This is a genomic window from Paraburkholderia sp. J11-2 (assembly GCF_905220185.1).
Lineage (GTDB): Bacteria > Pseudomonadota > Gammaproteobacteria > Burkholderiales > Burkholderiaceae > Paraburkholderia.
The window spans coordinates 169,226-225,927 of sequence record NZ_CAJMYY010000013.1; the positions used below are offsets into that span (position 1 = coordinate 169,226).

At 64.3% G+C, this 56,702-nt stretch carries 52 protein-coding genes (2 of these 52 running past the window's edge); 23 read left to right on the forward strand and 29 right to left on the reverse strand.

The window, feature by feature from the left end; translation table 11 throughout:
* Window positions 1-547 carry the 5' portion of an aldo/keto reductase gene (locus U5A57_RS19735; RefSeq protein WP_321913346.1) on the reverse strand. It extends 449 nt beyond the left edge of the window, so the window shows 547 of its 996 coding nt (coding positions 1-547); the start codon lies at window positions 545-547; its stop codon lies beyond the left edge, outside the window.
* A 297-nt stretch (window positions 548-844) separates the two neighbouring features.
* On the opposite strand from U5A57_RS19735, the gene U5A57_RS19740 reads away from it, so the two are divergent.
* Window positions 845-1,162, forward strand: coding sequence for a microviridin/marinostatin family tricyclic proteinase inhibitor (locus U5A57_RS19740; protein WP_321913347.1), 318 nt, complete (start codon window positions 845-847; stop codon window positions 1,160-1,162).
* Between the two features lie 96 nt (window positions 1,163-1,258).
* Window positions 1,259-2,260: an MvdC/MvdD family ATP grasp protein gene (locus U5A57_RS19745; RefSeq protein ID WP_321913348.1), complete on the forward strand. Its 1,002-nt coding sequence runs from the start codon at window positions 1,259-1,261 to the stop codon at window positions 2,258-2,260.
* A gap of 42 nt (window positions 2,261-2,302) precedes the next feature.
* Here U5A57_RS19745 and U5A57_RS19750 read toward each other — a convergent pair whose 3' ends face one another.
* The 3 genes from U5A57_RS19750 to U5A57_RS19760 all read right to left on the reverse strand — a co-directional run bounded on the left by U5A57_RS19750 (window position 2,303) and on the right by U5A57_RS19760 (window position 6,487).
* Window positions 2,303-3,127: a hypothetical protein gene (locus U5A57_RS19750; protein WP_321913349.1), complete on the reverse strand. Its 825-nt coding sequence runs from the start codon at window positions 3,125-3,127 to the stop codon at window positions 2,303-2,305.
* Window positions 3,128-3,856: 729 nt separating this feature from the next.
* Window positions 3,857-5,200 carry a C4-dicarboxylate transporter DctA gene (gene dctA / locus U5A57_RS19755; protein WP_321913350.1) on the reverse strand — a complete coding sequence of 448 codons (1,344 nt, stop codon included), beginning with the start codon at window positions 5,198-5,200 and terminating at the stop codon, window positions 3,857-3,859.
* A 120-nt stretch (window positions 5,201-5,320) separates the two neighbouring features.
* Window positions 5,321-6,487, reverse strand: coding sequence for a mandelate racemase/muconate lactonizing enzyme family protein (locus U5A57_RS19760; RefSeq protein ID WP_321913351.1), 1,167 nt, complete (start codon window positions 6,485-6,487; stop codon window positions 5,321-5,323).
* A 116-nt stretch (window positions 6,488-6,603) separates the two neighbouring features.
* Between U5A57_RS19760 and U5A57_RS19765 the strand changes: the two genes are divergently transcribed.
* Window positions 6,604-7,527 carry a LysR substrate-binding domain-containing protein gene (locus U5A57_RS19765; RefSeq protein WP_321913352.1) on the forward strand — a complete coding sequence of 308 codons (924 nt, stop codon included), beginning with the start codon at window positions 6,604-6,606 and terminating at the stop codon, window positions 7,525-7,527.
* 33 nt (window positions 7,528-7,560) lie between these two features.
* Here the strand turns inward: U5A57_RS19765 and U5A57_RS19770 are convergent, their stop codons facing one another.
* The 8 genes from U5A57_RS19770 to U5A57_RS19805 all read right to left on the reverse strand — a co-directional run bounded on the left by U5A57_RS19770 (window position 7,561) and on the right by U5A57_RS19805 (window position 17,701).
* Entirely contained in the window at window positions 7,561-8,283 is a 723-nt protein-coding gene (locus U5A57_RS19770; RefSeq protein WP_321913353.1) for an SDR family oxidoreductase, read from the reverse strand.
* Between the two features lie 9 nt (window positions 8,284-8,292).
* Window positions 8,293-9,081 (reverse strand): DeoR/GlpR family DNA-binding transcription regulator, encoded by a 789-nt coding sequence (locus tag U5A57_RS19775; RefSeq protein WP_321913354.1) that lies wholly within the window; start codon window positions 9,079-9,081, stop codon window positions 8,293-8,295.
* A 165-nt stretch (window positions 9,082-9,246) separates the two neighbouring features.
* Window positions 9,247-10,470 (reverse strand): sialidase family protein, encoded by a 1,224-nt coding sequence (locus U5A57_RS19780; RefSeq protein ID WP_321913355.1) that lies wholly within the window; start codon window positions 10,468-10,470, stop codon window positions 9,247-9,249.
* 59 nt (window positions 10,471-10,529) lie between these two features.
* Complete coding sequence (locus U5A57_RS19785; RefSeq protein ID WP_321913356.1) at window positions 10,530-11,939, reverse strand: sodium:solute symporter family protein; 1,410 nt, start codon at window positions 11,937-11,939, stop codon at window positions 10,530-10,532.
* 69 nt (window positions 11,940-12,008) lie between these two features.
* Window positions 12,009-14,342, reverse strand: coding sequence for a 4-hydroxythreonine-4-phosphate dehydrogenase PdxA (gene pdxA / locus U5A57_RS19790; RefSeq protein WP_321913357.1), 2,334 nt, complete (start codon window positions 14,340-14,342; stop codon window positions 12,009-12,011).
* Window positions 14,339-15,508 (reverse strand): iron-containing alcohol dehydrogenase, encoded by a 1,170-nt coding sequence (locus U5A57_RS19795; RefSeq protein ID WP_321913358.1) that lies wholly within the window; start codon window positions 15,506-15,508, stop codon window positions 14,339-14,341. Before U5A57_RS19795 ends, pdxA begins: the two co-directional genes overlap by 4 nt.
* A gap of 58 nt (window positions 15,509-15,566) precedes the next feature.
* Window positions 15,567-16,454 carry a 4-hydroxy-tetrahydrodipicolinate synthase gene (gene dapA, locus U5A57_RS19800; RefSeq protein ID WP_321913359.1) on the reverse strand — a complete coding sequence of 296 codons (888 nt, stop codon included), beginning with the start codon at window positions 16,452-16,454 and terminating at the stop codon, window positions 15,567-15,569.
* A gap of 98 nt (window positions 16,455-16,552) precedes the next feature.
* The gene (locus U5A57_RS19805; RefSeq protein ID WP_321913360.1) at window positions 16,553-17,701 is read right to left on the reverse strand and encodes a porin; all 1,149 of its coding nucleotides are present in this window, start codon (window positions 17,699-17,701) and stop codon (window positions 16,553-16,555) included.
* 325 nt (window positions 17,702-18,026) lie between these two features.
* Here U5A57_RS19805 and U5A57_RS19810 point away from each other — a divergent pair, with 325 nt between their 5' ends.
* Window positions 18,027-18,929 carry an NAD(P)-dependent oxidoreductase gene (locus U5A57_RS19810; protein WP_321913361.1) on the forward strand — a complete coding sequence of 301 codons (903 nt, stop codon included), beginning with the start codon at window positions 18,027-18,029 and terminating at the stop codon, window positions 18,927-18,929.
* A 62-nt stretch (window positions 18,930-18,991) separates the two neighbouring features.
* On the opposite strand, the gene U5A57_RS19815 is transcribed toward U5A57_RS19810, so the two are convergent.
* The 4 genes from U5A57_RS19815 to U5A57_RS19830 all read right to left on the reverse strand — a co-directional run bounded on the left by U5A57_RS19815 (window position 18,992) and on the right by U5A57_RS19830 (window position 23,251).
* Complete coding sequence (locus U5A57_RS19815; RefSeq protein WP_321913362.1) at window positions 18,992-20,233, reverse strand: cystathionine gamma-synthase family protein; 1,242 nt, start codon at window positions 20,231-20,233, stop codon at window positions 18,992-18,994.
* A 96-nt stretch (window positions 20,234-20,329) separates the two neighbouring features.
* Entirely contained in the window at window positions 20,330-21,316 is a 987-nt protein-coding gene (locus U5A57_RS19820) for a GNAT family N-acetyltransferase (protein ID WP_321913363.1), read from the reverse strand.
* Window positions 21,317-21,448: 132 nt separating this feature from the next.
* Window positions 21,449-22,720 (reverse strand): cardiolipin synthase, encoded by a 1,272-nt coding sequence (gene cls, locus U5A57_RS19825; RefSeq protein WP_321913364.1) that lies wholly within the window; start codon window positions 22,718-22,720, stop codon window positions 21,449-21,451.
* 102 nt (window positions 22,721-22,822) lie between these two features.
* The gene (locus tag U5A57_RS19830; protein ID WP_321913365.1) at window positions 22,823-23,251 is read right to left on the reverse strand and encodes a MarR family winged helix-turn-helix transcriptional regulator; all 429 of its coding nucleotides are present in this window, start codon (window positions 23,249-23,251) and stop codon (window positions 22,823-22,825) included.
* A 143-nt stretch (window positions 23,252-23,394) separates the two neighbouring features.
* Here U5A57_RS19830 and U5A57_RS19835 point away from each other — a divergent pair, with 143 nt between their 5' ends.
* Window positions 23,395-23,763, forward strand: a complete 369-nt coding sequence (locus tag U5A57_RS19835; RefSeq protein ID WP_321913366.1) for an antibiotic biosynthesis monooxygenase family protein — start codon at window positions 23,395-23,397, stop codon at window positions 23,761-23,763.
* A gap of 50 nt (window positions 23,764-23,813) precedes the next feature.
* On the opposite strand, the gene U5A57_RS19840 is transcribed toward U5A57_RS19835, so the two are convergent.
* From U5A57_RS19840 to U5A57_RS19860, 5 genes are all read right to left on the reverse strand, one after another.
* Window positions 23,814-24,020: a hypothetical protein gene (locus U5A57_RS19840; protein WP_321913367.1), complete on the reverse strand. Its 207-nt coding sequence runs from the start codon at window positions 24,018-24,020 to the stop codon at window positions 23,814-23,816.
* Between the two features lie 205 nt (window positions 24,021-24,225).
* Window positions 24,226-24,720 carry a molybdopterin-dependent oxidoreductase gene (locus U5A57_RS19845; protein ID WP_321913368.1) on the reverse strand — a complete coding sequence of 165 codons (495 nt, stop codon included), beginning with the start codon at window positions 24,718-24,720 and terminating at the stop codon, window positions 24,226-24,228.
* A gap of 142 nt (window positions 24,721-24,862) precedes the next feature.
* Complete coding sequence (locus tag U5A57_RS19850; protein WP_321913369.1) at window positions 24,863-26,404, reverse strand: methyl-accepting chemotaxis protein; 1,542 nt, start codon at window positions 26,402-26,404, stop codon at window positions 24,863-24,865.
* 246 nt (window positions 26,405-26,650) lie between these two features.
* Window positions 26,651-27,415, reverse strand: coding sequence for a YdcF family protein (locus U5A57_RS19855; protein WP_321913370.1), 765 nt, complete (start codon window positions 27,413-27,415; stop codon window positions 26,651-26,653).
* A 185-nt stretch (window positions 27,416-27,600) separates the two neighbouring features.
* On the reverse strand, window positions 27,601-27,918 hold the full coding sequence (locus tag U5A57_RS19860; protein WP_321913371.1) for a DUF3311 domain-containing protein: 318 nt from the start codon (window positions 27,916-27,918) through the stop codon (window positions 27,601-27,603).
* A gap of 257 nt (window positions 27,919-28,175) precedes the next feature.
* Between U5A57_RS19860 and U5A57_RS19865 the strand changes: the two genes are divergently transcribed.
* Window positions 28,176-28,631: an MEKHLA domain-containing protein gene (locus U5A57_RS19865; RefSeq protein ID WP_321913372.1), complete on the forward strand. Its 456-nt coding sequence runs from the start codon at window positions 28,176-28,178 to the stop codon at window positions 28,629-28,631.
* Window positions 28,632-28,695: 64 nt separating this feature from the next.
* Here U5A57_RS19865 and U5A57_RS19870 read toward each other — a convergent pair whose 3' ends face one another.
* On the reverse strand, window positions 28,696-29,337 hold the full coding sequence (locus U5A57_RS19870) for a TetR/AcrR family transcriptional regulator (protein WP_321913373.1): 642 nt from the start codon (window positions 29,335-29,337) through the stop codon (window positions 28,696-28,698).
* 295 nt (window positions 29,338-29,632) lie between these two features.
* Here U5A57_RS19870 and U5A57_RS19875 point away from each other — a divergent pair, with 295 nt between their 5' ends.
* The 4 genes from U5A57_RS19875 to U5A57_RS19890 all read left to right on the forward strand — a co-directional run bounded on the left by U5A57_RS19875 (window position 29,633) and on the right by U5A57_RS19890 (window position 37,032).
* Window positions 29,633-30,889, forward strand: coding sequence for an efflux RND transporter periplasmic adaptor subunit (locus tag U5A57_RS19875; protein ID WP_415774646.1), 1,257 nt, complete (start codon window positions 29,633-29,635; stop codon window positions 30,887-30,889).
* A gap of 9 nt (window positions 30,890-30,898) precedes the next feature.
* Window positions 30,899-34,117 carry an efflux RND transporter permease subunit gene (locus U5A57_RS19880; protein WP_321913375.1) on the forward strand — a complete coding sequence of 1,073 codons (3,219 nt, stop codon included), beginning with the start codon at window positions 30,899-30,901 and terminating at the stop codon, window positions 34,115-34,117.
* Window positions 34,114-35,568 (forward strand): efflux transporter outer membrane subunit, encoded by a 1,455-nt coding sequence (locus tag U5A57_RS19885; protein WP_321913376.1) that lies wholly within the window; start codon window positions 34,114-34,116, stop codon window positions 35,566-35,568. Before U5A57_RS19880 ends, U5A57_RS19885 begins: the two co-directional genes overlap by 4 nt.
* Window positions 35,569-35,700: 132 nt before the next feature.
* The gene (locus U5A57_RS19890) at window positions 35,701-37,032 is read left to right on the forward strand and encodes a leucine-rich repeat-containing protein kinase family protein (protein ID WP_321913377.1); all 1,332 of its coding nucleotides are present in this window, start codon (window positions 35,701-35,703) and stop codon (window positions 37,030-37,032) included.
* 73 nt (window positions 37,033-37,105) lie between these two features.
* Here U5A57_RS19890 and U5A57_RS19895 read toward each other — a convergent pair whose 3' ends face one another.
* The gene (locus U5A57_RS19895) at window positions 37,106-38,176 is read right to left on the reverse strand and encodes a radical SAM protein (RefSeq protein WP_321913378.1); all 1,071 of its coding nucleotides are present in this window, start codon (window positions 38,174-38,176) and stop codon (window positions 37,106-37,108) included.
* A 320-nt stretch (window positions 38,177-38,496) separates the two neighbouring features.
* Here U5A57_RS19895 and U5A57_RS19900 point away from each other — a divergent pair, with 320 nt between their 5' ends.
* Window positions 38,497-38,955 (forward strand): VOC family protein, encoded by a 459-nt coding sequence (locus U5A57_RS19900; protein WP_321913379.1) that lies wholly within the window; start codon window positions 38,497-38,499, stop codon window positions 38,953-38,955.
* Between the two features lie 46 nt (window positions 38,956-39,001).
* Here the strand turns inward: U5A57_RS19900 and U5A57_RS19905 are convergent, their stop codons facing one another.
* The gene (locus tag U5A57_RS19905) at window positions 39,002-39,850 is read right to left on the reverse strand and encodes a substrate-binding domain-containing protein (RefSeq protein WP_321913380.1); all 849 of its coding nucleotides are present in this window, start codon (window positions 39,848-39,850) and stop codon (window positions 39,002-39,004) included.
* A 222-nt stretch (window positions 39,851-40,072) separates the two neighbouring features.
* Here U5A57_RS19905 and U5A57_RS19910 point away from each other — a divergent pair, with 222 nt between their 5' ends.
* Entirely contained in the window at window positions 40,073-40,348 is a 276-nt protein-coding gene (locus tag U5A57_RS19910) for a hypothetical protein (protein ID WP_321913381.1), read from the forward strand.
* 158 nt (window positions 40,349-40,506) lie between these two features.
* Here the strand turns inward: U5A57_RS19910 and U5A57_RS19915 are convergent, their stop codons facing one another.
* Together U5A57_RS19915 and U5A57_RS19920 are read right to left on the reverse strand one after the other, a co-directional pair.
* The gene (locus U5A57_RS19915) at window positions 40,507-40,815 is read right to left on the reverse strand and encodes a hypothetical protein (protein ID WP_321913382.1); all 309 of its coding nucleotides are present in this window, start codon (window positions 40,813-40,815) and stop codon (window positions 40,507-40,509) included.
* Between the two features lie 74 nt (window positions 40,816-40,889).
* Window positions 40,890-41,762, reverse strand: coding sequence for a GNAT family N-acetyltransferase (locus tag U5A57_RS19920; protein WP_321913383.1), 873 nt, complete (start codon window positions 41,760-41,762; stop codon window positions 40,890-40,892).
* Between the two features lie 239 nt (window positions 41,763-42,001).
* Here U5A57_RS19920 and U5A57_RS19925 point away from each other — a divergent pair, with 239 nt between their 5' ends.
* The 11 genes from U5A57_RS19925 (at window position 42,002) to U5A57_RS19975 (ending at window position 54,542) form a co-directional block, all read left to right on the forward strand.
* Window positions 42,002-43,492 carry an aldehyde dehydrogenase family protein gene (locus U5A57_RS19925; RefSeq protein ID WP_321913384.1) on the forward strand — a complete coding sequence of 497 codons (1,491 nt, stop codon included), beginning with the start codon at window positions 42,002-42,004 and terminating at the stop codon, window positions 43,490-43,492.
* A 250-nt stretch (window positions 43,493-43,742) separates the two neighbouring features.
* Complete coding sequence (locus U5A57_RS19930) at window positions 43,743-44,411, forward strand: haloacid dehalogenase type II (protein WP_321913385.1); 669 nt, start codon at window positions 43,743-43,745, stop codon at window positions 44,409-44,411.
* Window positions 44,412-44,436: 25 nt separating this feature from the next.
* A complete protein-coding gene (locus U5A57_RS19935) occupies window positions 44,437-45,711 on the forward strand; it encodes an FAD-dependent oxidoreductase (protein WP_321913386.1) in 1,275 nt (424 codons plus the stop codon).
* A gap of 81 nt (window positions 45,712-45,792) precedes the next feature.
* A complete protein-coding gene (locus tag U5A57_RS19940; RefSeq protein WP_321913387.1) occupies window positions 45,793-47,409 on the forward strand; it encodes an ABC transporter substrate-binding protein in 1,617 nt (538 codons plus the stop codon).
* Between the two features lie 80 nt (window positions 47,410-47,489).
* Complete coding sequence (locus U5A57_RS19945; protein ID WP_321913388.1) at window positions 47,490-48,446, forward strand: ABC transporter permease; 957 nt, start codon at window positions 47,490-47,492, stop codon at window positions 48,444-48,446.
* The gene (locus tag U5A57_RS19950) at window positions 48,443-49,396 is read left to right on the forward strand and encodes an ABC transporter permease (protein ID WP_321913389.1); all 954 of its coding nucleotides are present in this window, start codon (window positions 48,443-48,445) and stop codon (window positions 49,394-49,396) included. Before U5A57_RS19945 ends, U5A57_RS19950 begins: the two co-directional genes overlap by 4 nt.
* Complete coding sequence (locus tag U5A57_RS19955) at window positions 49,393-51,258, forward strand: ABC transporter ATP-binding protein (RefSeq protein WP_321913390.1); 1,866 nt, start codon at window positions 49,393-49,395, stop codon at window positions 51,256-51,258. The genes U5A57_RS19950 and U5A57_RS19955 overlap by 4 nt, the downstream gene beginning before the upstream one ends.
* Window positions 51,255-51,575, forward strand: coding sequence for a (2Fe-2S)-binding protein (locus tag U5A57_RS19960; protein ID WP_321913391.1), 321 nt, complete (start codon window positions 51,255-51,257; stop codon window positions 51,573-51,575). The genes U5A57_RS19955 and U5A57_RS19960 overlap by 4 nt, the downstream gene beginning before the upstream one ends.
* A complete protein-coding gene (locus U5A57_RS19965; RefSeq protein ID WP_321913392.1) occupies window positions 51,554-53,020 on the forward strand; it encodes an FAD/NAD(P)-binding oxidoreductase in 1,467 nt (488 codons plus the stop codon). The genes U5A57_RS19960 and U5A57_RS19965 overlap by 22 nt, the downstream gene beginning before the upstream one ends.
* On the forward strand, window positions 53,017-54,195 hold the full coding sequence (locus U5A57_RS19970; RefSeq protein ID WP_321913393.1) for an FAD-dependent oxidoreductase: 1,179 nt from the start codon (window positions 53,017-53,019) through the stop codon (window positions 54,193-54,195). Before U5A57_RS19965 ends, U5A57_RS19970 begins: the two co-directional genes overlap by 4 nt.
* Before the next feature lie 2 nt (window positions 54,196-54,197).
* Complete coding sequence (locus U5A57_RS19975) at window positions 54,198-54,542, forward strand: AraC family transcriptional regulator (protein WP_321913394.1); 345 nt, start codon at window positions 54,198-54,200, stop codon at window positions 54,540-54,542.
* Window positions 54,543-54,562: 20 nt separating this feature from the next.
* On the opposite strand, the gene U5A57_RS19980 is transcribed toward U5A57_RS19975, so the two are convergent.
* The 3 genes in view from U5A57_RS19980 to U5A57_RS19990 are tightly spaced (at most 37 nt apart) and all read right to left on the reverse strand, a layout consistent with a single transcriptional unit that may run on beyond the window.
* Window positions 54,563-54,907 (reverse strand): cupin domain-containing protein, encoded by a 345-nt coding sequence (locus U5A57_RS19980; RefSeq protein WP_321913414.1) that lies wholly within the window; start codon window positions 54,905-54,907, stop codon window positions 54,563-54,565.
* Window positions 54,908-54,944: 37 nt separating this feature from the next.
* A complete protein-coding gene (locus U5A57_RS19985) occupies window positions 54,945-55,916 on the reverse strand; it encodes a M14 family metallopeptidase (RefSeq protein ID WP_321913395.1) in 972 nt (323 codons plus the stop codon).
* Window positions 55,913-56,702 carry the 3' portion of an NAD-dependent succinate-semialdehyde dehydrogenase gene (locus U5A57_RS19990; protein WP_321913396.1) on the reverse strand. 683 nt of this gene lie beyond the right edge of the window, so the window shows 790 of its 1,473 coding nt (coding positions 684-1,473); the start codon falls outside the window, past its right edge — the gene reads right to left on this strand; its stop codon occupies window positions 55,913-55,915. Before U5A57_RS19990 ends, U5A57_RS19985 begins: the two co-directional genes overlap by 4 nt.

Sequence of the window (56,702 nt, forward strand, 5' to 3'; positions counted from 1 at the left end):
GGAACATGTTGTAAATGATCTGCACCGAAACCACGTTGGGATACTCGATCGCCTTCAGCGCTTCTTCCACCTTTTCGACCGAAACGCCGTAGAAGCGGATTTTGCCGGCGGCGACAAAGTCGTCCATTGCGGCGAACACCTCGGGGCGGTAATAGACTTCGGTCGGCGGGCAGTGCAGTTGCACGAGGTCGAGCGTGTCGACGCCCAGGTTCGAGAGGCTCCGGTCGATGAAGCCTTCGAGTTCGCGTTTGTTCAGATAGCCGCTGGTCACATGCGGATCGAGCCGGCGCCCGAGCTTGGTGGCCACGATGGGACGCTCGCCGCCGCGCTCGCGCAGCACGTCGCGGATGATGCGCTCCGAGCGGCCGTCGCCGTAGACGTCGGCCGTGTCGATGAACGTGACGCCGCTATCGAGCGCGGCGTTCAGCGCGGCCCTCGCGTCGTCTTCGGCAACGCTGCCCCACGAGCCGCCGATTGCCCATGCCCCAAAACCGATTTCGGACACCTTCCAGCCGGTACGGCCGAATTCTCTCTTCGAAAGCGTCATTTATTTGCTCCTCCAGTAGTTTGCCAATTTGATTGCGACGTGACCTCGCCAGCGTTTGCATCGCCTCTGCGCCGGTAGTTTAGCGGGCTGTTGGCGCATTGCCATCTTTTCGCCCCCTCACGTTGGCTTCGCGCCAACGGTTCCGGTTTTGTGTCCCCACCGATTCTCCGCCACTTCGGGCCGCTACGCGCCGCAGCGAGCCACGGGCTTCGCTGGCACGGTGGTTGCAGGAAGTGGCGGCGGCCTATGCCGCCATATTGGTTCCCAATGGCCCACACTTCCAGCGAGGTAAGCATCATGTCTAACGTCAAAATTGAAACTCAGGAACCCGTACCGTTTTTCTCGTATTTCCTGGAAGGGCAGTTCTCCAGAAATCTCACATCGGCTGAGATGCAGGCCATACGCGGCGGTGCGGTCGTGACGATGGCGGCGCCGTCCGACCAGGAAGGCGTGCCGGTTGGCGAATTGCCCGATCTATTGGGCATGCTGCGGCACATGGGGTGGCCTATGGCTCCTATGGGACCGATGGGACCGATGGGACCGATGCCCGGCACACCGTCATCGCCGGTGACGACGATGGCGTATCCCTCGGACGGCGAAAGTGCACCTATTTAGCATTCCTGTTCATTGCCGGGCGGCAACGCCAGGTCCGTAGTCGAGCGTGCGGCGAGGCGCCATCCCGCCGCACGCCTTCAGTCAAGGAGCGCAATCATGTCCGAGCGCCACCCACGGCCCGTGGTACTGATCGTCACCCACAGCAACGACAATGAGAGTATTGCGCTCGTCATGAATGCTGTTGCGGCACAGGGCGGCGTGCCTTACCGGTTCAATACCGACCGCTTCCCGACCGAGATTCGGCATTGCAGCGAATATAGCGGCGAAAAAGAGCGGCACATGATTGCGTGTGAGGACGATGAGTTGGACCTGGATACGGTGTCTGCCGTGTGGTACCGGCGGATCGCTATCGGGCGGTGCATCCCTGAAGCGATGGACTTGCAGCTCAGGCGGGCGGCGATCGAACAATCGCGCGCCACGCTGCACGGCATGATCGCCAGTCTCGATGCGTTTCATCTCGATCCCGTGCACCGTTTGCGCCGCGCGGAAAACAAGCAGCTTCAGCTCAAGATTGCGAGAGAAGTGGGGCTCACCGTTCCGCGCACCTTGATCACCAATGTGCCAGAAGCCGTGCGTGGGTTCGCACGCGAATGCAAGCAGGGGATGATCATGAAGACGCTGTCTTCGTTTGCCATTTACGAACAGGGCGAACAGAAAGTAGTCTTCACCAGCACGATTCATGACAAAGACCTCGAGCATCTCGATGATCTTCGTTATTGCCCGGCCATCTTTCAGGAGCAAGTGCCCAAGGCGCTGGAACTCAGGGCCACGATTGTGGGAAACCGGGTGTTCACGGCCTCGATCGATTCCCAACGGTCTGAGAAAACGAGCGTCGACTGGCGTCGCGACGGCATTGGACTAATTGAAGCGTGGGAGTCGTACCGCTTGCCGCCCGAGGTCGAGAATGCGCTGCTGAAACTGATGCATGCGCTGGGCCTCAACTACGGCGCCGCGGATTTCATCTTCACCCCAGACGGGCGCCACTGTTTTCTGGAAGTCAACCCGGTCGGCGAGTTCTTCTGGCTGGAAAAGCACCCGGGATTGCCGCTCTCGGGTGCGATTGCCGACTTGCTCGTTTCGGGCAAAGGTGCTGTGTGACAGAGGGGCGGCGCCGACGCGCACCCCGTCACGGTGTGTGCTTCAAATCGGCTTTTCGACGGCCGGCTGACCGTGCGGCATGACCGTCTGTTGGCCGTCCTTCTCGAAGCCGCTATACGACCAGTCCAGTTTTCCGGCGGTTGTTGCGACCGAGCGGGTCAGACCGATGCCATATTCAGTCAGATACGTTCGACGCGTCTTGTTCTGGACGATGCCATCTTTCGTCTGTTCGCAGTCCAGGTCGATCGCTTTGCCGGTCAGCGCAGTGTTGAACTGCGAAGCCGGATAGTAGCGGCTCGAATGACAGGTCCACGTGAGCGCGCGGAAGTTGACGATCTGGACCGTCGTGCCGTACTTGAACGTTGTCGTATAGGTTTTATCCTCTTGCGGCGCGTTGAAAGCAAACTCGCCGTTGTCGGCGTCGTGCGCGACGAAAGGAATGAACGCTGCCGTCTGCGCGTAGTTCGCCGTTTCTTCTTTCAGGCTGAAAATGTTGAGGTAAGAGAGGCTGAACGTTGCGGCTGCGGGAATACCATTCGCCGAGCTTTCATACACCTGCTGGATCATGCCCGTATCTTGCGCGTTGATCAGCACGGTTTTGAAGTCTCGCTCGATTCCCGCTGTGCCAAAGTGGCCCGATACCTTGCCAAGCACCGTCAAGACCTTGAAGGGCAACGTGTGCGTACCCGCCGCGGGCATTTTGTCGCGAACGCTCGTGGGCAACGAGTCCACGCCAAAGTGCGCCGCGAGATAGCCGGGCTTGTCGTTGGCCATATCCTTGACCGGTACGAATTGTGTGCAACCGGACAATAGCGCAACGGATGTGACGGAAGTGCCGGCGAGCAGGCGGGCTATTCTGTTTTGCATCTTTTTCTTCGATTCTCTGACAACGGTTGGGGCGCCGGTCGGACGAGCACGGGCTGGCATGCTTAACGGCGCTGTGGGGGCGTTTCTTTAATCGAAGGTGGGGGCGAGGAGGGGGTGTGGGGCTGGGTGCTTTGGCCTTTCCTTGTGTTCGCGTCGGTATGCCAGCGTTGCCCCTGTGCGGGGCGGCACCTACTTTTCTTTGCAGCGGCAAAGAAAAGTAGGCAAAAGAAAGCCGCTCAAACCGCCAGCGCCTGCCACAGTTCGCCTCGCACCACCCCAGGTGAATGGCTCCGGAGCGTCTGTCACCTCGCACCACCGAACTGAGTGACAAGGCGCTCATCCTTCCGGTGGCGCTGCGCGCCCCGAAGGGCATAACCAGGAACCGTCGGGGCGCGTGCATTCCCGCAAAGCTGACTCGTACCCTTGGTTTCCCTTGCAGACCCGGCCGCTGCGCGCGTAGCGAGCAGCGGGAACGGATGAGCCCCTTGTCACTAACGGGAATGGTGCGAGGTGGCAGACGCTCCGGAGCCATTCACCTGTCGTGGCGCGAGATGAACTGTGGCAGGCATTAGCGGTTTGAGCGGCTTTCTTTTGCCTACTTTTCTTTGCCGCTGCAAAGAAAAGTAGGTGCCGCCCCGCACAGGGGCAACGCTGGCATACCGCCACGAACACAAGGAAAGGCCAAAGCCCTCAACGCACAGAAGGTTTTCTTCTACTAGCCACCTTAAACTAACCACTCCGCGCGCCAGCAACAGTCTCACGCCCCTGCAAACCCAGATCGACAGCACGCTCCCCAGACTCGAAGTCAACCGCGCCATTCAAAACTGCTCGCGCGCGATCGACATCAATCGCCCCTTCCCACCGGGCAACCACAATAGTCGCCACCCCGTTGCCGATCAGATTCGTCACCGCACGGGCTTCATTCAAAAAGCGATCCACGCCAAGCAGCAGCACGAGCCCCGAAACCGGAATCTTGTGCATCGAAGCGAGCGTAGCCGCAAGCGCCACGAACCCCGCGCCCGCGACGCCAGCCGACCCCTTCGAAGTCAGCAGCAAAACGCTCAGCACAACAATCTGATCGAGCACCGTGAGATGAATATTCATCGCCTGCGCGACAAAGAGCGCCGCCATCGTGAGATAGATCGCCGTGCCGTCCGCGTTGAACGTGTAGCCGGTCGGCAGCACCATGCCGACAACCGGCCGCGAGCAGCCCAGGTGCTCCATCTTGACCAGCATCTGCGGCAGCACGGCCTCGGTCGACGCCGTGCCGAACGTGATCAGGATTTCGTCGCGGATATAGCGCAGATACTTCCACAGCGAAAAGCCGCAAACGCGCATGACGAGCCCGAGCACGACCACGACGAAAAAGATCGACGTCACATACAGGCACAGCATCAACTCGCCAAATGACGCCAGTGTGCCGAGCCCGTACTTCGCGACGGTGAACGCCATGCCGCCAAAAGCGCCCACGGGCGCGACATACATGACGATACGCACGACACCGAACATGCCCTGCAAAAACATGTCGAGCATATCGACGAGCGGTGCAGTGCGCGGACCAAGCTTCGCCAGGGCGATGGCGAACAGCACGGAGAAAAAGATGATGGGCAGAATTTCGCCATTCGCAAACGCGCCGACAATGCTGTTCGGCACGATGCTCATGAGAAACCCGATCGCCGTGTGATCGTGAGCGGCGTGTGCGTAGCCGGCGATAGCCGAACTGTCCAGGTGCGCCGGATCGATGTTCATGCCGCTGCCTGGCTTGATCACGTTCACGACAACGAGGCCCACCAAAAGCGCGATGGTCGATGCCACTTCGAAGTAGAGCAGCGCCTTCACGCCTACGCGCCCCGCTTCGTGCAGGTCGTTCATGCGGGCAATGCCCACGACGACCGAGGCGAAGATGATCGGCGCGAGCGCCATGCGGATCAGCTTGATGAAGAGATCGCCGAGCGGCTTGAGATCGGCGCCGATATCCGGGTAGAAGTGGCCGACGAGAATGCCGGCCACAATGCCGATCAAAACCTGTACGTAGAGCTTCGAAAGGTACTTTTTGAGTGTCGAGGGCCGCATGTCTGTCTCCTGAGCATGGCGCCATCCAGGTGAATCCAGGCGACCGCCAACCGCCATGCGTGCAGCGGTTGTGTTTCCGGTCGCGCTTTTCCCTTTACTTCGTTGCGCTTCGCGCGAGCGTCACGGTGCGAGCTTTTGCATCTGCTCAAACAGATCGGCCTTGCCCTCGAAGCCGATGCCAGGCAGGTCGGGCATCGTGATATAGCCGTTGTCGACCTTCACGCCATCGGGGAAGCCGCCATACGGCTGGAACAGGTCGGGGTACGACTCGTTGCCGCCAAGCCCGAGACCCGCCGCGATGTTGAGCGACATCTGATGGCCGCCGTGCGGAATGCAGCGGCTCGCGGACCACCCGTGTTGATGCAGCATCTCCAGCGTGCGCAGATATTCGACGAGGCCGTAGCTGAGCGCGCAGTCGAACTGCAGCCAGTCGCGGTCGGGACGCATGCCGCCGTAGCGGATCAGGTTGCGCGCGTCCTGCATCGAGAACAGATCCTCGCCGGTCGCCATCGGCTTGTCGTAGTAGTTGCGCAGCGTGGCCTGCAATTCGAAATCGAGCGGGTCGCCCGGTTCTTCGTACCAGAACAGGTCATATTGCGAGAGCGCTTTGGCGTACTGGATCGCGGTGTCCAGATCGAAGCGGCCATTGGCGTCGACGGCAAGCTTCTGGCCGTCGCCGAGCACGCTCAGGATCGAGTCGATGCGGCGCAGGTCCTCGTCGAGCGATGCGCCGCCAATCTTCTTCTTCACGACCGTGTAGCCGCGGTCGATATAGCTGCGCATTTCGTCTTTGAGCTTGTTGTGGTCCTGGCCCGGGTAGTAGTAGCCGCCCGCCGCGTACACGAAGATCTTGCGGTTCGGCTGCCCGTTGCCGTAACGGTCGGCGAGCAGCTGAAAGAGCGGCTTGCCTTCGATCTTCGCCACGGCGTCCCACACCGCCATGTCGATCGTGCCGATCGCCACCGACCGCTCGCCGTGGCCGCCTGGCTTTTCGTTGGTGAACATCGTGGCCCAGATCTTGTGCGGGTCGAGGTTGTCGCCCGCGTCGTTCACGAGCGAGACGGGATCGGCTTCGAGCAGGCGCGGGATGAAGCGCTCGCGCATCAGCGTGCCCTGGCCGTAGCGGCCATTCGAGTTGAAGCCATAGCCGACGACAGGCTTGCCGTCGCGGATCACGTCGGTGACCACGGCGACGAGGCTCAGCGTCATCTTGCTGAAGTCGATATAGGCGTTGCGGATCGAGGAACTGATCGGCACGGTTTTTTCGCGGATTTCAACGATTCTCACGGGTGTCTCCTGGTGGCACGGCCAGCGCTGGTGGTTGGCTGGCTGTTGGAGACGCTAGGTTATGCGCCCGGATCGGTACTATGATTCACTTGTTTTCACATCTTTATTAACCTGCGGTGAAGAATGACCTGACCTCGTATCTGGAGTTTTTCGTCCTGCTCGGGCGTTACGGAAGCCTTTCGAGCGTGGCGCGGGACATGGACATCACGCCGCCGGCGGCGACCAAACGGCTCGCGCAGCTCGAGGCGCGCCTGGGCGTGCGGCTCGTCAACCGGACGACGCGCAGCGTGAGCCTGACCGCCGAAGGCGAGACCTTTCTGCACTACGCGGCGCGCATTCTTGCCGAAGTGAAGGAAATGGAAGACGTGGTGTCGTCGAGCCGTTCCGTGACGCGCGGCTTGCTGCGCGTGAACGCGACACTCGGCTTCGGGCGCACGACGATTGCGCCGCTCGTTTCGGAGTTCGCGCGGCGCCATCCACATGTCGAGGTGCAGCTCGACGTCACCGACCGGCCGATCGATCTCGTCGAAAGCGGCGTGGATCTCGCGATCCGTTTTGGGGAGCTGCCCGACAAGCGGCTCATTGCGCGGCGCATCATGACGAACCGCCGCCTGCTGTGCGCCTCGCCGCGCTATCTGGAGCGGCAGGGCACGCCTGCCACGCTTGCGGATCTCGCCAGTCATCAGTGCATCGTGCACCGCCAGAACGACAGCGCTTATGGCATATGGCGGCTGGAGCGCGGCGGCGAGGTGCATTCCGTAAAGGTGCACGGCATGCTGTCGAGCAACGACGGCGACATCGTGCTCGGCTGGGCGCTCGACGGTCACGGCATTCTGCTGCGCTCCGAGTGGGACCTGGCGAAGTATCTGGAGAGTGGGCGTTTGCGCGTCGTGCTGCCTGAGTTCGTGCAGCCGCTTGCCGATTTGTTCGTCTATTACCCGAACAAGCGGAACCAATCGGCGCGTGCGCGCGCGTTCATCGAGTTTCTGGCGGAGCGCTTCAATCAGCACGATGCGGTGGCTGCGCCCGGGGCCGAGTGAGTCCCCCTAAAGGCGTATGACGCGCCTCGCACGCTACAGCGAACTGCCCCCGCAGATCATGATCTGTTGCCCCGTGATCGCGCCGGCCTGCGGGCCCAGCAGATACGCGACCATCGAGGCCACTTCCTCCACGCTCACGTAGCGCCCGATAGGCGGCATGACCGGCGCGCTCGACGTGCGCTGCGGGTCGCTCAGCATGGGCGTGGCGGTCGCGGCAGGCGACACCACGTTGACGGTGATGCCGCGCGGCGCAAGCTCGATGGCCCAAGAACGCGCCATGCCGACCATGGCGGCCTTGACGGCCGCGTACTGGCTGCGCCCGGCGGCGCCCGCCGACACGCGGCTGCCGATCAGCACGATGCGCGCGCCTTCGCGCATGGCGGGCACGAGCGCGTTGGCAAGCGCCGAGGCGGCGGCCACGTGCAAGCGCCACATCGCTTCGCCACTGGCTTCGTCGAGTTCGCCAAGGCGCGCCGTTTTCATGAAGCCCGCTGCGTGCACAAGGCCGTCAACCGTGCCCAGCTGTTGCGCGAGTCCGGCAATCGCGGCGGTATCATCGAGGTCAGCGGCGCACCACGTGAAGCGAGGATGATCGAGGTCCGGGGCGCTGCGGCTCAGGCCAATCACGTCATGGCCTTGGGCGAGCAGTTGCTTCGCAATGGCGTAGCCGATGCCGGAGCTTGCGCCCGTCACGACCATGCGTTTGTTCGTGGCGCCAGCCAGCGTGTCAATCGTTGGGTTCGTTGCGTTGTCCATTGTCGTCTTTCAATGCGCGGCTCCCGCGGGCACTTCAATCGGCTCGATCGTGAGCCCCGCGAGATTGCGGAACGCCTGCAACTCGACATGCGTAGCGCTCGCGTCCGTGATCAGCGTCCACGGCTTTTCAATCGGCGCCCAGTGCTGCTGGCTGTCGCGGTTGAGCTTGTCGGCGGTCACGAGCACGAAGAGGCTCGCGGCCTGCCGCATCAGGCATTCCTTGAGGTAGGCCTGGTCGGCGGTCGCTTCGCACAGGCCGCGGCCGGGCACCACGCCATCGGCGCCGAGGAAGGCCTTGTCGACCGTCACCCGCGTGAGCGCGAGCTGCGCGATCGGCCCGAGCGTGCTCATGCTCGACTCGCGCACCTCGCCGCCAATCAGCGTGAGCGGCACACTGCTGCCCGCGAGCGCCTGCACGACGAGCAGGTTGTTGGTCACCACGCGTATGTCGTGGCGGCCGGCCTGAGCGAGCGCGCGTGCGAGCGCGGCAGTGGTCGTGCCGCTGTCGAGGAAGATCGTGTCGCCGGCGCGCACGTGAGCGGCCGCCGCGTGGCCGATGGCGTCTTTCTCCGCCTGGAAGCTCTGGCGGCGCTGCTCGAGCGATTCCTCGGGCGCGTGCGTGCCGACCGAGGCCGCGCCGCCATAGGTGCGCAGGATCAGCCGGTCGTCGGCGAGCGCGCGCAGATCGCGGCGCACGGTGGCCTCCGACATGCCGAAGTGTTCGCACAACTCTGACACCTCGGTCATGCCGGAGAGGACGGCCTGGAGCATGGCTTCGCGGCGGCGGGCTACTTTCATGGAGTGTTCGGCGTTGGGTTCGGGACGCCGCTTCGCGGCGAGGCAGACGGCTTGGACAATACGGCGCGCACGCAGTTTACCGCGTACTTCACCCCGTACTGTATCCACTTTCCGACGCCTCGCGTTCATCGCGCAGGTCCCGGTTCCCGGTGTGCCCGTGACCCGTCAGGCTGCGGCGGGCGCGGGCTGCGTGGCCGCGGGGGCCGTGCTGGCCCATTCCTCGGCCACGCTCACGTACTTGATGCGCTGGCGGAAGTACGTGTAAGCGATATGCAGGCGGCCATCGGGCGACTGCGCGATCGACGGGTACGAGAACTCGCGGTTGAGCTTGTCCGTCGAGTTGTTCGTCATGCAGTAGCCGTCGCCCGTTTCCAGGTTGCGCGTGATGGGCCAGGTGCGGCCGCCATCCATGGAGATGGCGAGCGTCATCGGCGCGCGCGGTGCGCCCCAGAATGCGGTGCCGTGCGCCGAGGCGGCTTGCGTCACGAGATCGCCGCTGTCTTCCGAGTCTTCGATATCGTCGTAGAGCGAGGCGCGCCGCCCGGTGCTCTGCGCCGCGCTGCTCGCGTTGAATACGAGGCCCAGGTGGCCGTTGGCGAGCGCGACGAACTGGATCGACGAGTTGTTGTTCGGCAGGGCGAGCGGCTCGGGCGCGCTCCACACCATGCCGTCGGCGGAGCGGCTTGCGTAGATATGGTCGGCCCAGCGGCTGCGGTAGAGCGCGAGGAGCGAGCCGTCAGCGAGCGGCTGGATGTTCATGTGCACGCAGCCCACGCTCGCGGGCACCGCGTGCTCGGTCCAGCTCGCACCGTTGTCGGTCGAGCGCATCACCACGCTCACGTCGTCGTTGCCCGACCAGCGCTCGCCGGGTTGCACGCGGCACAGGAACACCGGGCACAGCCACGCACCGTCGCGCGCCACCACGATAGGCTGGCGCACGAAGGTGCCGGGGCGTTCGAACAGCGTTTCGATGGGGCCCCAGGTGCGGCCTTGATCGGCGGAAACGCGCCGGCGCACGATCGAGGTGTTCTGGTGACCCGAGAGCTGCGCCGTGTAGATCAGCCAGATGTCGCCGTTGGGCGCGGCAAAGAGCACCGGGTTCTGCTCGGAGCGTGTGGGGTCGTCGGAGAGGCGCACCGGCTCGCTCCACTGGTCGCTGCCCTTGTTCAGGCGCGAGAGGTAGACCGAAATGTCGGGCACGCCTTCCTGCGTGCCGCCGAACCACGCGCACAGCACGTCGCCGTTGGCGAGCGCGAGCAGGTTCGCCGCGTGGCACTGCACCGTGGCGGCGGGGAGGTAGGCGTCCGTGCGCGCGGCGTCGCCGGCGGCGGCATGCAGGCGGCCGGGCAGGGTGAACGCGGCGTCGGGCAGCGTGGAGGGAGTCGTCATGATGTATTCCTGTTGCGGTGTGGCAAGGGGTTCGCAGGTCGCGCTTTACGTGTCGCGCTTCACGAGTCGGTGTGTGCGACGCGCGGGCCGTTGCCGCTCGCCGTGGGCGTGAGCAGCTTTTCGACGACCATCACGATCGCAGGCGAAACGAGCGCGACGTACATGTTGTCGATGCCAAGCGGATTGCCGAGCAGATACCAGATCGTCGTGGCGATCGTGGCGACCACGAGCGCGCTGATCGCGCCGCGGTTGCTGTTGAAGAAGGGCAGGTAAATGCCCATCAGCGCGACCACGGTGACCGAGAGGCGCAGCGCGCGGGTGAAGAACGAGAGCGCGAGAATTTGCGGCACGAACAGCACGAAAATGAGCGGCAGGAAGCCCACCACGAAGGAGATCGTGCGCGTGGCGCGCAGTTCTTTCTCAGGCGTCGGGCGAAAGCGCGGTACGTAGAAGTCCTTGACGATGAGCGAGGCGATGGCGAGCGCCACCGTGCTCACGCTCACGAAAATCGAGGCGACGAGCGAGACCGTGACCACGCCGGAGAGCAGCGGGTGCATGTGCTGGAGAAAGATCGGCAGTGCGTAGAGGCTCTTGATGTTGGGGAACAGGAACTTCGCTGCGACGCCGAGAAAGCCGAGCGCAAGCGCGATGGGAATGCACAGCGCGCCTGCGATCAGCGTGGCGTTGCGCGCCTCGTTCGCGGACTTCGCGCCCGAGATCGCCTGAATGATGAACTGCGTGGAGAAGATCGCGCCGGCCGTGCCGATGATCCATGCACCGATCGTGCCGCCGCTCAGCATGCCGTTCCAGGTGAAATACTGGGCCGGCATGGCGTGCACCATCGGCGCGACGCCGCCCGTCATGGAGAGCGCGACCCACACGAGAATGCCGATGCCGATGAGTTTCACCGCGCTATGCAGGATCGTCACATAGGCCACGCTTTTCAGGCCGCCCCAGGCGAAGTAGATCGTGCTCACGACAGCGGTGATGAACGCGGCGGTGGGCAGGTTCACGCGCATCACAGTGGAAATGGCGGCGGCGCCGCTCACGTAGTTGCCCACGTTCACAATGAAGAGCGCGTAGATCATGACCGCGGAGACGACGAGCCGCGCCGTCTTGCCGTACTTCTGCGCAATGAAGCCCGAGATCGTGAATTCGCCTGAGCGGTACAGACGCTTGGCCATGAACAGGCCGAAGAACACGAAGCCGATGGAAGCGGAGATCACCGACCACGAGGCCGCGAGACCCACGTTGAAGGCTTCCTGTGAGGTGCCGATGGTCGACTTCGCGCCGATGTACTCCGACATCAGCAGGATGGCGATCACGATGGCGGGCGTGGAGCGGCCCGCGACCATGAACTGCTCGGTGGTCTTGCTGCGCAGCCGGATGCTGATCCAGGCCGTGACGACGATGTACACGACCACCATCGCAATGATGATGGAGGTGTCCCACACGGTGAGGCGATTCATAGGTGATGTCTCCGATTGTTGTGTGCTCAACGGCATGCGCCCGCATGCGCGGGCGCGCGCGTTGCGACGCTAGGCCGTTTGAACGGCGCGGCGCGTGGCGAGGTCTTGTGCCTGCTTTAGCGCTTCGAGCATGCTGCGTTCGTCCGCAATGCCCTTGCCCGCGATATCGAATGCCGTGCCGTGATCGACCGAGGTGCGGATCACCGGCAGCCCCACCGTCACGTTCACGCCCGCTTCGAGGCCCATCACCTTTACGGGGCCGTGGCCCTGGTCGTGATACATGGCCACGACCACGTCGAAGTCGCCGCGGCCCGCACGGAAGAACAAGGTGTCGGCGGGGAGCGGGCCCTCCACGTCCCAGCCGCGCTCGCGCAGCACGGCCACGGCGGGCATGATCTTTTCCTCTTCCTCGCCATAGCCGAACAGGCCGTTTTCGCCCGCATGCGGATTGATGCCGCACACGCCGATACGCGGTTGCTCGATGCCCGCGCGCATGAGCGTTTCGTGTGCGCGTTCGATCGTGCGCTGCACGAGGCCCGGCTCGATCTTGCGAATCGCATCGAGCAGGCCGATATGCGTCGTCACGTGAATCACGCGCAACTTCGGCGCCACGAGCATCATCGAGACTTCGGGAATGCCCGTGAGGTGCGCGAGCATTTCCGTGTGGCCGGGGAAGATGTGGCCGCCCGCGTGGAGCGCTTCCTTGTTCAGCGGCGCGGTGCAGATCGCGTCGAGCTCGCCCGCCGAAGTCAGTTCGACCGTGTGCGCGATGTACTGGTACGCGGCGTCGCCGGCAACGGCGGAAAGCTGGCCGTAGGGCATCGATTCGGGAATCAGGCCGAGGTCGATGCAGTCGACCACGCCGAGCTGGAAGCGGGCTTCGGCGGGGGCCTTGATCGAGCGCACTTCTAGCGTGACGCCCGCGCGCCGTCCGGCATCGACGAGCCGTTTGGCGTCGCCGATCACGAGCGGGCGGCAGCCGTCGTACACCGACTGGTGCGCGAGGCTCTTCATGATGATTTCCGGGCCCACGCCGGCGGCATCGCCCATCGTGATGCCGATTACGGGACGATAGTTCATGGCTTCCTCTTTGCTGGATTGGCGCGGCGCCTTCGCGTGCGCTTGCGTCATGGCGGCGAGCCGCTGCCATGCACGATAAAGGGTGTCGGGACGCCCGAAGCCGCCCGCCTTGGTGACGACGGGCAACACGCGCGACGCCTCGGTGGCGGCCATGAGCGGCACGCCGTTTTCGACTTCTTCGATCACCCGCAGCGTGGCCACACCCATGGCCGCGAGCAGCGCGCGCGCCGTTTCGCCGCCCGTGGCGATCAGTGCGGCTGCGTGGGCGGCGGCGGGGGCGAGGCTTTCCGCGAGCTGGCGGGCGAGCAGTTCGCCATCGCCAATCAATACGCGCTCGGTTTGGCTCAAGGCCACCACCGCGTGGCGCCCGCGCATGAGCGTGTTCGCAACGCGGGTGCCCAGCGTGAGCGACTCGGGGCTCACCGGGTCGAGCAGCGCCACGACGTCGACTTCGAATACGTCGACGGCGTCGCCCGCATGGGCGCGCAGCGTGGCGACCTGCTCGTGCGAGACACTTGACATGCTGCCCACCACGGTCAGCACGCCGCGCGGGTGTTGCGAGATCGTTGCGTGAGCAACGGCAGGCGTGGACGTTGCTGCACTGTGCTGCACGCTTTCGTTTGTGAGCGTTGCGATCAGCGTTTGCGCGAGTCCCGCCGAGCCGACCCAGAACACGCCGTCGAGCGTGGCGGACGCTTCGGCAAGCATGGCGAGATCGGCGTCCGTTTCGCTGTCGCAGACCACGGCCTGGCACTTCGAGGCGCGCAGGGCTTCGAGGCGCGCGCGCAACGGCGCCGCGCCTGCGCGCACGGCTTGCAGGCCGATATGCTCGACCCGCAGACCAGCGCCCGCGAGCATCGAAGGCAGATGGCCCGTGCCGCCGAGACTTTCGTTGCGCCAGACTTCCGTCGCTTCGACGGGCGTGCCGTTCACGAGAAGGCAGCCGTTCTGCGTCGTGCGGCCCGCCTCGGGCAGCGCGGGCGCGACGATCGCCATGCCCGCGTGCGCCGCGAGCGCGGCCACTTCGGCGGCGACGTTGCCTCGCAGCGTCGAATCGATCTTCTTGTACAGCCGCCGGCCGGCAGCGTGCGTGCGCCATGCCTGCGCATTCGCGCTCGCGGCATCGGCGGGAGAGGCGCGACGCGTGTCGGTGTCGATCGCGAGCACGTCGGGACCCGCTGTGCGGTCCTGCGCCGCTGAAGCGTTCAGGCACACCACGCTGGAGAGGCCGCGATGCGTGCTCTTCACGGCGCAGTCCGCCGTGCCGGAGAGATCGTCTCCGAGAATCAGCAGGCGCACGTTGCGGGTAGTGGGCGCGTTCATGGCAGCAGACGGCTGTAGATTGCCTTGATATCGTCGAGGCTCAGCGCCTTGGGGTTGTTGCCGAGAAGGCGCTTGACCTTCGCGGCTGCAACGGCGAGCGCATCGAGATGCGTTTCCGACACGCCGAACTGGCGCAGATCCTGCGGAATCGCGAGCGCCGCGGTCCATTCGCGCAGGCGCTCGAGGAATTTGTCGGCGGCTGCCTGATCGCTGTCGTCGTGCTGCGCGATGCCGAGCGCGTGCGCGACCGTGGCGAGGCGGCCGACGATCGCGTCGAGATTGAACGCCATCACGTGGGGCAGCAGCATCGAGTTGGCCACGCCGTGCGTGATGTTGAACATGCCGCCGAGCGGGTAGGCGAGGGCGTGCACGGCGGCCGTGCCGGCCGCGGTGAGCGCGAGGCCGCCGTACATCGAGCCGAGCAGCATGGCTTCGCGCGCCTTCAGCGAGTGGCCGTTCTCATAGGATTCGAGCAGGTTCGCGCCAATCAGGCGCATGGACTCCATCGCGAACATGTCGCTGATGGGATTGGCCTTGGTCGAGATATACGATTCGAGCGCGTGAATGAACGCGTCCATGCCCGTGGCGGCCGTAATGGGCTTCGGCAGGTCGAGCGTCAGCGTGGCGTCGAGTATCACGAGCTGCGGCAGCAAATGTCGGCTCACGATACCCACTTTCAGCTCCTCGTCGGGCAGCGTGACGATGGCGTTGGGCGTGACCTCGGAGCCGGTGCCGGCCGTGGTCGGCACGAGAATGAGCGGCACGCCCGGCGTCTTGATCAGATCGATGCCGAGCCATTCGCGCAGCGGCTGCGCGTTGGTGAGGCGCACGGCGAAGAGCTTCGCGGCGTCGAGCACGCTACCGCCGCCAACCGAGAGCACCGCATCGGGCGCGAACGGCTCGATCTGGCCGCGAAACACCGTCTCCACGTTCTCGATGGTCGGCTCGGGCTGCACGTCGCGCACGATCAATACTTCGATGTCCTTCGCTTCGAGCGCCGCCACGACGCGCGCCGCGACGCCGTTTTCCTCCATCACCGGTTGCGTAATGAACGCAATGCGGCGAACCGGGCGGTCGAGCAGCGCGAGCTTTTCGGGCAACTGGTCGAGGCTGTTGGCGCCGTGCACGACGTGCTTGACGGTCTGGAAGTGGTAAGCGGGGTTCATATCGTGAGTCTCAATTTCGATCTTGCGGATGGGCGTTCGTTTGGTTGTCGACGTGGCTTCAGGCAACACGCGGGTAGATTTCGAGCGCCTTCGCGAGGCGTTCGCGCGTGGCGGCATCGAGCGGCTGCGCGGGCGAGCGCGCCGGGCCGGCGGGCATGCCGAGCATGGCGGCCGCGGTCTTGAGCACGACCGGCATCGTGCCGAGCGCGAAGGCGTCGCGCAGCGCGCGCAGCGATTCCTGGGCGCGGCGGGCCGCCTCGATGTCACCCGCCTGGAAGTGATTCCAGATCGACATCACGACGCTCGGCACCGCATTCGTCGTGGCGGCAACGGCGCCATCGCCGCCCGCGATCAGCGACCAGAGAATCATCGAATCGGTGCCGGTAAATACGGCGAAATCGTCGCGGCGCAGGTTGATGAGCTGCAGCAGGCGGTCGAAGTCGCCGCCGCTGTCCTTGATGCCGCGAATGTTCGGAATTTCGGCCAGACGGCGCACGGTGTCGATGGTGAGCGTCACGCCCGCCTTGGCCGGAATCGTGTAGAGCATCACCGGCAGCGGGGTGGCGCGCGCGATGCGCTCGTAGTGCGTGAACAGTTCGGGCTGCGAAGCACCGTTGAAGTACGGCGTGATGACGGAGACGGCGTCGACGCCCGTGTCCTGCATCTTGCTGTTCAGTTCGATCACGTCGCGCGTGGCATAGGCGCCGGTGCCCGCGATCACCGGCACGCGCGAGCGCGCCTGATCCACGGCGATGCGCGCGATGCGCAGCTTTTCCGCCTCGGAAAGCGCGATGAATTCGCCATTGGTGCCGAGCACGAACAGCGCGTGCACGCCTGCGCCGATCAGGCGCTCGACGAGGGTGCGCAGGCCGGCTTCGTCGACTTCCTCGTCGGCGGTCATCGGGGTGATGAGGGCGGGGATGATGCCCCGGAAGTTCACTGCCATGTTCGTTCTCCACTTCGCCGGAGAGCAACGCCTCGCTGCCCTCCAGCCATCGCGGCGCGATGGGGCGCGCCGCCATTGTTTGCTGGCTCGTTTGCCTGCTAGAACCGGTGCCGCAGCCCCAGTGCCGCGACGATCTGATGCGAGTTGCTCGAAGCCGTGATCGGCCAGAGCGCGGCCACGGCGGCCTTGCCTGTCGAGTCGGTGCCGCTTGCGCGCTGGTAGGCAGCGGTCAGGTAAATATCGGTGCGCTTGGAAAGCAGATAGTCGCCGCCGATATTGGCCTGGTTGTAGTGCGCGTCGCCGGCGCCGTGGCTGTTCGTATATTCGTACGCTACGCCCATCAAGAGCGCAGGCGTGAACTGATAGCTGAAGCTCACTTCAGCATTGTCGAACACCGCCGTTGCCCCATGGTAGGCCGCAATCGGCGCCGCCGCCGCGCCCGAGCCGAGGTCCTCGAAACGCGAGTTCGAGTACGCGAGACCGACCTTCGCGTTGCCGAACGTGTAATTGCCCGCCACCGAAGCGACCTGTTGCGTGCGTGCCGACGTGTAGCCCGAGAAGATCGGCGAATTGTTCGGCGAAATGGGTGCGGCGCCGGCCGTGCCGTCCCACAGCGCCGTGTTGGGGCGCGAGGTGTTGATGTACGACGCGGCCAGCGCGAGCGGCCCCTGCGTGTAGCCCGCCACGAGGCTCCAGATGCGGTTGTTGTTGAAGGCGCCCGGCGTGCCGCCGAAGCTGAACAGCGCGCCGCCGCGCAAGCCGTGATAGCTCTGGCTCAGGAACTTGATGCTGTTGCTCACGCGCGAATTCACGTACAGGTTGTCGGTGTCGCCCGGATGCGCGCCAATGCCGCCCGCCCACTGGTTCGCGACGACGAGCGGGCCGACAAGATCGGCGGAAGGCTCGTTCTGGCGGCCGAGCGTGACGCTGCCGACCGGCGTGGATGCGCCCACCCAGGCTGCGCGGCCGAACATGCGGCCGTTCTGGCCCAGCGTGCCCGTGGTGCTGCTGAAGCCGTTTTCGAGCTGGAAGATGGCTGCGTACCCGCCACCCAGATCCTCGGAGCCTTTGAGGCCCCAGCGGCTGCCGGACAAGACACCGCTCGACATCTGGTAGTTCGCCGACCCCTTCTGGTTGTTCGTGTACACGAGCGACGTGTCGATCAAACCGTAGAGGGTGACGCTGCTTTGCGCATGTGCGCCGATCGCGGCGCCCAGCAAGCCAAGCATGGCGGTGGTCCTTCTCATCGTTTTTTGTCTCCGGCTGGGTGGGTTATTTGATTGATTCGATCAAAGCGGGGCGGATTTCAGCGGTTGGACGCCCTTGGTTTGATCGATTGAGTCATCTTATTTGACCGAATCGATCGTTTCAACCGAGGGAAAACCCTGAATTTGATTGAATCGATCATTTTTTGGAGGGTTCGTCAGGCGTGGACCGCGCAAATTGACTGCGCAGCGCGAGGACATTCCACCCGGCTGGAAAGGCAGGGGCGATCGTTACAGCCGGGCAATGTTTGCGGTAACGTGCCGATTCGCAGGGGCTGGCATCGAGCGACGAACTGGAGAGAGACAGATGGCAAAGCGAGTCATAGTGACCGGCGGCAGCGGCCTTGCCGGAAAATGGGTGGTCGAGAACCTGGTGGCGCACGGCTACGAAGTGTTGAATCTGGACCGCGTGCCCATGCCAAAGCGCACCGCGCGCACGCTGATCACGGACATTACGGACGCGGGCCAGGTGTTCAATGCGATCGCGTCGACCACGGCGCCGGTGGAATTCGCCGACGACCTGGAGCCGCAGCCGATCGACGCGATCGTTCACTTTGCGGCGATCCCCCGCATCATGTTGACGACCGATAACGAGGTCTACCGCATCAATGTGATGGGGACCTACAACATCCTGGATGCCGCTGCGAAGCTCGGGGTTCGCAAGGTGATCGTGGCTTCGAGCGAGACGACTTACGGCGTGGTGTTCGCCCACCGCCATCGCGATCCCGCGTACTTTCCGCTCGACGAGGACTACCCGGTGGATCCGATGGACAGCTACGCGACCTCGAAAGTGGTCAACGAAGTGACCGCGAAGGCATTCCAGGCGCGCACCGGGTCGGACATTTACTGCTTTCGCATTGGCAACGTGCTCGACCCCGAGGACTATGCGAAGTTCTCCACGTGGCTGAAGGACCCGGCGCTGCGCAAGCGCATTGCGTGGAGCTATATCGACGGGCGAGATCTCGCCAACGCGTGCAGGCTGGCCATCGAAACGGACGGGCTCGGCTTCCAGATCATGAACGTCGCGGCGGACGACGTGTCGTCCGACTTGCCGACCCAGACCCTGCTGGATCGCTACTATCCGGGCGTGCCGGTCAAGAAGCCGCTCGGCGAGTTCGAAACGCTGCTCAGCAACGAGAAGCTCAAGCGGCTGCTTGGCTGGAAGCAGCAGCACTACTGGCGCGAAGAGGCGAAACGCTTCAATCCGTAAGCGCGATAAATGAAAAGGGCCAGCGCGTGCTGGCCCTTTTCAAGTAAACGACCCGCGAGGCGTCAGGCCGCCAGCTTGAGCGCTTGCGAGAAGTCCGCGATCAGGTCGTCGATATCTTCGATGCCGGCCGAAAGGCGCAGCATGCCGTCGGAAATGCCCATTGCCTTGCGCGTTTCTGCGCCGGCTTCGAAAAAGATTGTCGGCGCAACGGGAATGATGAGCGTGCGCGTGTCGCCGAGGCCGGTCGCCTTGATCGGCAGCTCGAGCGCGTTGACGACGTCGATCATGCGCTCCGCGTTGAGCAATTCGAACGAGAGCAGCCATGATGCGCCCTTGAACAGCGCCTGTGCGACCTCGTATTGCGGATGGCTCTTGAGGCCCGGATAAAAGACCTTGCCAATGGCCGCGTGGCCTTCGAGAAACTGCGCGAGCGCGAGCGCGTTGTCGCTGCTTTGCTTCACGCGCAGGGCGAGCGTTTCCGCGCCCATCGCGATGGCGTGCGCCTGCTCCGAAGACAAGGAAGCACCCATGTCGCGCAGGCCTTTCTTGCGGATCTGCAAGAGCCCCTGATCTTTCGCCGGCGAACGACGATAGTCGTCGGCGATGTTCGGGTACGCGCTCCAGTCGAACAGGCCCGTGTCCGTCACCGCGCCGCCGAGTGCGGCGCCATGGCCCGCGATGGTCTTGGTCAGCGAGTTGATGACGAGGCTCGCGCCAACCGCCTTCGGCTGGAACAAGGCGGGCGAGGTAATGGTGTTGTCGACGACGTAGGCGATGCCGCGCTCGCGGCACAGCTCGCCGATGCCTTGCAGGTCGGGAATCTGCGTGCCCGGATTCGCGATGGTTTCGACGAACACCATGCGCGTATTCGGGCGGATGGCGTTCTTCACGTTCTCGGCCTCACAGGCGTCGACGGTCGTGACTTCCACGCCGAGCGTGCGCAATGTGCCGAACAGGCTGTTGGTGTTGCCGAACACGTAACGGCTCGACACGAGATGATCGCCCGCGCGCAGCAGCGTGAGGAAGGTTGCCGTGATCGCGGCCATGCCGGTGCTGAAGCAGACCGTGCCGGTGCCGCCTTCGAGGCTCGTGATCTTGCGCTCGAGCGCGGCGGTCGTGGGGGTGCCTTGCCGCGCGTAGTTGAAGCCGCCTTTCTTCGTGCCCTGGAACACGCCGATCAGGTCCTCGACGCGCTCGAAACCGTATTGCACGGACGTATGAATCGGCTGGCGCACGCCGCCGTGCTCGGTGCCCGCGATCCTGTCGCCGTGAACGATGCCAGTGGTGAAGCCTTGCTTGCTCATCCTTACTCCGTTTCTCAATCGATTGCGTTCGGCACATTATCGCCTGTAACGCGTGTTGCTGGCATTGGGGCGCACCGCGCCCATGTTCCCAGCGCACTAACGCAGTTCGGACTCCGACGGTTCCAGCACGCCGCGCAGTTTGCCGAGCAGCCAGTTGACCAGCGTATTGTTGTGCCGGTAGTGATTCCAAGTGGGAATCTGGCGCGCGCCCAGAATGCGTTTGAACTCATAGGACGTGGCGCCCAGTTCGATCTCCTCGAAGCCTTCGCGAATGCCGAATTCGACCGTGCGGATGAACATGGCGAAGTACAGGCCGTATTCGTGGCTCTTTGCGTAGTCGAGCCCGATATAGCGGTTGACGAGGTGCCGTCCCTTGCCGATCAACTGGGTGAAGCCAATCAGTTCGTCGCCCAGAAAGTACAGCAGATAATGGCTCAAGCTGCGGGTGTTGGCGAAATACTCCGGCGTGAGCTTCTCGAACTTCAACTCGGCCTTTTGCCAGGTGTTCAGATACAGCGCATGCACTTTGGCGACGAGATGATCGGGCAGCCCCGCGCATTCTTCATAGCGCAGTGCGGCCGCTTTCTTCAGCTTGCGTTTGAGCAGGTTTCTGCGGTCGCTCTTCATGGCCTGGTAGTAGTCCGGGCCGATCGACAGCACCGGCACAGGCAGGCCTTTTGCCGCCACGAAGCCGCGCAGCGGCAAATCCTCGGCGAAACCTTTGTAAGCGAGCAGGCTCCCTTTCTGCGCAAGCGCCGTGCTGATGGCAGCGAGCGTTTCCTGCGAGACTTCACCCTGAATACGGCCGGCGTCCACGGTCGGATGCCCGATGCAGGCGAGCTTGAAGCGGATCCAGCTCAAGCTGTTCTTCAGCCAGCCGCTGGGAAGCAGCGTATTGAGCCGGAAATTCATCACGAAGTAGGGCGCCACGGTCACGAGCGTGCTGTCCCGGTACACGGCGAAATAGCCGAAGCTGAAGTCGTCCAGCCGGGCCGTCTGAAAGGCCTCGTAAAACGCCGCCCCCTCCGGCTCGTCGCGCAGAAATCCCTCCGGCGGCGTGGCCAGATCCTCGATGTGCAGCATGGGTTGCGGTCCCCTTTTTTCTGACTGTTCTATTGACTGCCGGATGTAGGGCACCGATTGTCGGCGATCTTCGCTTCGTTGTCGAATGGCCCGCGGCGCCCGTGCAGGCGGGCGAGGCATCGTCAACGCGGATCACAGTTGCGAATCGAGCAGGGCGGCCACGTGCTCCAGCAGCTTTTCGCGCAGCGGCCGGCGGCGCCAGTCGTCCAGTGTGATGCGCTTCGCGAGCGCAGCGTCGGCATCGAAAATGGCGGTCTGCTGGCGTGCGAAATCGCGGTCATAGATGTTGAGATTGGCTTCGTCGTTGAGCTTGAACGAGCGGCTGTCGAAGTTGGTCGAGCCGACCGACACCAGATAGTCGTCGACGACGATCAGCTTGCAGTGGAACATCGTCGGCTGATACTCGTACATCTGAACGCCCGCCGCGAGCAGATCGCCCCAGCATGCGCGCGACGCCTCGCGCACCGTGTGGGTGTCGATGTGCTTGCCGGGCGTGATGATGCGCACCGTCACGCCGCGCTTCGCCGCTTCGACAATGGCGTTGATCGTGAGTTTGTCCGGCACGAAGTACGCCGTCGACAAGTGGATGGTTCGCGTCGCGGCGGTGATCGCCATGAGGTACATCAGCTCCATGTCGTCGCTGCCGCCCGAAGGCGAACTGCTGAACATGTGCGCGAGGCCATTGCCCGCGGCGTCGATCGCCGGAAAATATTGCGGGCCGTGCAGCACATTGCCCGTGGACTTGACCCAGTTGTCCATGAAGACGGCCTGCATCTGCCCGACCGCCGGACCTTCCACGCGAAAGTGCGTATCGCGCCAGTGTTTTTCATCTTGCGCGCGGCCGGTCCATTCGTCGGCGATCCCCACGCCGCCCGTAAAGCCGATGCGCCCGTCGATCACGAGCAGCTTGCGGTGCGTGCGGTCGTTCATGCGGCCAAGACCGGTCCAGTGCGGCTTGTGATACAGCACGAGCTGGACGCCGGCCTCGCGCAGCATTTGCTGGTAGCGCTCGTCCATCTTCGAGGAGCCAACCCAGTCGAGCAGCACATGCACGGCAAGACCTGCACGCGCCTTGTCGGCCAGCGCGCTCGCGATGTCCTCGCCGATCGCCCCGGACCAGTAAATGAAGGTCTCGAAGGTGATGGTGTGCTGCGCCGAGCGCATGGCCTCCAGCATCGACGGAAAGATTGCGTCGCCGTTCACGAGCGCCTCGAAGCGATTGCCTCCCAGGACAGGTGGTCCGAGCAGCAGCCCCATCGAGCGGATGAACTGCGGACTGTCGCTGGCGTAGAGCCGTTCGATCTTGTGCTCGATCTTCTTCTCGCCGCTCGTGAGGTTCGCGATGACCAGGATGACGATGAGCGTCACCGCGACGGTCACGGCTATGAGGGCAATTGTCGACATGCGTGGGCCTCGCCTGGCGGATGGATCCATCGATGTCCCGGCGCCCGCCTGGGAACGATCCCATGCAGGTAGCACATTGCGTGCGCGAGTGGCCCCGGGCGATCAATCCGTGTCAGCGGCTGCGTCCATGTCGTCGAGATTCACCTGAAGTTTCATCAAGACGCGATGCGCGGCCTTGATCTCGCTGACCGTCACGCCCTCGGCCAGGCGGTTGACCCAGGGGGCCTGAAGACGCATGGCGGCTTCGAATGCCCGGCGGCCCTCGTCGGTCAGTACGACCAGCTGCGCGCGACGATGGTGTGGGTTTGTCTCGAAGCGCACCAGACCGTCGTTGGCAAGGTCGTTGACGATCCGTTGCACGTTCTGCCGATTGGCTCCCAGATCGCGGGCGATCCACGCCACCGGCTGTGGCCGCTCCGCAGCGCTGATGGCTCCCAGCATTTGCCAACGTGCGCTCGTGAGCCCGAGGCCCTCGACGAGGCGGTCCCCCGAGGTGAGCAGCTGGCTATTGAGCCGGAAGAGATCGAGCATGATGCTCGACAGGAGTTCGCCAGCCGGTGTTCTCGCAGGTTCATGCATATGTCACCTTATTTCTAAATTGACATCATCATGTCAATTTACTATAAATTGCCCATGACGGGTTGACATCATGCTTCCAGAACCAGGAGTGCACCATGCTGCAATTGCGACCGCTTGATCCGGCTTGTCCGATCGAGCATCAACTTGCCATTGACGCCGAGCCCGTTGTGCTCGTGAACGTCTTTACGCTCGATCTGGCCGATGAGGCGAAGTTTCTCGAGGTCTGGCACGACGACGCCGCATTCATGAAGCAGCAACCGGGCTTCATTTCGACGCAACTCCATCGCGCCCTCGGGGCGCATCCGGCCTATATGAATTACGCGGTCTGGGAATCGACCGCGCATTTTCGGGCGGCGTTCTCTCATCCGGGGTTCAGGTCGAGCCTGGCCGCTTATCCTTCTTCGGTGATCGCATCGCCACACATTTTTCAGAAGGTTGCCGTGCCTGGGATTTGCGCGAGTTAGGCACGGCTTTTACGCTTTTTTGTGAGGTTCAGCTCGATCAGGACCGCTTATTACTTGCCAGCCGATTCACTTGCATCGGGTTCGCTGGTGCGATGCTCGTCATTTGCGGCGCGGGTCGACAAACGGTTCTTGGCGATGGAGTCGCCATGCGGGGAGGCGGTCGGCGCCGGCATGCGCGCCATGGCCATAAACGGTGCCATCATGAGGAGGCCGGCAATGGCGAACGTGGCGTTGAGTCGGCTGAAGTACGTGATCACGCTTTTCTCCTTGATGGTGAAATAAAGGATGACTAATTAATCGATGGATTGACTGGAAGTTCGACAGAACCCCGGGAAGACGCGTTCCGAATCCAAAGCTTACGTGAAGTTTACATTCCGTAAGATTTGATGGCAAGCCACGCGTGAACATTTCGTGCGGCTTAACGCCTCACGAAATAGGGGTATGACCGCGGATGCAGAAGTTTCAGAGCGCGAGCACGCGAGCCTCGATGCGCGCGAGACGTTTGACGTGGCGCGGCGCCGGTACGAGATCGGCGCCGGAGAAGAGCACAGGGGCGCCATGTTGCGCGTCGAGCGGTTTGTCCCCGCATTCGTAAGCGATAACCACCTGCTCGCCTACGGGCGTGTTGAACAGTTCGTGCCAGGAGAACGTCACGAAGTAACCGTCGTGGCCGACCGCGAGAAAAACCATGCGCTTGAAGTCGCCGTCCACGTCGTTGCGCAGTTCCGCTTGACGGAGCAGATCCGTCAAGCGCACCCCGCGGTAGGGCGCGACAGTGCGGATGAAGCGCTGCGTGGTGTAGCAGCGCAGATCGAACGCCGGGCACGTCACGGCCGGATATTGCCGCAGCGCCTCGAGCGACAGGGACATCGGATGCACGAGGCTGCCCGTGAGTTGAAGCGGAGCGCCTGGCTCGACGGCATTGTCGATCGGGGCGGGGGCGGTCGCGATATCCATGTGTGAGTCTCCGGGCCGGTGTCGTTCGATATAACCTCGCGTATATTACGCTCGCGATCCACCGGAGTCAGCCTCGCGAGCAAGATGCCGGACATGCCATAGCGGTTATGGCCCCCGAAGCGGCGCTTTTGTATGCGCGAAATCAGGCCATGGCGGCGTCCCTGAGCCGGAATGCGGCGACGGTCTCGCGCAGCGCGTGCGCCTGCTCGGCCAGCGCATGCGCCGCCGCCGATGCTTCCTCCACGAGCGCCGCATTCTGCTGTGTGACTTCGTCCATTTGCGTGACGGCGATGTTCACCTGTTCGATGCCCGTCGACTGTTCGCGCGAGGCCGTCGAAATGTCCTGAACGGTGCCGGAAACCCGCTGCACGGCCTCGACGATCTCGTCGATGATCTGGCCGGCGTCGGCCACCTGCGACGATCCGCTTTCGACATGTTCCTTCGACTGCTCGATGAGCGTCTTGATCTCGCGCGCTGCGTTCGCGCTACGCTGCGCGAGCGTGCGGACTTCGCCCGCGACCACGGCGAAGCCGCGGCCTTGTTCACCCGCGCGCGCCGCTTCGACGGCTGCGTTGAGCGCAAGAATGTTGGTTTGAAACGCGATGCCGTCGATCAAGCCGATGATCTCGCCGACCTTGCTGGAGCTATGGGCGATGGACTGCATCGTGCCGACCACGCCGCGCATTACCGTGCCGCCGCGCGCCGCGGTTTGTGCCGCCGTGCCCGCGAGCGAGGTGGCCTCCTGCGCGTTCTGGGCGTTCATGCGCACGATCGACGTGAGCTCTTCCATGCTCGCAGCGGTTTCTTCGAGCGACGCGGCCTGCTCTTCGGTGCGCGAGGACAAATTCTGGTTGCCGGAGGCAATTTGCGCGCTCGCGGTCGCGACGCCTTCGGCATTGGCGCGGACTTCGCTCACTACGCGCGCGAGACTTGTCTGCATTTTCGCGAGCGCCGTGAGCAGTTCCGCGGTTTCGTCGTCGCCCCGCGCATGCAGATCGGTCGAAAGGTCACCGTTGGCGACCTCGCGGGCAAAGCCCACCGCGCGCCCCAGCGGGCGCGTGACCGTACGGCTGAACAGCACGCCGCCTGCCAGCGCGAGCACGAACGCGACCACCATGAGCACGGCGCTCACGACGGTGGCGTGCGCGGCTTGCACCGCGGCCTGTGCGGCCACCTGTGCGTTGGTGGCGGCAATGGTCTGCGCGGCGCGGTCGAGCAACTGGGCCGGCGCGCGATCGACACCGGCGACCACGGTATCGCCCGCAACGGGGTCGGCGCCCGCCGCCTTGAACGCCTCGAAGCCCTTGCGATACCCCTGGCCCATCGCCTCGTGCGCCGCGGCGAACTGTTCGACGAGGGCGCGCGCCTCACCATCGGGCAGCTTTGTTTCGAGCGCGGCGGCGAGATCGTTCACGGTGCGCTCCCGCTTCTGAAATGCGCTCCAGTACCGATCGAGTTTTTGCGGGTCCTTGCCGCGCAGGAGTGTGTCCTTCCACTCCTGCACTTGCAGCTTGAACTCGACGAGCGTGGCCGACACCATGCGCTCGTTCGCGGCGGCGTCCTGCACGGTGGTGCGATAGGTATCGATGGCCTGATTGAGCGTGTGGATGCCGTATAACGCCCCCGCCGACATGAGGGTGAGAGACGCGGCGAAAGCGAGGGGAATCTTGCGGCTGAGTTTCATAGGGGGCAGATGACTGAAAACGCAGGGCGCGTGGCGCGCCGACCCCCTTATTACGGCTTGCGCGGGACCTTCTTTAGTATTGGCGCATTACGTCGTCTTTCGTCATACGTAAGCCGTTGCCGACATCGTTTTCGAGCCGCGCCGGGACATTGCGATTGCTAAAAAAAGTCCGACTATTCGCGAGTCATTCTGAAAGCCTGTGCTGCTGTGCATCGCGGGGTTTTGCAACTTAATGTGGAATGCTTATTAAAGTGGCTGTCGCCGTTTGGCATCGTTTCCGTTCAGGCCCAGCATGTTGTAGAGCGTGTAACGCGCAATACCAGCGTATTCATGGAGCGCAATATCGGCGAGCACGAAGTTGTACGAAAGCGGCAGTGGCGACAGAACGGCGCGTAGATAGTCGGCACGCACCGGAATGGCGTCGACACCGAAGTGCGAAAAATAAAGCGTGCTCCGCTTCAGATGGATGGCCGACGACACCAGCAGTATTTCGTCCGGCTGGTATCGCTGCAGCAAGGCGCGGGTGAACTGGGCGTTTTGCCATGTGTTCATGCTGTCGGGCTCGCTGAGCACATCGGCGGACTTGACGCCGAGCCGAAGCAACGCGGCTCGATACACCGAAGCTTCCGACTCGCCGTTATGGCGCGGATCGCCGCCGCTCACGATGACCTTGCAGTCCGCGCCTGTCATTCGGCAATCACGATAGAGCGCGGCGGCTTCAACGATACGCGAGTACGAGAATATCCCCGGCTCGACGACCCCGGCACGGGGGATCTTTTGCGTGCCTGCGCCGAGCACGACGATGGCGTTTCGTTTGCTCCATTGCACCGTTGGATGCACCGCATAGGCCGATTGCAGGTTCGTCAGCAGCCACGCGGGAACGGGGCCGCAGCCGACAGCAAGAAACAGCGCGAACGCAGCGGCATACAGCGCGCGACTCGTGCGCCGCCATTCGAGCGCGGCGAAACAGGTGGCGATGGCAATGGCGACGAGAAGGACGACGAGCGTCATGCGAATCACCCGATATCGAAACGAAAATGAAAATTGGCGAGCACGATAGCCGCCGCGCGCCGCATCGCACAGAACAGCTCGAGCAAGCCATTTATTCCAGCCGGCTCTGGCAAATATGACTTTGCGCGGCTGGCTTGACTCACCCACAATACGCTTCTCGTTCGCCTGCTACGTGCGCCGCCCGACTAGAGATCTGCCTCCCCTTCAAACGCCTCGAAATGAAACTCGGCGAAAAGGGGAGGGGGCGCATCCATGGGGAACTCGGCAGCGGAGTCCGGGGCTGGCGTTGACGTTTCGTTCGATGCGACCGCGTCGCTCGCGAGGAAAACAATGCCGGTAATCACGCAGCCACCGAGGAGCCAGAATAGTTGATACCAGTAGAAGAACGGCATGCCGTCCCAGATGGGATCGATTCTGTCGTAGGTTGGAATCGCGATGAGGGCCAGCCACGGCATGTACAACAGGGAAAATCGGCGTCGCAGCGATCCTGGTTTGCCTTTCAATTGCGTAGCCCTTCGAAAGTTGCAATCGCCGCGTTAAGGAAATCGGCGATCTGGAAGGCATAACACGCGATCGATCAGGCTTATTCCTGATAAGAAGGATTGTGAATAATAATATGGGATCCGAAATAAATATCTGCTATGCGCGATGAGGCGCGCGGCGGTAAAGCACGCTTACGCGGGAACAACGGATACGCATAGGCGCACGGTTGATAGAATTGCGCAACGCGCAACCGCTCAATTCGAAGGAGCCAGTCTGAATGTCACCGTACACGGATACCGAACTTTTTCGCCTTCTCGCACATAGCTATCGCCGCCTGTTGGGCGTTGCGCTCGTGCCCGAAGGCATGAGCGACGCAGAAGGCGCGGCGTGGCTCTATGAGCGCGCGCCGTTCGGTTTGCTTGCGCACGGCACGCAGGAAGACCCCGTGTTCATGTATGGCAATCGTCGCGCACAGGCGATTTTCGGCTACGACTGGGACGAAATCACGGCGCTGCCTTCGCGTCTTTCGGCGCAGGCGCCCGAGCGCAGTGAGCGGCAGGCATTTCTCGATTCGGTGACGCGCGAAGGCTTCGTGAAAGACTATCGCGGCATCCGTATCACGAAGTCGGGGCAGCGCTTCTGGATCGAGCGCGCAACGGTCTGGCAACTGCTCGACGAAGCCGGCGTGCTGCATGGGCAGGCTGCGATGATTCCGCATGTTGCACCTTGCTGACACGCACACGCACACGCACACGCACACGCACACGCACACGCACACGCGCTAGCGAAGCCCGCGCTCATTGCGGGTTCAGCGGGCCGTTCTGCTTCGCTTGTGGCGCCCCCACCGCGTAGCCCGCGAGAAATACGTCGACCGCCCGGTTCACGACCTGCAGCAATTTCGCGCGCGAGGTTTTCACTTCATAGCCGAGCGTCGCGAGTTCGACCAGTTCCGCCTCGAGAAGCGCCAGCAGATGGTGCGCCGCGACGCCCGTGTCGCAAGGCCGGATCGCGCCCGACTCGATCGCACTCGCCAGAAAGTCGCGCACGTGCTTCAAGCCCTGTTTCGGTCCCGATTCGTACAAGATCCGGCCCACATTCGAGCGGTCGACCTCCTGATGGCACAGGCGGCGTATCGCGAGAAAAGAGGGCTGCAGCACGGCGCTCAGGTAGTGGAGCCCGAACGCGACGAGCGACTCGCCTAGCGGCAAATCGAGTGTCAGCTGACTGAAGGCATCGCGGATTTCGGTTCCGGCGCGGCTCGTCATTGTTTCAGCAAATAACGCCTCTTTCGACTCGAAATAGCTATAGAGCGTCGCCTTCGACGCGCCTGATCGCGCCGCGATTTGCGTCATCGACGCCTGCTCGAAGCCCTCGTCCCGGAACACCTCCAGCGCGGCTTCGATGATGGATTGGCGCTTTTCTTCCGTCTTCTTTCTCATGCAGTCTCCCTCCCTGACTCGCTCTCCTGGCTGGGACGCGAGCGTCCACTAAACACACCGGCCGGTCACGAATGGAAACATTCGTGACCGGGTAATGTAATTGACAGCCATCAATCGTTCTATTATAAACCATACCGTTCAGTTTAGTTATGTGATCGGGAACATGGGATTTAGGGTTGGAAGGTAATGCGCACTGAGGCCTCAGCATGCTGAGCCTCACGATTCCAACCGCTTAGTAGTGCGAGTCAATTCATTCGCGCCTGTCCATGTTCCAATGCGCGATTCGATGGGATATATGCCACAAAAGATTCATGCAAGAGATGGATGGAGCAGGAAAAGCCGCCGCTTGAGCGCCGCGCTTTTCTGCTCGACCGCAATTGTGATTGCAGGCTGTCAAGGTCACGACGCCGGGATGCCCGCTCACTCCGCAGGCCCTGCTGGCCAGAGCGTTGAAGTCGGCGTCAAGACGCTTGCGCCGCAACGCATCGTGATGACGGCCGAGCTTTCGGGCCGGCTTTCGGCGCTGAAGGTTTCGGATGTGCGCCCGCAAATTGGCGGCATCGTGCAGAAGCGCTTCTTCGTTGAAGGCTCGGACGTGAAGGCCGGCCAGGTGCTCTACCAGATCGATCCTGCGACCTACCAGGCGACCTACGACCAGGCGCGCGGCACGCTCGCCAAGGCCGAGGCCACGCTCGCTTCCGCGAAGACGAAGGCCGACCGCTACGCGCAACTCGTGAAGATCAACGCCGTGAGCGCACAGGACAACGACGATGCGATCGCGGCCGTGCGCGAGGATGAAGCCGACGTGATCGCGGACCGCGCGTCGCTCGAATCGGCACGGATCAATCTCGGCTACACGCGCATCACGGCGCCTATTTCAGGCCGTATCGGTGCTTCTTCGGTGACCGAAGGCGCGCTCGTCACCTCGGAGCAGACCACGGCGCTCGCCACCATTCAGGCGTACGACCAGATGTACCTCGATGTCACGCGTTCGAGCGCCGACTGGCTGCGCTTGCGCAAGGCATTTGCCTCGGGCCGCCTCAAGCGCTCAGGCGAGGGCGCGGCCGTGCAACTCGTGATGGAGGACGGCACGGCCTACGCGCACGCGGGCGTGCTGCAGTTCTCGGGCATCACCGTGGACGCGACAACGGGCTCGGTGACGTTGCGCATGGTCTTCCCGAACCCGGAGGGCGAACTGCTGCCCGGCATGTTCGTGCGGGCGCAGCTCGACGAGGGCGAGAGCACGAGCGCGCTGCTCGTACCGCAGCTCGCGGTCACGCGCGCTTCGGATGGCGGCGCGAGCGTGTGGGTCGTCGATGCAACCGGGCACGCAAAGCAGGTCGCAGTGCGCGCGGACAGCGCCTATGCGGACCAATGGATCGTCACGAGCGGCCTGAAGGACGGCGATCGCGTGATCGTGAGCGGGCTGCAAAAAGTGCAGGCCGGGGTGGCGGTACACGTGGCGGCGGATACGGCCGCGCCCGTTGCCGCCTCGGGTGTCTCGGTCACGTCCGCGGCGAATTCCCTGGCAAATTCGCCGGCAAAGTCGTAAGGAGGGCGCATGGCAGGCTTTTTCATCCAGCGCCCGATCCTCGCGTGGGTCATCGCGATCGTCATCATGTTGATCGGCGGTGCGGCGACCACCACGCTGCCAATCGAGCAGTATCCGACCATCGCGCCGCCTTCGGTTCAGGTTACGGCGACCTATCCGGGCGCCTCCGCCGACACGGTTGCGAAGACCGTCACCCAGGTGATCGAGCAGAAGCTCTCCGGCATCGACAACCTGCTGTATATGTCGTCGACGAGTAGCGGCGCGGGGCAGGCCACCATCAACCTGACGTTCAAGCCGGGCACCAACCCGGATATCGCGCAGGTGCAGGTGCAGAACAAGGTGACCCAGGCCACGGCCTCGCTGCCGGAAACGGTGCAGGAGCAGGGCGTACAGGTGGCGAAGGCGTCGAGCGACTTTCTGATGATCGTCGCGCTGTCGTCGCCGGGCGGCACGCTCAACTCGATCGATCTGGGCAACGTCATCGCCACGCAGATCGAGGACCCGCTCACGCAGATCAACGGCGTGGGCGACGTCACGCTGTTCGGCGCGCAGCACGCCATGCGCATCTGGCTCGATCCCGTGAAGATGCGCAGTTTCGGCGTGACCGCTTCCGATGTAACGACCGCCGTCACCAACCAGAACGTGCAGCTTTCCGTCGGCGAACTCGGCGGTGCGCCTGCTACGAACTCGCAGGCGATCAACGCGACGATCTCCGCGTCGAGCCTGATGACGACTGCCGACCAGTTCGGCGGCATTCTCCTGCGCGTGAATAGCGACGGCTCGAAGGTCCTGCTCAAGGACGTCGCGCGCGTCGAGGTGGGCGGCGACTCGTACGATACGTCGTCGCGGCTCGACGGCAAGCCGGCGGCCGCGCTGGCCGTGAAGCTGTCGACCGGCGCGAACGCCATGGCGGTCGCGAAGGCCGTGCGCGCCAAGCTCGTGGAACTGCAGCCGCAGTTGCCCAAGGACGTGGCCATTGCGTATCCGTACGACTCCACGCCGTTCGTGAAGATCTCGATCGAGGAGGTCATGAAGACGCTCTTCGAAGCGGTGATCCTCGTGTTCCTCGTGATGTACCTCTTCCTGCAGAACCTGCGCGCAACGCTGATTCCGACCATCGTCGTGCCGGTCGCGCTGCTCGGCACACTGGGCGTGATGTCGGCGATCGGCTTCTCGATCAACGTGCTTTCAATGTTCGCCATGGTGCTCGCGATCGGCTTGCTCGTGGACGACGCGATTGTCGTCGTGGAGAACGTCGAGCGGATCATGGCCGAGGAAAAGCTCGACGCGAAGACGGCAACGAAGAAGGCGATGAGCCAGATCACCGGCGCGCTCGTGGGCGTGACGACCGTGCTGACCGCCGTGTTCATCCCCATGGCGTTCTTCTCCGGCTCCACCGGGGCGATCTATCGCCAGTTTTCGGTCACGATCGTGTCGGCGATGGTGCTCTCGGTGCTGCTCGCCATGACGCTCACGCCCGCGCTGTGCGCGAGCTTGCTGAGCCCGTCGGCGCTCGAGCACGCGCAAAGCCGCGGTTTGCTCGGCGCGTTCAACCGCCTCTTCACGAAGAGCAATGCGCGCTACAGCGCCACGCTGGCGCGCGTGGTGGCGAAACCGGCGCGCTGGATGCTTGGCTACGCGCTCATTGCGGGCGTGGTCGGCATTCTGTACGTGACGCTGCCTTCGTCTTATCTGCCGGAAGAGGACCAGGGCTCGGTCATGGTGTCCATTTCAGCGCCGGTCGGCACGCCGGCTTCGAAGACGCTGAAGACCGTGGCGCAAGTCGAGCAGTATTTCCTCAAGCAGCCCGCGGTGACGCACGTGATGGCCGTGAACGGATTCAGCTTCAACGGGCAAGGGCAGAACAACGCGCTCGCATTCGTGCAGTTGAAGGACTGGAGCCAGCGGGGCTCGAACGATAGCGCACAAGCGGTGATCAGCCGCGCGAACGCCGCCTTTGCGAGCAATCGCGACGCGCAGATCTTCGTGATGAACGAGCCTGCGATTCATGGCCTCGGCACGCAAAGCGGCCTCGACTTCGAGATCGAAGACCGCGCGGGCCAGGGACACGACAAGCTGCTCAAAGCGCGCAACCAGTTCCTCGCGCTGGCTGCGAAGGATCCTTCGCTTGCGATGACGCGTCCGGCGGGCCTCGAAGATACGCCGCAGCTTTACGTCGATATCGACCGCGAGAAGGCGAGTGCGCTCGGGCTGTCGATCGCCGATGTCGACACGACGATTTCCACGGCGTTCGGCTCGGCGTACGTGAACAACTACATCGATACCGGGCGTATCCAGAAGGTCTACGTGCAGGCTGACGCGCCGTACCGCATGATGCCGGACGACATCGGGCAGTGGTACGTGCGCGCGGATTCGTCGTCGTCGTCGAGTACTTCGTCATCCTCAAGTTCGTCGTCGAGCTCATCTTCGAGTACGACATCGACGTCATCGACGACGACTTCGGGCTATGACGGCCAGATGGTGCCGTTCTCCGCGTTCGCCACCACGCGCTGGACGTTCGGGCCGCCGCAGATCGAACGCTACAACCGCGAACTGGCGATGCAAATGAGCGCCCAGCCGGCACCCGGTGTGAGCACGGGCCAGGCAATGGCCGCCGTCGAAAATCTCGCGAAGCAGCTGCCCACCGGTTTCGGTATCGAGTGGACGGGGCAGTCGTACCAGGAAGTGCTCGCGGGTTCCCAGGCCACCTACCTGTACGCCATTTCGCTGATCGTGGTGTTTCTCTGCCTCGCGGGGCTGTACGAAAGCTGGTCGGTGCCGCTCGCCGTCATTCTCGTGGTGCCGATCGGCGTGCTGGGCGCGCTGCTGGGCGCGCATATGCGCGGCCTGTCGAACGACGTGTATTTCAAGGTCGGTTTGCTGACGACAATCGGTCTGGCCACGAAGAACGCGATTCTGATCGTCGAATTCGCGAAGGACCTGCAGGCGCAGGGCCGCGGACTCGTCGAGGCCACGCTCGAAGCGGCGCATCAGCGATTGCGGCCGATTCTCATGACGTCGCTCGCCTTCGTGTTCGGCGTGCTGCCGCTCGTGATCAGCACCGGTGCGGGCTCGGCCGCGCGCCACGCGATCGGAACCGGCGTGGCCGGCGGCATGATCGCGGCGACTGCGCTCGCCATCTTCTTCGTGCCCGTGTTCTTCATTGTGGTGCGCAAGCTGTTCAAGGAACATGGCGAAGCCACGCCGGCCGCAAAGGATCATGAATGAAATTGAAGCTTTTATCGGTGCTCTGCGCGGCAGTATTGAGCGCGTGTTCTCTCGACCCGGTTTATCAGCGTCCCGCGGCGCCGGTCGCTACCGCGTGGCCAACGGGCGCCGCGTACGATGCGGGCGCATCGGCGGCTGCGGCGCCCGCATCATCTACGGCGCCGAACGCCGCTGACGTCGGCTGGCGCGACTACTTCAAGGACCCGAAACTGCAGGAGTTGATCGCGCTCGCGCTCGACCACAATCGCGACCTGCGCGTCGCGGCGCTGCAGGTGGCCGAGTACGAGGCGCAGTACCGCATCACGCGCGCGGAACTGGCGCCGACGATCGACGCCGGCGGCTCGGTCACGAATACGCGTACCGATGGCGCGGTGAGCCACTCGAATACCGTTTCGGTCGGCACGACGTCGTGGGAAATCGACTTCTTCGGGCGCATTCGAAGCCTGAAGCGCCAGGCGCTCGAAAACTATCTGTCGACGCAGGCCTCGCGCACGAGCACGCAGCTTTCGCTCGTGGCAGATGTTGCGACCGACTATCTGCAATTGCTCTCCGACGAGACCTTGCTGAAAGTCTCGACCGACACCGCCACGGCTAACCAGAGCACTTACGATCTCACGGTGAGCATGATGAAGATCGGCAGTGCGTCGCTTCAGGACGTGCGTGAGGCGCAAACGTCGCTTGCGAGCGCGCGTGCGAGCGTAGCCTCGTACACGCGCGCGGTCGCGCAGGACCGCAACAATCTGATCGCCGATATTGGCTGCCCGTTGCCGGATGACTTTGGCACGGGGCCCACGCTGCTGGATAGCGACGCCATGTTCGCCGACGTCGATGCGGGCATTCCGTCCGACTTGCTTGCGCGCCGGCCCGATATCATCGAGGCCGAGCATACGCTGAAGGCCGCGAACGCCAATATCGGCGCCGCGCGTGCGGCGTTCTTTCCCAAGATCGAGCTGACTGCGAGCGCCGGCACCGCCAGCACGAGCCTCTCGCAGCTGTTCAAGGCGAGCACGGGCGCATGGTCGTTCGCGCCGACGATCACGATGCCGATCTTCGATTACGGCAGCAACAAGGCGTCGCTCGACGTTGCGAAGATCGAGAAGGATATCGACGTAGCCGACTACGAAAAGGCGATCCAGACGGCGTTCAAGGAAGTATCGAACGCACTGGCGGGGCGCGCGACCTATGTCGATCAGGTCGCGGCGGACCGCGAGTACGTGAAGGCGGCGCAGGATTACTACGATCTCGCGCAGGCGCGCTACAAGGCCGGGACCGACAGCTTCCTGACCTTGCTGACCGCGCAACGCACGCTCTACACGGCGCAAGAGCAGCTGGTGACCGACGAGCTGGCGAAGCTGTCGAATCAGGTCACGCTGTACAAGGTGCTGGGCGGCGGCTGGTCAGCGACGAGCGTGCATGAGCAAGCCGCCGCAAGCAGCCAGGCGCGTTCCTGAAGCTTGCGAGGCAAAATGCGGTCACAGCACGCGACCCGCTAGAATTGCGATATTCGCCGCTGCCCTGAGCGCCATGCGCACGATGAGCACCGGCATTCGCGATTTCCTTGCCATTTCCCATTCAATCCACGCGTGAAGACCGCTACCCTCGAACAACTGCGTGACGGTCAACTCGCCGGCGCGCAACAGCTCAAGCTCGCCTGCGGGTTGACCGAATTTCCGCGCGAGATCTTCGATCTCGCCGACACCCTGGAGGTGCTCGACCTCTCGGGCAACGCGCTCACGTCGCTGCCGCACGACCTGGCGAGGCTGCGGCATCTGCGCATTCTGTTCGCCTCGAATAACCCGTTCACCGAGTTGCCGCCCGTACTTGGCGAGTGCGAGTTGCTGAGCATGGTCGGCTTCAAGGCGAACCGCATCCGCCGCGTTTCAGGCAGTGCGCTGCCGCCGCAATTGCGTTGGCTGATCCTGACCGATAACGAGGTCGACGCATTGCCACCCGAAATCGGCGAACGTCCGAATCTGCAGAAGCTGATGCTCGCCGGCAACCGGCTGCGCGCGCTGCCTGAAACGATGGCCGCTTGCAGCCGCCTCGAACTGCTGCGGATCGCGGCGAACCGGCTCGACGCCTTGCCCGACTGGCTGTTGCGCCTGCCGCGCCTCGCGTGGCTCGCCTACGCGGGCAATCCGCTCAATACCATGCGCGAGCAGGTGGCGCTCGCTGACTCACCGGTGCCCGATATCGACTGGCACACGCTCGCACTCGGACAAACGCTTGGCGAGGGTGCATCGGGCGTGACGCATCGCGCGACGCGTCTTCTGCGCGACGGGCATCCGGTGGAAGCGGTCGCCGTCAAGCTGTTCAAGGGCGCGGTGACTAGCGACGGTTTGCCGGAACTGGAAATGGCCGCGTGTCTGCAAGCAGGCTCGCACCCGAACCTCATTCCGGTGCTCGGCAAAGCCACGGGACATCCGCTGGGCGAGCATGGCCTCGTGATGGAGCTGATCCATCCGTCGTTCGGCAATCTCGCCGGGTCTCCGAGCCTCGACTCATGCACGCGCGACATCTACGCGCCCGATGTCCGGTTCGACAGGCCGGTGGCGTGGCAGATCGCGCGCGGCATTGCTTCGGCGGCGCGGCATTTGCATGGGCGCGGGATCATGCACGGCGATCTCTATGCGCACAACATCCTGCACGACGGTGCGGGGCACGTATTGCTCGGCGACTTCGGCGCGGCGTCGCTGCACGATATCGACGATCGCGCGCAGGCGCAGGCACTCGAACGTATCGAGGTGCGTGCGTTCGGCTGCCTGCTCGAAGAACTCGCGCAACGTTTGGCTGGCGAAGCGCATGAGCATGCCGCCGGGTTCGATGCGCTAATCGCCGACTGTTTCGCAGAGCAGGTCGAGATGCGGCCTTCGTTCGATGAGATTGTCGAGCGACTGTCTGCGTTGAGCGTTTAAGCGCAAGCAGTGAGCGCCCCAGCGGCGAACGGCGGGCCATTCACAATGACGATGGCCTGCCCGTAACTTTCATTCATGCGCTTTGCGGCGAGGACCGCCGTGGGCCTGTCCTTCCTGCCAATGCGGCAAGCGCGGTTCGAGGCAGTTCTTCAGTGGCCAGCGCCCACAGCGAATACGCAACGCCGCGCTGAAACAACAAGCTGACAGCAGTGCGAAGCTCGCCCCTGCCCAGCGCATACACGGACTCAGTTACGCCCATCGCGCCGTGCATCAGGACGCTGGCATGCCGGTAGCACCCCATCATGCAGGCATTACAGGGCTCCCGCTGATCGGGCAGGCGGTCCAGGTCGAAGACCGAGCCCATGGGCTCATGCCACGGCTCGCAACGCCAGACGTCGAGATTCCAGTCGATATAAAAATACTTGCTGCCGGCAATACACGGAATGAGTTGCTGTTCGCCGCGCACGAACCTCGCAACCTCGTTCAGCGCGGCGCTCGGGTCCATCACGCGAAAGTGCTTTTTGAGGCGCTCGATTGCACTCAATGCGTCGAGTAACTCGTCGCGGCTGAGGTCGACGAGCTTCGAATTTTCGTCGTACACGAGCGATGTGGAACCGAATGCGTCACGCCTTGGATAGGAAAACACCACGGAATCGAAACCCAGCCGTTCGAGCGTCTCGGGAAGCGATTCGTAATGAACCAGATGGCTTACCGTAACCGTCGCACAGACCGGAATGCCGAATGCATGGGCTTGAGCGATGCCCTCGCAGATGCGGCCTTCGAGGCCTGGCAGGCCGCGATTGTGCTCGTGCTCGCGCATGTCCGCGCTATCGATCGATATCAGGAGACGCTTGAGGCCCGCGGCAGCCAGTTGTTTGATGTGTCGAGGGAGGAACCAGCCGTTCGTAATCACGCCGCACTGGATGCCGGCTTGCGTGGCCGACGCTACGAGCGATTCGATTTGCGGGTGAACCAGCGGCTCACCGCCTTGCAGCGTCATGTAGCGAATCTTGCGTTTGCGCAGCATGGGCATGGCGCGCGCGAATGCGTCAGGATCGATATAGCGGCGCGGACCGGCTAACTTCTTCTCGCGCGAAAAGCCGCAGAAGTCGCATGCGGCGTTGCAGACGTTCGTAACCGACACGTCACAGACTGCGGGCAATGGATTACGCGGCTCAAGCACGCCGCTGCTTACATTTGGCAAACTGCGCCACTTGATGGTCCGCTCTGTCCTGTCCATGGTGTCCTCATGGTTTGCCGACTCAATGCGCACGAACCATCATAGGCTACGCTTGGCACACGTGCCGGATCGGCCGCGATATTTGTCCAGAAATGGATCGAACAAATCCTGTTTGACAGGCTAGTGTCAGGCGACTTCAATCCCCATACTTGAGGTGTCTCGCCGGGAAGCGAATGCCTGGCGAGTTTGTGAACGCAATGCACGGGTTGCAGGAGGAGGGTGAAATGGTTGACACCACAACCACCAAGCCGCGCGCGATCGGTTTCAATCACGTCGCGCTGGAAGTGGGCGATATCGAGCAAGCGCTGGCTTTCTATGGCCGCATCTTCGACTTTCAGTTGCGCGGCAAGAGCAAGACGATGGCCTTCATCGATCTCGGCGATCAATTCATCGCGTTGCAGGCGGGGCGCAAACAGCCCGCCGACGACGGCCGCCATATTGGCCTCGTTGTCGATGACAAGGAGGCGGCGCGCGCCGCCCTGAAGGCTGCGGGCGTCAAGCTGCTCGACGGTCCGTTTCTGGATTTTCGCGACCCTTGGGGCAATCGCATCGAGATCGTGGGCTATGACAATATCCAGTACACCAAAGCGCCGAACGTGTTGCGCGGCATGGGCCTCACGCACTTGACCAAGAACGAGAGCGCGAAAAAGGAACTGGCGGAAAAAGGGATGGCGGCGAGCTAGCCGCCAACGATGGCTGATGGCTCTACGGCAGCACTGCGGCTTTTGCTCAGTTCGGCAGTGGCTGCGGCTGTGGTTGCAATTGCGGTTGCGGTTGCGGCGGCAGCGCCGGCAACGGCTGCGGCGCCGTGATCGGTTCGAGCCCGCTGCGCATAATCGCGGGTGCTGCATCCGGCGAAGACAAAAAGCGGATCAGCGCCTCTGCGCCGGCCGGATTCTTTGCCGTGGCGGCGATGCCCCCGGAGTACACCACGTAACTCTGCAATTCCGCGGGCAAACTGCCGACCACCGTCACTCCCTTCACCGGCAACAGCTCCACGACCTGCTGCAAGCCGATCTCCGCGCCGCCGCTTGCAACGACAGTGGCGACTCGTTCGGCGGGCACCATGCGGCTCTTGCTTTTCACACGCCCTTCAATGCCCAGACGCGAAAACAGCTCGTTGGCGATATACGCGCCACTCGCGCTTTGCGGATAAACAATCGACTTCGCCTCAAGCAACGTGCGGCGCAAAGCGTCGACAGAACTGATGTCCGGTTTCGGCGCACCTTCACGCACCACCATGCCGATTGGCGAGCGCGCGAAGTCCACCCTGCTGCCGGGCACGACATTACCCGCGTGAATTTGATCGTCGAGCGCGTAGCTGACCACGATCAGCACGTCGGCCCATTCGCCACGCGCAAACCGCACGGGAATGGCAGTCAGGGCCGTGCCTGCCGCGGCCCCCCATACCGTGAGCAATGTATTGCCGGTCTCGTCCTCGAATAGCGGGCCGAGCTCGCGATACGCTGGCGCAAACCAGCCCGACATCATGACCTTCACCTGGTCCGCCAGACACACGTCGGGACCCAGTAACGCGAGCGCTATGCAAAACGCGAGTGTGCGAACGCGGTGAGTCATGACTGACCTGGCACGGATATACATCGCTCCCTATTTGTGAAGAAAGCGCATGAAGAAAACGTGTGACGAAAGTGAGTCGCGCTATGGCCGTTTTGCATCGTTTATACAACACGTTCGTTTGTGCACACACTGGTTTTCTTCGCCTCTGATAGTCTTTTCTCAGCGACGGTTCGGGCAGTTATCAAACTTGACGCGTGAAATCGAAGACAGGGGGGCTTATCCATGTTGCATTGGCTTTCAAACTTGATTGCCCACAATGCCGCAACGCCGGAGAAGCAGGCTCAACGCGCGCTGGGTGAATTGCGTATGGCGCTGTTCCAGGCTGAACAGCGGGTTCTCGATGCGCAATTGCAGGCCGAGTACTACCGCACGCGAATTGCGTTTTGCGAAGAGGTGCTGAAGACGGGCATCGAACAGGTGTCGGACCAGCGCAAAGGGCAACGTGAAGCGGTCACGCACGACCTGCGTCCGAACCTCAAGCTCACAACTTCGCAATAGTCGTCGATTGCCGGGGCAAATAATCGGCATGCCGAATGATTTGCTCAGCCGGGGCAGGGTTGACGACAAGCGGCAGATGCGCGCATGGCCGCGCGCATCGCGCTTTTCGGCAATTTTTCGGCAACTTTTCGGGAATCGGCAGGGTCAACGACGAACCGCTAGATACGCGGTAGATCGTCGATGGACTTTTCGACGTTGCCGTCCGGCACTTCCAGATCGATGCCATCGATCCCGTTGGGATGCGGCACCGGCTTGATCTTCGGCCCAAGAAAGCGCATGCCGCCGAGCGTAAATACCGAATACACCACGGCGCCCAAGCGGATGTCGTTCGTGATGGTCCCCACCTCGGAGATGGTGGGTGTCGAAAGCCAATCGTGCGTCTGGGGGTCGATTAGCGCCCAGCGCACATGGGTTACCCGGTCCGTTGAGGAACTGATGCGTACACCGTCGACACCATAGGTAGCCATAGCCGTCACCCTCGAGACGAGACTTCAATGGTAGTCCGTTCGCTGCCCGGGTGGTAGCGCGCCGTCGAGCGCCCTCACCACACCGCCTGGCTCGTGATCGCAAACTGCTTGAACTGCGCATCGACGCGCAACGGCTCACCACGCTCCGTTTTCTCGATGTGATCCACGAGCGGCAGCCCCACGCCTTCGAGCCAATCCGAGAGACCGAGATCGACGGGCGTATCGATACGCACGAACATGCCCGCGTTGGAGGCGAGCCAGTGGCTGATCAGCGCCTTGGCGCGGCAGGCGTCCGGCGAATCGGGGGCGATCACGGGGCCGATCACGTGGCCGTCGCCAAAGCGGCGAAAGAGTGCGAAGCCGATCAGTTCGCCGTCGCGGTCGAGCGCGATGCCGCTCGCCTGATCGAGCAGTTTGGGCAGCATATCGGAGCGATCGAGGCCGCTTGCGCGCGTGGCGAGCTCGACCAGGCGCGGCCGGTCGCTCGCGCCGATCGGGCGCAGCCGTTCGCCCGCGGGCAGGGAGACGAGCGGCGGCTGGAACGCCGCGCCCTGGTGCTGGTGAATGCGCCCAATGCGTGTAAAGCCGAGCCGCTCGACGAGCGGCCAGCCCGTGTCGCTCGCATGGAGCAGCAGCGTGCGCGAGGCGAGCGCCTGCATCCAGTGCTCGATCATGGCCCGCCCAATGCCGCGGCGCTGATGACTCGGCTTCACGATCAGCATGCCGAGCGTTGCCGCGTTAGGACCGAACAGCCAGGAGAAAGCCGTGCCGACGAGCGCGCCGCTTTCGTCCACGGCCACGATGCCTTCGCCGATGCGCGCGGCGAATCGCCAGTCTTCGGGGCGGTGCCGCCAGCGCACTGCTGTCGACAACGCATGCGCGGCGGCCAGATCGTCGGCCGTGAAGGCACGGTAGGTGATGACGCTGTTCGGGTTTGGGTCGGACACGCCGGCCTCCAGATTCTGTATACGCGTTCCGTGACTATCGCATTGCCCGCTGAGGCTGACTAGGACGATCTTCCTGTTCTGGGCGCGCGCCCGGCCTCGCCCGTGATGCAATGCAAAACGCGGGGTTGGACGGTCAATAACGCGTCGATTCTGCTGATTGCGCCTTTTTGTCGGCGAAATATGCGGCGGCAGTGGACCTACGATATTTCCCATCGAGACCAAGTCGAGGGAACCCAGTCATGGACCAGTTCGAGCCCGCCGCAGTGGCTGCCGCCGTGGCCGCAACAGCCGGCCATTTCATTGGCGGCGAGCGGGTCGTGGAGGGCGCGGAGCGCATCGGCGTTGCGCGGCCATCGGATGGCGTGGTCTATGCCTCGGTGCCGCTCGCCGATGCGCAACGGGTGGACCGCGCCGTCGAGAACGCCACGCGCGCATTTCGCGAGAGCGGCTGGGCGCGCATGGCGCCGCGCGAGCGCGCCCGGATCCTGCGCCGCTTCGCCGACCTGATCGCCGCCGACGCCGCCACGCTCGCGCCGCTCGAAGCGCTCGGCTCGACGCGCCCCGTGCGCGACGTGTGCGCCTGGGACGTGCCGTTCACGGCGGAAGGCATTCGCTTCTACGCCGAGTTCGCCGACAAGGTCGGCGGCGAGGTCGTGGCCACCGATCACGACCATCTGGGCATGACGATCGCCGAGCCCTACGGCGTGGTCGGCGCGATCGCACCGTGGAATTTCCCGCTCGTCATGGCGTCGTGGAAAATCGGCCCGGCGCTCGCAGCAGGCAATGCCGTGGTGCTCAAGCCCTCGGAAATGACGCCGTTCTCCGTGCTGCGTCTGGCCGAACTCGCGATCGAAGCGGGCATTCCGCCGGGCATTTTCAACGTTGTGCAAGGCGACGGCGCGACGACCGGCGACGCCCTCGTACGTCATCCGGGCGTCGCGAAGGTGACCTTCACCGGCTCGACGCGCGCGGGCGCCGCGATCATGGCGGCGTGCGCACAAAGCGGCACGAAGCCGGTCACGCTGGAACTGGGCGGCAAGAGCCCGCAACTCGTGTTTGCCGATGCACCGAGGCTCGACGAGGTCGCGCGCCGCATTGCCGGTGCGATTGCGGGCAACGCCGGGCAGGTGTGCGTGGCCGGTTCGCGGCTGCTGGTCGAGCGCGGCATTGCCGACGAACTCGTGTCGCGCATCGAGCAGGCCTTCGCAACGCTGCGCGCGGGCGCGACGTGGGCTGCGGGCACGACGCTGCCGCCCATCATTTCAGAGGCGCAGGCCGCGCGCATCGAAGCCATCGTCGAGCGCAGCGTGGCCGAAGGCGCCACGCTATATTGCGGCGGCCGCCGCGCCGACGCGCCTGTGCCGGGCGCGTTCTATCTGCCCACCATCCTCACCGGTGTGACCCCGCAAACGGAGGCGGTGCGCGCCGAGATCTTCGGCCCCGTGCTCACGGTGCAGACCTTCGACACGGAGGAAGAAGCGCTCGCGCTCGCCTCGCATCCCGAATACGGCCTCGCCGCCGGCGTGCACACCGCGGACCTCGGCCGCGCGCTGCGCCTCGTGCGCGCACTCGAGGCGGGCACCGTGTGGGTGAACCGCTACGGGCGCAGCAGCGATTTCATGATCCCGACGGGCGGCTACAAGCGCTCGGGCATGGGCAAGGATCTCGGCCGCCAGGGCTATGAGGCGCACCTGCGGTTCAAGAGCGTGCTGATCGATACGCGGAGCTGACGACATGCCGACTGCCACGCCGACGAATCATGCAGGAAAACGCACGGTCATGCGGCTATTACGCGCGAAATGGCGCCACCGCAGAATCTGCTGCGCCGGCCCCTGCAAACGCGTGGTTTATACCGTGCAGGCCCCACGATTCGACGCCAACCCCAAATTTTGCGCTGTTTAAATTTTCCACAGGGACGCACTTCTTCCTGTTTTCGCCACTGAGCCCCAAACGGGTTCATCACACGAAAGGATTGTCATCATGATCGATTTCGAGCCGAAGTACATCACGTTCGACTGCTACGGCACGCTGACGAAGTTCCGCATGGCCGACATGGCGCGCGAGATGTACGGCGACCGCCTCAAGGGCGCCGAACTCGAGAAGTTCGTCGCGTTCTTCGCCGGCTATCGCCGCGACGAGGTGCTCGGCGCATGGAAGCCGTACCGCGACGTGGTCGTCAATTCGGTGCGCCGTGCCTGCAAGCGCATGAACGTCGAGTTCATCGAATCCGAAGCCGAAAAGTTCTACACCGCCGTGCCGACCTGGGGCCCGCATCCGGACGTGCCGGAAGGCCTCTCGCGTCTCGCGAAGAAGTACAAGCTCGTGATTCTCTCGAACGCTTCGGACGACCAGATCCAGAGCAACGTCGACAAGCTCGGCGCGCCGTTCCACCGCGTGTTCACGGCGCAGCAGGCGCAGTCGTACAAGCCGCGCATGCAGGGCTTCGAGTACATGTTCGACCAGTTGAACTGCAACCCCGGCGACGTGCTGCACGTTTCGTCGAGCCTGCGCTACGACCTCATGACGGCGCACGACATGGGCATCAAGCACAAGGCGTTCGTGAAGCGCGGCCACGAGCCGGGCACGCCGTACTACGAGTACTACGAAGTCGAGACGATTGGCGAACTCGCTTCGCAACTGGGTCTGTGAGAGACGAGATAGCCGAGGCCGCCCGATGAAGCTCGACTCCTACTGGCTCGATACCGCCCCTGGCGGTCTGCTCGCAAGCGAGGGACCGGTGGAGGGCCGCGTGGACGTCGCCGTGGTCGGCGGCGGCTTCACGGGGCTATCCGCCGCGCTCGCGTTTGGCGGCCGCGGCGCGAGCGTCGCAGTGCTGGACGCGGGCCGCATGGGCGGCGGAGCATCAGGGCGCAACGGCGGCCAGTGCAACACGGGCGTGGCGCAGGACTATGCGGCGCTGCGCGCTCAACTGGGCGTCGAGCGCGCGCAGGGTTGCTACCGCGCCTATGCGGCTGCCGTCGATACGGTGGAGCGGCTGATCCGCGAAGAGGGCATCGAGTGTGACTACCTCGCATCGGGCAAGCTCAAGCTCGCGTCGAAGCCGCATCACCTCGAACACCTCGAACGCACGGCCGAACTGATTCGCCGCGAAGTCGATCCGGATGTCGAGATCATCGGCCGTGAGCAGATTCGCAGCGAGGTGGAGTCGGACAGCTTTTATGGCGGACTGCTGCACAAGCATGGCGGCCAGATGCACATGGGCCGCTTCGCAGTGGGTCTTGCGAACGCTGCGGTACGGCGCGGCGCGCGGCTCTACGAGCACGCTGCCGTGACGTCCATCGCGAAGGAGGGCGGCGGCTATCGCGTGGAGTCGTCACGCGGAACGTTGCGCGCGCAACAGGTCTTGATCGCGACGGGCCCTTCGCGGCACGGCCCGTTCGCGTGGTATCGGCGGCGTCTTGCACCGGTTGGCTCGTTCATCGTCGTGACGCAACCGCTGCCGCCCGGGCAACTCGCACGGCTGTTGCCGAACCGCCGCTCGTACACGACGAGCCGCCTCATGCACAACTACTTTCGCGTGACGCCGGACTCGCGCCTGCTGTTCGGCGGTCGGGCGCGCTTCACCGCATCCGAGCAACCCTCTGATGCAAAGAGCGGCCGCATCCTCCAGCGCAGTCTCGCGCAGCTCTTTCCGGCGCTCGCGAGCGTACGCATCGATTACTGCTGGGGCGGACTCGTCGATATCACTGCGGACCGCTTGCCGCGCGCGGGCCAGCACGACGGCGTGTGGTTCTCGATGGGCTACAGCGGGCACGGCACGCAGATGTCGACACACATGGGCCAGGTGATGGCCGAGGTGATGAGCGGCAATACATCGGCGAACCCGTGGCGCGATTTCGCTTGGCCCGCTATTCCGGGGCACACGGGCAAACCGTGGTTTTTGCCGCTCGTCGGCGCGTACTACCAGATCAAAGACGCTTTTTACTGACCCTGCTTTTCCACTGCCTTTTCCATAAAACACAGCCTCGATACGAGCTGCGGTCCCCCACATCAGACGCGGAGAAGTTTCATGAGCATCGACAAATCGCTTGAAGACATTGCACACCCCGGCGTGCGGCTCGAGGCATTGACGAAGCGCGGCGCCACGCGCCGCGACCTCCTTCGCGCCATGGTCGCGGGGGGCATGGTGTCGATGACGGGCGCGGGCCTGCTCACCGCGAGCGGCGCGGCGCTCGCGCAGGAAAAGCCGAAGCAGGGCGGCAAGATTCGCGTGGCGACGCAGTCGGCGTCCGCGTCCGATACGCTCGATCCCGCGAAGGAGTCGGTGTCCACCGACTATGTGCGCGCCTACATGGTGTACAACGGGCTGACCGAGTACGACTCGCATCTCGGCGCGCAAATGGCGCTCGCGCAGTCGCTCGAAACGAAGGACGCGACGGTGTGGGTCGTGAAGCTGCGCAGCGGCGTGCAGTTCCACGACGGCAAAACGCTCGCGCCCGCCGACGTGGTCTACTCGCTCATGCGCCACAAGGACCCCGCGGTGGCCTCGAAGGTCAAGACGCTCGCCGACCAGTTCCAGGACGTGAAGGCCACGGGCCCGAACGAAGTGACGATTACGCTCACGGGTGCGAACGCCGACCTGCCCGTGATCCTCGCCGACTCGCACTTCATGATCATCAAGGACGGTACGAACGACTTCAAGACGGCCGTGGGCACCGGTCCGTTCAAGCTCAAGGAGTTTTCGCCGGGCGTGCGCACGGTGGTCGTGCGCAACGAGCGCTACTGGAAGCCGGGCCTGCCGCATCTGGACGAGATCGAACTGGTCGGCATCGGCGACGAATCGGCGCGCGTGAACGCGCTGCTTTCGGGCGACGTGCAGCTCATCAATCAGGTGAGCCCGCGTTCGACCTCGCGCATCAAGGGCACGCCGGGCTTCGCGGTGAAGGAAACGAAGACGGGCCAGTACACAGACCTGATCATGCGCGACGAAGGCGGCATCACGGGCAACGCGGACTTCCGCCGCGGCATGATGCACCTGTTCGACCGCGAGCAGATCCGCAACGCCGTGTTCCTTGGCTACGGCGCGATCGGCAACGATCAGCCGATCGATCCGACCAACAAGTACTACTTCGCGGGCCTGCCGGAGCGCGCGTTCGATCCGCAGAAGGCGAAGTTCTATTTCCAGAAGGCGAAGCTCGGCAACACGCCGCTGCAGATCTATGCCTCACCGGCTGCGGACGGCTCCGTCGAAATGGCGATGCTGCTGCAGCAGGTCGCGCCGCAGGCGGGCCTGAACCTCCAGGTGGTGCGCACGCCGAGCGACGGCTACTGGTCGAACCACTGGATGAAGCACCCGCTGACCTTCGGCAACATCAACGCGCGCCCGAGCGCCGACGTGATCTTCACGCAGTTCTTCAAGTCGGACGCGCCGTGGAACGAGGCGAACTGGAAGGACCCGAAGTTCGACCAGATGCTGCTGGCGGCGCGCGGCGAGCCCGACGACGCCAAGCGCAAGAAGATCTACGGCGACATGCAGGTGCTCGTGCATAGCGACGGCGGCATCGGCATTCCGATGTTCCTGAGCTCGCTCGACGCGCATACGACGAAGCTCAAGGGCCTCGGCTCGATTCCGATTGCGGGCCTCATGGGCTTCAAGTTCGCCGAGAACGTCTGGCTCGAAGCGTAGTTCCCGATGTGATGGTTGCGGCCGGGCGCATGCCCGGCCACCGATTTCCCGCTTCATGATGCTCAGGGAGGCGACATCCGATGAAAGCTCACGCGCAACGTCTCATTGCCGCGCGTCTCGGTCTCGCGCTGCTCACGTTGCTGATCGTCTCGGCAATCGTGTTCGGCCTCACGGGCCTCTTGCCCGGCGACGCCGCGCAGCAGGCCCTCGGCCAGGCGGCCACGCCCGAGCAGGTGGCCGCGTTGCGTCACCAGTTCGGCCTCGATCAGCCCGCGCTCACGCGTTATGTCCACTGGCTTTTGCAGGCCGTGACCGGCAACTTCGGCACGTCGGTGTCGAACAACCAGCCGGTGAGCGAGCTGATCGCCACACGCCTGCCGAATTCGCTCGTGCTGGCCGGGCTCACCACGCTGGTTTCCGTGCCGCTCGCGCTCGCCATCGGCATCTTTTCCGCTGTGTTCCGCGGGTCGCTGCTCGATCGCGCACTGAACGTGCTCACGCTTTCCGCCGTGGCCGTGCCCGAGTTTCTCGTCGCCACCATCGCGGTGCTGATCTTCGCGGTGAAGCTGCGCTGGCTGCCTGCGCTCGCGTACCTCTCCGAGGTGGACTCGTTCGGCACGCTCCTGCGTATCTATGCGATGCCGGTCATGACGCTGTGCTGCGTGATCGTCGCGCAGATGGCGCGCATGACGCGCGCCGCCGTGCTCGACCAGCTCGGCGCGCCGTATGTGGAAATGGCCCGCCTGAAGGGCGCTTCACCTGCTCGCATCGTGCTGCGCCACGTGCTGCCGAACACGATCGGCCCGATCGCCAATGCGGTAGCGCTCAGCCTCTCGTATCTCTTTGGCGGCGTGGTGATCGTGGAGTCGATCTTCAACTATCCGGGCCTCGCGAGCCTGATGGTCGACGCCGTGACGAACCGCGATCTGCCGCTCGTGCAGGGCTGCGTGATGGTGTTCTGCGCCGCGTATCTGGTGCTCGTGCTGATCGCGGACCTGTGTCAAATCGTATCCAACCCGAGGCTGCGTCAACGATGAACCGACCCGCCACATCCCATGCCGCGACCGTGCTCTACGCGACCAGCGAGAGCGAGGAGCGCGCCGCCGAGGTTGCCAAGGACGTACAGAGCGATGTTCCCACGCCGCCGCGCTCGCCGCTGCGCCGTATCGTCGGGCGCCTCTCGGTGCTCGGCCTGATCGGACTTGCCATTGTCGTGTTCTGGCTCGGCGTGGCCTTCATCGGGCCGCTCGTCGCGCCGTACAAGGGCGGCGCCATCACGTCCACGGAGATCTTCGGCTCGTATAGCGCGGCGCATCTGCTCGGCACCGATTTCCTCGGCCGCGACATGCTGAGCCGCGTGCTCTACGGCACGCAGTACACCGTGGGCCTCGCGCTCGCCGCCACGCTGCTCGCAAGCGGCATCGGCACGTTCTTCGGACTGCTTGCGGCTGTCGCGCCGCGCTGGATCGACGAGGTGCTGAGCCGCCTGTTCGACGCGTTGATCTCCATTCCGAGCAAGGTGCTCGCGCTCGTCGTGATCGCGGCGTTCGGCTCGTCGGTGCCTATGCTCATCACCGTCGCGGCGCTCGCCTATATTCCGGGAGCGTTTCGCATCTCGCGCTCGCTCGCCGTGAACCTGATGACGCTCGAATACGTGCAGGTCGCCCGGGCGCGCGGAGAGGGGCTGTTCTATATCGCCCGCGTGGAGGTGCTGCCGAACATGATCCACCCCATGCTCGCCGACTTCGGCCTGCGCTTCGTGTTCATCGTGCTGCTGCTCTCGGGCCTCTCGTTCCTTGGCCTCGGCGTGCAGCCGCCGGACGCGGACTGGGGCTCGCTCGTGCGCGAGAACATTGGCGGCCTCGCGGAAGGCGCGCCCGCCGTGCTGATGCCGGCCGTCGCCATCGCGACGCTGACCGTCGGCGTGAACCTGCTGATCGACAGCCTGCGCCGTCACGGCGGCCGCGCGCATGGAGGCGGAAAATGAACATGATCGAAGTGACGGGCCTGCGCGTGGTCGCGGGCGCGGCGCCCGATCCGGTCGTCGAGATCGTCAAGGGCGTCGACTTCACGGTGAAAAAGGGCGAAGTGCTCGCGCTGATCGGCGAGTCGGGGTCGGGCAAGACCACCATCGCGCTCTCGCTGCTCGGCCATGCGCGCGAGGGCTGCGCCATCGCGGGCGGCAGCGTGAAGATTGGCGGCACGGATGTGCTCGCGCTCGACGAACGCGGCCGCCGCGCACTGCGCGCGCGCACCGTGGCTTATGTGGCGCAGAGCGCTTCGGCGGGCTTCAATCCGGCGCGCACGATCATGGATCAGGTGACCGAGCCCGCGCTGCTGCACAAGCTGATGTCGCCCGCGGCGGCGCGCGAGAAAGCGGTGAGCCTGTTCCGCGCGCTCGCGCTGCCTTCGCCGGAGACGATAGGCGCGCGCTATCCGCATCAGGTTTCCGGCGGCCAGTTGCAGCGGCTGATGGCGGCAATGGCGCTTATCACCGATCCCGCCGTGGTCGTGTTCGACGAACCCACCACGGCGCTCGACGTGACCACGCAGATCGAAGTGCTCGCGGCGTTCCGCAAGGTCGTGCGCGAGCTGGGTACGACGGCTGTGTACGTGTCGCACGATCTCGCAGTCGTCGCGCAGATGGCCGATCGTATCGTCGTCCTGAACAATGGCGCGGTGCGCGAGAACGGCACGACGCTCCAGGTGCTCGACGCTCCCGCCGACGACTACACGCGCGCGCTGCTGGCCGCGCGCCGTCACCCCGATCCCGGTCCGCCCGTCGCGCCGCCGCCTGCCGAGGTGCCGCTGCTCGAAGTTCGCAGCCTGATCGCGGGCTATGGCCGCGTCGATGCGAACGGCGTGCCGGCCGTGCGCGTGCTGGAGGACGTGAGCCTGCGCATTCCGCGTGGCAGTGCGCTCGGCGTGATCGGCGAATCGGGCTCGGGCAAGACGACGCTCGCGCGCGTGGTGGCGGGGCTCGTCGAGCGTGCGCGCGGCGAGGTGCTGCTCGACGGCGTGCCGCTGCCCGCCACGCTTTCGGCGCGCACGCCCGACCAGTACCGCCGGATCCAGATCGTGTTCCAGAACGCGGACACGGCGCTGAACCCGAGCCGCACGATCGCCGATATCCTCGCGCGGCCCATGTGCTTCTATCACGGTCTGCGCGGCGCTCGCGCGCAAAAGCGCATGCTCGAACTGCTGGACCTCGTGAAGCTGCCCGCGTCGATTGCGAAGCGCCAGCCGGGCGCGCTCTCGGGCGGCCAGAAGCAGCGCGTGAACCTCGCTCGCGCGCTTGCGGCGGAGCCCGCGCTCATTCTGTGCGACGAGGTGACCTCTGCGCTCGACACCGTGGTCGGTGCAGCGATTCTCGACTTGCTCGCCGAATTGCGGCGCGAGCTGGGCGTCTCGTACATGTTCATCAGCCACGATATTTCGACGGTGCGCGCGATTTGCGATGACGTCGTCGTGCTGTACGGCGGCCAGTGCGTGGAGGCGGGTCAGCGCGATGTGCTGGAAGCGCCGCCTTATCACCCGTACACGGGCCTGCTCGTCGATTCGGTCCCGGCCCTGCAGCCGGGCTGGCTCGATGCACGGCGCGCTGTAGCGGGCACAGCGCTCCCGCCGCTTGGCGCCTCGGCCGAAGTGCGCGAACTGTGCGCGTTCCGCGCGCGATGCCCGGTGCGCATCGACGGCGCCTGCAACGTCACGCCGCCCGCGATCAAGCGCTTGCCTGGCGGCGCACAGATTCTTTGCCATCACACGACGGCCGAACTGCAGCGGCTGCAGACCGCCCAGGCGGAACAGGTCGCGCAAGCCACGCAAGCCACAAAGAGGGCCGCCGCATGAGCGCACGCTTCGTGAGAGTGGCGGAAGCGGGCCGCCCGACCTTCGACATCGAAATCGACGGCCGCATGGCACAGGCCGCCGAGGGCGACACGCTGATGGTCGCGCTGCTCGCGACGCAGGACGCGCTGCGCGACTGCGAGTTCGACGACGGGCGGCGCGCCGGCTTCTGCCTGATGGGCGCGTGCCAGGACTGCTGGGTGTGGACCGCACAGGGCGAGCGGCTGCGCGCTTGCACGACGCCGGCGGCGCCGGGCATGTCGATCGTCACGCGCAATGCGCTTGCCGGGGAGGGCGTATGGCCGCGCGCTCAGAACTGAAGGTGGTCGTGATCGGCGCGGGGCCCGCTGGCGTGCGCGCGGCGCAAACATTGGTCGCGGCGGGGCTGCGCCCTGTCGTGGTGGACGAAGGGCGGCGCGATGGCGGGCAGATCTACCGCCGCCAGCCCGAAGGCTTCAAGCGCAGCTACGAAACGCTCTACGGCACCGAGGCCGCGCGCGCGGCGTCGCTGCACCGCGACTTCGACGCGCTGCGCCCGCAGATCGATTACCTGCCCGACACGCTAGTCTGGAACGTCGGGCCGAAGTCCGTGCACCTCGCAAGCGGTGCGCGCTACCACGAGCTGGCCTTCGACGCGTTGATCGTCTGCAGCGGCGCGACCGACCGGCTCATGCCGGTGCCGGGCTGGCATCTGGCGGGCGCCTATAGCCTGGGCGGCGCGCAGGTCGCGCTGAAGTCGCAGGGCTGCGCCATCGGCGCGCGCACCGTCATGATGGGCACGGGCCCGCTGCTTTACCTCGTCGCCGCGCAATACGTGAAAGCGGGCGCGACGGTGAGCGCGGTGCTCGATACGTCCACGACAGGCCAGCGCGTGCGCGCGTTGCCCGATCTGCTGCAAGTGCCCGCCACGTTGCGCAAGGGCATGGCGCTGCTGCGCACGCTGCGCCGCGCGGGCGTGCCGGTGCATCGCGGCGTCACGCCGCTCGCCATCGACGGCACGCCCGAGCACGGCGTGGGCGCCGTGCGCGTGAAGCTCGCAAACGGCAGCGAGCAGCGCGTGGCGTGCGACGCCGTCGCGCTCGGCTATCACCTGCGCTCCGAAACGCAAATCGCCGATCTCGCCGGTTGTGCGTTCGCGTTTGATGCGGCTGCGCGGCAATGGCTGCCCGAAGTCGATCAGGACGGCCGCAGCAGTGTGGCAGGCGTGTATCTCGCTGGGGACGGCGCGCGCGTGCGCGGCGCCGACGCGGCCGAGCGCGCGGGGCGTCTCGCTGCGCTTGCGGCCTCGCAGGATGCGGGCGTGGGCTCATCGAACGAAGCGCTTGCCGAGACAGCAAGACTGCGCGTTGAACTCGCGCGTTTCACGCGCTTCGCACAAGGCTTGCGCAAAGCCTTTCCGTGGCCCGCGCATTTCGCGGCGGCGCTGCCTGACGACACCGTAGTGTGCCGTTGCGAAGCCATCACGGCGGGCGAGTTGCGCCGCGTGGTGCGCGAGACGGGCGCAACCGAAGCCAATCGCGCGAAGGCCTTTTCGCGCGTGGGAATGGGGCGCTGCCAGGGGCGCTTTTGCGCGCACGCAGGGGCCGAAGTGATTGCCGCCGAGGCGCGCGTGCCGCTCGAAGCCGTGGGCCGCCTGCGCGGGCAAGCGCCGGTGAAGCCGCTCACGATGACGCTGAGCGCCGTAGAGAATGGCATCGACGAAACGCAGGCCATTGCCGCACAAACGCAGCACGGCGCGTGCTGCGCAAAGGAGTTCAGCGAATGACGGATCGCGCCGATGTGATCGTGATTGGAGGCGGCATCATCGGGACGTCCACGGCGTTCTTCCTGAGCCGCCGCAAGCGCTCAGTGATCCTGATCGAACGCGGGCTGACGGGCCAGCAGGCAAGCGGCGTGAATTTCGGCGGCGTGCGCCGCCAGGGCCGCGCGCTCTCGCAGCTCGCCATGTCCAATCGCGCGCTCGATATCTGGTACCGCGCGCAGTCGCTGCTTGGCGAAGATGTGGAGTTTTTGCCTTCTGGCCACACGCGCGTGTGCTACCACGCACACGACGCCGAGTACTTTCATCGCTACGCCGAGCAAGCGCGTGCATACGGGCTCGATCTCGAAGTGCTCGAAGGGGCGGCGATGTTCAAGCGCTTTCCGTTCCTTGGCCGCGAAGTGCTGGCCGCCTCCCTCTCGCCGCGTGACGGCCACGCCAATCCGCGTCTGGCTGCACCGGCCTTCGGCCGCGCTGCCGCGCGCCTGGGTGCGCAGCTCGTGGAGAACACCGAGATCGTGCGGGTCGAAAAGGAAGCAGGCGGCTTTCGCGTGGAGAGCGCAACAGGGCACGTGTGGCGCGCGCAGCAGCTGCTGATTTGCGCCGGTGCATGGGCGGGGGCGCTCTCCGAGCAGTTCGGCGAGCCGGTGCCGCTCGTTGCGCGCGGCCCGCAGATGGCCGTGACCGAGCCCGTGCCCTACCGCTTCACGCATTCGATGGGCGTCTACACGTCGGTCAAGGAAGAAAGCGTGTACTTCCGGCAGATTCCACGCGGCAACCTCGTGCTGGGCGGCGGCCCCGCGGGTCCCGCCGACACCGGCACGCGCCGCGCCGGCGTGCTGCCCGGCAACACCGTGCAGCAGATCGCGCAGTTTCGCCGGCTGGTGCCCGCGCTCGCGCCGCTGCACGTGATCCGCGTGTGGAGCGGCGTGGAAAGCTATCTGCCGGATTCGGAGCCCGTGATTGGCCCGAGTTCGACAACGGAGGGCCTTTTCTACGCATTCGGCTTCAGCGGCTCGGGCTTCCAGATCGGGCCCGGCGTGGGCGAAACGCTCGCGGAACTGCTCGACGCCGGCGCAACCGACATGCCGCTCGAACCGTTTTCGATTGCGCGCTTCGGGCGCAGTCCATTGGCGGCATCTGCGGTCGGCGCTCACACATCGACCGCGAGCGAGGCTTGATCATGCATAACGCGACAGTCACTCCGCTTCGCAACGCGCTGGCCTATATCGAAGCGAATTTCGACAAGGCGGTGAGTCTCGCCGAACTGGCCGAGGTGTCCGCGCTCAGCGTGTCGCGCTTCGCTACCGTGTTTCGTCAGCAGGTCGGCCTTTCGCCCTACAAGTACCTGTGCGAAGTGCGCGTGCGCCGCGCGCAGCACTTGCTGCTGGCGGGCGTGCCGGGCGCCGTGGTGGCGACCGAAGTCGGTTTCTTCGATCAGAGCCATCTGGCGCGCCATTTCAAGCGCTTTTGCGGCGTGACGCCCAGCGCCTTTCTACAGCAGGCGCGAGCGCTCGAAGCGGCTTGAGCGCTCGCCCGCGTCTCGCGTCACAAAATGACGTAGACCTTGCGCATCGTTTCGTCGACTTCCCACGTGCCTTCCGTGTTCGCCGCGAAGAACAGCGTATCGCCGCCGCGAAAATGCACGGTTGCCTCGCCGTCGGGCGTGAAGCGTCCGCTTCCGCTCAGGATGTGCATGACCTCCGCTTCTTTCACCGAGCGCCGGTAGGTGCCGCTGGTGCATTCGAAGAGCCCCGTATCGATAGATTCGGTGCCCGGAATCACTTTCTGCACGCCCGAAACGCGTATCGTCTGCGAGCCGGGTGCGCCCGCGGTGCCCCAGTCCTCCAGTGCCTGCACGTTGATGCTTTGCGTGATCTGCTGAACTTTCATCATTCGTTCGTTTGCCTAAATAAAAAAAGAAAGCGCATCAGCGCTTCTGATCGATGCGCTGCTCGATCTTGCCAAGCCGAACCACGGTCACGCCCGGGCGTAACTGGCGCAGCGAAGGCATCACGAGAATGCAGTCGTCGTAGGGCGTGACGACCGGCTCGCCGTTGGACCAGCCGATCACGGCGCCCGCCCTGGGGAACACTTCGAGGCCCGTGTACTCGCCCGCGAAACGAAAGTCCATGCTCTTCGCCACCACGGGCTCCGTCACGCGCACGACACGCATTTCCGGTGGCAGCGGCTGTAGCCAGCCCGCGGGCAGGTCCGCTTCGTCCACCACGCCCGAGAGCAGCAGAAAGCGCGCGGTGACATCGCGCGCCACGGTCACGGCGCTCGCTTCCCAATGCTGTCCGCACTCGATCAACAGCGCGTTCTTCGCGCTTGCAGCGTCGCCGAAGCCTTCGTAGTCGCGCATGCGGCGGCCTTCAGGGTGGCCTTCGTCGCAGATGACGGTGGCCGGCGCGCCAAGCCGCGCCGAGAGTTCGACGCCCTTCGTGAGCGGCCCCGCGACGATGAGCGGCCTGGACTTCTCGTGCATCGAATGCAGATCGAGCAGCAGATCGACGTCGTCGATCACGGGCCGCATCGCGCGGGCGCGGCGCAGTTCGCTCGAGTCGCGCGTGAGGTCGTCGAGTGCCTGCGCGGTCCATACGCGGTTGAAGTCCTGATCGACGAAACGCGCGGCGTCGGGGCACGCAGGATCGAAGCGGCCATAGGCCTCCACGTTCGCGAACGCGAGCGTGAGCTTGCCGTGTCGTGGCCGCAAGCGCGCGCGCAGCAACGCATCGACGACGATCGCGCCGCACACCTCGTTGCCGTGCGTGAGCGCGTTGATCATCACGTGCGGGCCGGGCACGCCCGAATCGAACGTATGCACATAGGGGATGCCGGTTTCGCTGCGCTCGTGCGCGGCGAGGTCAGGAAACGCAACTTCGATCGGATAGGTGCTCATGCAAGCCCTCCCTGGCAGAGGTATTTGAGGCAGAGATAATCGTCGAGCCCGTACTTCGAGCCCTCGCGGCCATAGCCCGATTCCTTCACGCCGCCAAAGGGCGCAGCTTCGCTGGCGAGCGCGCCTTCGTTGATGCCGACGATACCCGCTTCGAGCTGCCGCGCGACGCGGTCGATGCGGCGCACGTCCTGGCTGTAGAAGTACGAGGCGAGGCCATAGGGCGTGTCATTCGCGGCGTGGATGGCGTCGGCTTCATTCTCGAAGCGGAACAGCGGCACAACCGGGCCGAAGGTTTCTTCGCAGCTTAGCTGCATGTCGGGCGTGGCGTTTGCGAGCACCGTGGGCGCGTACCAGTTCGGGCCCAGTTCCGCGAGGCGCTTGCCGCCCGTGAGCACGCGGGCGCCGCGGCTCACGGCGTCGTCCACGTGGCGGGCGATCTTCTCGACCGCGCGCGCGTTGATCATCGGGCCGATCTGCGCGGCGGGGTCGGTCGCGGGCGCGACTTTCAAGGCGGCCACGCGCGTGGCGAGCTTGTCGGCGAAGCGCTCGAACACGCCCGACTGCACGTACACGCGATTCGGGCACACGCAGGTCTGCCCGCCGTTGCGGAATTTCGCGGCCATGAGGCCTTCCACAGCCGCATCGAGATCGGCGTCGTCGAACACGATGAACGGCGCGTTGCCGCCCAGTTCGAGCGAGAGCTTCTTGAGCGTGCCCGCCGATTCTTTCGCGAGATGCTTGCCCACGGGCGTCGAACCGGTGAAGGTGATCTTGCGCACGCGGCTG

Coding starts and splice junctions, on each gene's coding strand:
- U5A57_RS19830 (WP_321913365.1), bottom strand. CDS start 23,251: ATGCTCGATCTCTTCCGGCTCAATAGCCAGCTGCTCACCTCGGGGGAC.
- U5A57_RS19835 (WP_321913366.1), top strand. CDS start 23,395: ATGCTGCAATTGCGACCGCTTGATCCGGCTTGTCCGATCGAGCATCAA.
- U5A57_RS19850 (WP_321913369.1), bottom strand. CDS start 26,404: ATGAAACTCAGCCGCAAGATTCCCCTCGCTTTCGCCGCGTCTCTCACC.
- U5A57_RS19845 (WP_321913368.1), bottom strand. CDS start 24,720: ATGGATATCGCGACCGCCCCCGCCCCGATCGACAATGCCGTCGAGCCA.
- U5A57_RS19820 (WP_321913363.1), bottom strand. CDS start 21,316: ATGCTGCACATCGAGGATCTGGCCACGCCGCCGGAGGGATTTCTGCGC.
- U5A57_RS19780 (WP_321913355.1), bottom strand. CDS start 10,470: ATGACGACTCCCTCCACGCTGCCCGACGCCGCGTTCACCCTGCCCGGC.
- U5A57_RS19785 (WP_321913356.1), bottom strand. CDS start 11,939: ATGAATCGCCTCACCGTGTGGGACACCTCCATCATCATTGCGATGGTG.
- U5A57_RS19905 (WP_321913380.1), bottom strand. CDS start 39,850: ATGACTCACCGCGTTCGCACACTCGCGTTTTGCATAGCGCTCGCGTTA.
- U5A57_RS19745 (WP_321913348.1), top strand. CDS start 1,259: ATGTCCGAGCGCCACCCACGGCCCGTGGTACTGATCGTCACCCACAGC.
- U5A57_RS19815 (WP_321913362.1), bottom strand. CDS start 20,233: ATGAGCAAGCAAGGCTTCACCACTGGCATCGTTCACGGCGACAGGATC.
- U5A57_RS19875 (WP_415774646.1), top strand. CDS start 29,633: ATGCCACAAAAGATTCATGCAAGAGATGGATGGAGCAGGAAAAGCCGC.
- U5A57_RS19945 (WP_321913388.1), top strand. CDS start 47,490: ATGAAAGCTCACGCGCAACGTCTCATTGCCGCGCGTCTCGGTCTCGCG.
- U5A57_RS19870 (WP_321913373.1), bottom strand. CDS start 29,337: ATGAGAAAGAAGACGGAAGAAAAGCGCCAATCCATCATCGAAGCCGCG.
- U5A57_RS19880 (WP_321913375.1), top strand. CDS start 30,899: ATGGCAGGCTTTTTCATCCAGCGCCCGATCCTCGCGTGGGTCATCGCG.
- U5A57_RS19930 (WP_321913385.1), top strand. CDS start 43,743: ATGATCGATTTCGAGCCGAAGTACATCACGTTCGACTGCTACGGCACG.
- U5A57_RS19915 (WP_321913382.1), bottom strand. CDS start 40,815: ATGGCTACCTATGGTGTCGACGGTGTACGCATCAGTTCCTCAACGGAC.
- U5A57_RS19740 (WP_321913347.1), top strand. CDS start 845: ATGTCTAACGTCAAAATTGAAACTCAGGAACCCGTACCGTTTTTCTCG.
- U5A57_RS19810 (WP_321913361.1), top strand. CDS start 18,027: ATGGCAAAGCGAGTCATAGTGACCGGCGGCAGCGGCCTTGCCGGAAAA.
- U5A57_RS19770 (WP_321913353.1), bottom strand. CDS start 8,283: ATGGACAACGCAACGAACCCAACGATTGACACGCTGGCTGGCGCCACG.
- U5A57_RS19900 (WP_321913379.1), top strand. CDS start 38,497: ATGGTTGACACCACAACCACCAAGCCGCGCGCGATCGGTTTCAATCAC.
- U5A57_RS19910 (WP_321913381.1), top strand. CDS start 40,073: ATGTTGCATTGGCTTTCAAACTTGATTGCCCACAATGCCGCAACGCCG.
- U5A57_RS19775 (WP_321913354.1), bottom strand. CDS start 9,081: ATGAAAGTAGCCCGCCGCCGCGAAGCCATGCTCCAGGCCGTCCTCTCC.
- U5A57_RS19795 (WP_321913358.1), bottom strand. CDS start 15,508: ATGAACCCCGCTTACCACTTCCAGACCGTCAAGCACGTCGTGCACGGC.
- U5A57_RS19805 (WP_321913360.1), bottom strand. CDS start 17,701: ATGAGAAGGACCACCGCCATGCTTGGCTTGCTGGGCGCCGCGATCGGC.
- U5A57_RS19955 (WP_321913390.1), top strand. CDS start 49,393: ATGAACATGATCGAAGTGACGGGCCTGCGCGTGGTCGCGGGCGCGGCG.
- U5A57_RS19885 (WP_321913376.1), top strand. CDS start 34,114: ATGAAATTGAAGCTTTTATCGGTGCTCTGCGCGGCAGTATTGAGCGCG.
- U5A57_RS19865 (WP_321913372.1), top strand. CDS start 28,176: ATGTCACCGTACACGGATACCGAACTTTTTCGCCTTCTCGCACATAGC.
- U5A57_RS19935 (WP_321913386.1), top strand. CDS start 44,437: ATGAAGCTCGACTCCTACTGGCTCGATACCGCCCCTGGCGGTCTGCTC.
- U5A57_RS19970 (WP_321913393.1), top strand. CDS start 53,017: ATGACGGATCGCGCCGATGTGATCGTGATTGGAGGCGGCATCATCGGG.
- U5A57_RS19985 (WP_321913395.1), bottom strand. CDS start 55,916: ATGAGCACCTATCCGATCGAAGTTGCGTTTCCTGACCTCGCCGCGCAC.
- U5A57_RS19980 (WP_321913414.1), bottom strand. CDS start 54,907: ATGAAAGTTCAGCAGATCACGCAAAGCATCAACGTGCAGGCACTGGAG.
- U5A57_RS19940 (WP_321913387.1), top strand. CDS start 45,793: ATGAGCATCGACAAATCGCTTGAAGACATTGCACACCCCGGCGTGCGG.
- U5A57_RS19960 (WP_321913391.1), top strand. CDS start 51,255: ATGAGCGCACGCTTCGTGAGAGTGGCGGAAGCGGGCCGCCCGACCTTC.
- dctA (WP_321913350.1), bottom strand. CDS start 5,200: ATGCGGCCCTCGACACTCAAAAAGTACCTTTCGAAGCTCTACGTACAG.
- U5A57_RS19750 (WP_321913349.1), bottom strand. CDS start 3,127: ATGCAAAACAGAATAGCCCGCCTGCTCGCCGGCACTTCCGTCACATCC.
- U5A57_RS19965 (WP_321913392.1), top strand. CDS start 51,554: ATGGCCGCGCGCTCAGAACTGAAGGTGGTCGTGATCGGCGCGGGGCCC.
- pdxA (WP_321913357.1), bottom strand. CDS start 14,342: ATGAACGCGCCCACTACCCGCAACGTGCGCCTGCTGATTCTCGGAGAC.
- U5A57_RS19925 (WP_321913384.1), top strand. CDS start 42,002: ATGGACCAGTTCGAGCCCGCCGCAGTGGCTGCCGCCGTGGCCGCAACA.
- U5A57_RS19855 (WP_321913370.1), bottom strand. CDS start 27,415: ATGACGCTCGTCGTCCTTCTCGTCGCCATTGCCATCGCCACCTGTTTC.
- dapA (WP_321913359.1), bottom strand. CDS start 16,454: ATGGCAGTGAACTTCCGGGGCATCATCCCCGCCCTCATCACCCCGATG.
- U5A57_RS19975 (WP_321913394.1), top strand. CDS start 54,198: ATGCATAACGCGACAGTCACTCCGCTTCGCAACGCGCTGGCCTATATC.
- U5A57_RS19950 (WP_321913389.1), top strand. CDS start 48,443: ATGAACCGACCCGCCACATCCCATGCCGCGACCGTGCTCTACGCGACC.
- cls (WP_321913364.1), bottom strand. CDS start 22,720: ATGTCGACAATTGCCCTCATAGCCGTGACCGTCGCGGTGACGCTCATC.